Origin of the sequence: Pseudomonas sp. UBA6323, assembly GCF_002439135.1 — a bacterium.
Lineage (GTDB): Bacteria > Pseudomonadota > Gammaproteobacteria > Pseudomonadales > Pseudomonadaceae > Aquipseudomonas.
The window spans coordinates 1-56734 of record NZ_DJSX01000006.1 but is presented as its reverse complement, the minus strand read 5'-3'; the positions used below and the strand labels follow the sequence as shown (position 1 = coordinate 56734).

At 63.4% G+C, this 56734-nt stretch carries 53 protein-coding genes and 1 pseudogene (1 of these 54 cut by a window edge); 39 read left to right on the top strand and 15 right to left on the bottom strand.

Annotated features, from left to right (window positions below; genetic code table 11):
• The 9 genes from B3P22_RS01400 to B3P22_RS01360 all read left to right on the top strand — a co-directional run.
• A protein-coding gene (locus B3P22_RS01400; RefSeq protein WP_296269593.1) for an NAD(P)H-dependent flavin oxidoreductase crosses the window boundary here: on the top strand, positions 1–385 show its 3' end. Its footprint begins 656 nt before the window's first position; 385 of the gene's 1041 nt are visible here — the last part of the coding sequence; its start codon lies off the left edge, out of view; the stop codon is at positions 383–385.
• Between the two features lie 163 nt (positions 386–548).
• Positions 549–2354, top strand: coding sequence for an acyl-CoA dehydrogenase (locus tag B3P22_RS01395; protein ID WP_296269592.1), 1806 nt, complete (start codon positions 549–551; stop codon positions 2352–2354).
• Positions 2355–2516: 162 nt separating this feature from the next.
• Entirely contained in the window at positions 2517–4262 is a 1746-nt protein-coding gene (locus tag B3P22_RS01390; RefSeq protein WP_296269591.1) for a potassium/proton antiporter, read from the top strand.
• A 132-nt stretch (positions 4263–4394) separates the two neighbouring features.
• Positions 4395–7748, top strand: coding sequence for a mechanosensitive channel MscK (gene mscK / locus B3P22_RS01385; protein ID WP_296269590.1), 3354 nt, complete (start codon positions 4395–4397; stop codon positions 7746–7748).
• A gap of 17 nt (positions 7749–7765) precedes the next feature.
• Positions 7766–9229: a protein adenylyltransferase SelO gene (gene selO, locus B3P22_RS01380; RefSeq protein WP_296269589.1), complete on the top strand. Its 1464-nt coding sequence runs from the start codon at positions 7766–7768 to the stop codon at positions 9227–9229.
• Between the two features lie 245 nt (positions 9230–9474).
• Positions 9475–11265, top strand: a complete 1791-nt coding sequence (locus B3P22_RS01375; protein WP_296269588.1) for an SLC13 family permease — start codon at positions 9475–9477, stop codon at positions 11263–11265.
• 59 nt (positions 11266–11324) lie between these two features.
• Positions 11325–11759, top strand: a complete 435-nt coding sequence (trxC, locus tag B3P22_RS01370; RefSeq protein ID WP_296269587.1) for a thioredoxin TrxC — start codon at positions 11325–11327, stop codon at positions 11757–11759.
• Positions 11760–11925: 166 nt separating this feature from the next.
• The gene (locus B3P22_RS01365) at positions 11926–12369 is read left to right on the top strand and encodes a PaaI family thioesterase (protein ID WP_296269586.1); all 444 of its coding nucleotides are present in this window, start codon (positions 11926–11928) and stop codon (positions 12367–12369) included.
• Positions 12370–12490: 121 nt separating this feature from the next.
• A complete protein-coding gene (locus B3P22_RS01360; RefSeq protein WP_197856983.1) occupies positions 12491–13288 on the top strand; it encodes a universal stress protein in 798 nt (265 codons plus the stop codon).
• A 46-nt stretch (positions 13289–13334) separates the two neighbouring features.
• Here B3P22_RS01360 and B3P22_RS01355 read toward each other — a convergent pair whose 3' ends face one another.
• Positions 13335–14105 (bottom strand): ParA family protein, encoded by a 771-nt coding sequence (locus B3P22_RS01355; protein ID WP_275545482.1) that lies wholly within the window; start codon positions 14103–14105, stop codon positions 13335–13337.
• A 252-nt stretch (positions 14106–14357) separates the two neighbouring features.
• Here B3P22_RS01355 and B3P22_RS01350 point away from each other — a divergent pair, with 252 nt between their 5' ends.
• From B3P22_RS01350 to B3P22_RS01240, 23 genes are all read left to right on the top strand, one after another.
• On the top strand, positions 14358–15074 hold the full coding sequence (locus B3P22_RS01350) for a beta-ketoacyl synthase chain length factor (protein WP_296269585.1): 717 nt from the start codon (positions 14358–14360) through the stop codon (positions 15072–15074).
• Positions 15047–15856 carry a lysophospholipid acyltransferase family protein gene (locus B3P22_RS01345; RefSeq protein WP_296269584.1) on the top strand — a complete coding sequence of 270 codons (810 nt, stop codon included), beginning with the start codon at positions 15047–15049 and terminating at the stop codon, positions 15854–15856. Before B3P22_RS01350 ends, B3P22_RS01345 begins: the two co-directional genes overlap by 28 nt.
• On the top strand, positions 15837–16097 hold the full coding sequence (locus B3P22_RS01340) for a phosphopantetheine-binding protein (RefSeq protein ID WP_296269583.1): 261 nt from the start codon (positions 15837–15839) through the stop codon (positions 16095–16097). The genes B3P22_RS01345 and B3P22_RS01340 overlap by 20 nt, the downstream gene beginning before the upstream one ends.
• 12 nt (positions 16098–16109) lie before the next feature.
• Entirely contained in the window at positions 16110–16376 is a 267-nt protein-coding gene (locus B3P22_RS01335) for an acyl carrier protein (RefSeq protein WP_024306675.1), read from the top strand.
• Positions 16377–16380: 4 nt separating this feature from the next.
• Positions 16381–16926, top strand: coding sequence for a hypothetical protein (locus B3P22_RS01330; protein ID WP_296269582.1), 546 nt, complete (start codon positions 16381–16383; stop codon positions 16924–16926).
• Positions 16923–18590, top strand: a complete 1668-nt coding sequence (locus tag B3P22_RS01325; RefSeq protein WP_296269581.1) for an acyl-CoA synthetase family protein — start codon at positions 16923–16925, stop codon at positions 18588–18590. Before B3P22_RS01330 ends, B3P22_RS01325 begins: the two co-directional genes overlap by 4 nt.
• Positions 18583–19329 (top strand): glycosyltransferase family 2 protein, encoded by a 747-nt coding sequence (locus tag B3P22_RS01320; protein WP_296269580.1) that lies wholly within the window; start codon positions 18583–18585, stop codon positions 19327–19329. Before B3P22_RS01325 ends, B3P22_RS01320 begins: the two co-directional genes overlap by 8 nt.
• Positions 19326–20273, top strand: a complete 948-nt coding sequence (locus tag B3P22_RS01315) for a glycosyl transferase (RefSeq protein ID WP_296269579.1) — start codon at positions 19326–19328, stop codon at positions 20271–20273. Before B3P22_RS01320 ends, B3P22_RS01315 begins: the two co-directional genes overlap by 4 nt.
• Positions 20254–21795, top strand: a complete 1542-nt coding sequence (locus tag B3P22_RS01310) for an HAL/PAL/TAL family ammonia-lyase (RefSeq protein ID WP_296269578.1) — start codon at positions 20254–20256, stop codon at positions 21793–21795. Before B3P22_RS01315 ends, B3P22_RS01310 begins: the two co-directional genes overlap by 20 nt.
• Positions 21788–22213, top strand: a complete 426-nt coding sequence (locus tag B3P22_RS01305; protein WP_024306669.1) for an acyl-CoA thioesterase — start codon at positions 21788–21790, stop codon at positions 22211–22213. Before B3P22_RS01310 ends, B3P22_RS01305 begins: the two co-directional genes overlap by 8 nt.
• The gene (locus tag B3P22_RS01300) at positions 22210–22812 is read left to right on the top strand and encodes an outer membrane lipoprotein carrier protein LolA (RefSeq protein ID WP_296269577.1); all 603 of its coding nucleotides are present in this window, start codon (positions 22210–22212) and stop codon (positions 22810–22812) included. The genes B3P22_RS01305 and B3P22_RS01300 overlap by 4 nt, the downstream gene beginning before the upstream one ends.
• Entirely contained in the window at positions 22796–25123 is a 2328-nt protein-coding gene (locus B3P22_RS01295) for an MMPL family transporter (protein WP_296269576.1), read from the top strand. The genes B3P22_RS01300 and B3P22_RS01295 overlap by 17 nt, the downstream gene beginning before the upstream one ends.
• Complete coding sequence (locus B3P22_RS01290; protein WP_296269575.1) at positions 25120–26268, top strand: sodium:proton antiporter; 1149 nt, start codon at positions 25120–25122, stop codon at positions 26266–26268. The genes B3P22_RS01295 and B3P22_RS01290 overlap by 4 nt, the downstream gene beginning before the upstream one ends.
• Positions 26255–27502 carry an NAD(P)/FAD-dependent oxidoreductase gene (locus B3P22_RS01285; RefSeq protein WP_296269574.1) on the top strand — a complete coding sequence of 416 codons (1248 nt, stop codon included), beginning with the start codon at positions 26255–26257 and terminating at the stop codon, positions 27500–27502. The genes B3P22_RS01290 and B3P22_RS01285 overlap by 14 nt, the downstream gene beginning before the upstream one ends.
• A gap of 12 nt (positions 27503–27514) precedes the next feature.
• On the top strand, positions 27515–28234 hold the full coding sequence (locus B3P22_RS01280; RefSeq protein ID WP_296269573.1) for a class I SAM-dependent methyltransferase: 720 nt from the start codon (positions 27515–27517) through the stop codon (positions 28232–28234).
• Positions 28234–28728, top strand: coding sequence for a hypothetical protein (locus B3P22_RS01275; protein ID WP_296269572.1), 495 nt, complete (start codon positions 28234–28236; stop codon positions 28726–28728). The genes B3P22_RS01280 and B3P22_RS01275 overlap by 1 nt, the downstream gene beginning before the upstream one ends.
• 14 nt (positions 28729–28742) lie before the next feature.
• The gene (locus tag B3P22_RS01270) at positions 28743–29930 is read left to right on the top strand and encodes a beta-ketoacyl-[acyl-carrier-protein] synthase family protein (RefSeq protein ID WP_296269600.1); all 1188 of its coding nucleotides are present in this window, start codon (positions 28743–28745) and stop codon (positions 29928–29930) included.
• Complete coding sequence (locus B3P22_RS01265) at positions 29927–30391, top strand: hotdog family protein (protein ID WP_024306661.1); 465 nt, start codon at positions 29927–29929, stop codon at positions 30389–30391. The genes B3P22_RS01270 and B3P22_RS01265 overlap by 4 nt, the downstream gene beginning before the upstream one ends.
• Positions 30384–31127: a 3-oxoacyl-ACP reductase FabG gene (fabG, locus tag B3P22_RS01260; RefSeq protein ID WP_296269571.1), complete on the top strand. Its 744-nt coding sequence runs from the start codon at positions 30384–30386 to the stop codon at positions 31125–31127. Before B3P22_RS01265 ends, fabG begins: the two co-directional genes overlap by 8 nt.
• A complete protein-coding gene (locus B3P22_RS01255; RefSeq protein WP_296269570.1) occupies positions 31127–32359 on the top strand; it encodes a beta-ketoacyl-ACP synthase in 1233 nt (410 codons plus the stop codon). The genes fabG and B3P22_RS01255 overlap by 1 nt, the downstream gene beginning before the upstream one ends.
• Positions 32356–32778: a hypothetical protein gene (locus tag B3P22_RS01250; RefSeq protein WP_296269569.1), complete on the top strand. Its 423-nt coding sequence runs from the start codon at positions 32356–32358 to the stop codon at positions 32776–32778. The genes B3P22_RS01255 and B3P22_RS01250 overlap by 4 nt, the downstream gene beginning before the upstream one ends.
• A 72-nt stretch (positions 32779–32850) precedes the next feature.
• The gene (locus tag B3P22_RS01245; RefSeq protein ID WP_024306657.1) at positions 32851–33288 is read left to right on the top strand and encodes a hypothetical protein; all 438 of its coding nucleotides are present in this window, start codon (positions 32851–32853) and stop codon (positions 33286–33288) included.
• A 61-nt stretch (positions 33289–33349) separates the two neighbouring features.
• Complete coding sequence (locus tag B3P22_RS01240) at positions 33350–33940, top strand: Sbal_3080 family lipoprotein (protein WP_296269568.1); 591 nt, start codon at positions 33350–33352, stop codon at positions 33938–33940.
• A gap of 6 nt (positions 33941–33946) precedes the next feature.
• On the opposite strand, the gene B3P22_RS01235 is transcribed toward B3P22_RS01240, so the two are convergent.
• Positions 33947–34501, bottom strand: a complete 555-nt coding sequence (locus B3P22_RS01235) for a methyltransferase family protein (RefSeq protein WP_296269567.1) — start codon at positions 34499–34501, stop codon at positions 33947–33949.
• A gap of 63 nt (positions 34502–34564) precedes the next feature.
• Between B3P22_RS01235 and B3P22_RS01230 the strand changes: the two genes are divergently transcribed.
• The 6 genes from B3P22_RS01230 to B3P22_RS01205 are packed head-to-tail and all read left to right on the top strand — an operon-like array spanning position 34565 to position 38935.
• On the top strand, positions 34565–34969 hold the full coding sequence (locus tag B3P22_RS01230; protein WP_296269566.1) for a beta-hydroxyacyl-ACP dehydratase: 405 nt from the start codon (positions 34565–34567) through the stop codon (positions 34967–34969).
• Positions 34962–35846: an ABC transporter ATP-binding protein gene (locus tag B3P22_RS01225; RefSeq protein ID WP_296269565.1), complete on the top strand. Its 885-nt coding sequence runs from the start codon at positions 34962–34964 to the stop codon at positions 35844–35846. Before B3P22_RS01230 ends, B3P22_RS01225 begins: the two co-directional genes overlap by 8 nt.
• 5 nt (positions 35847–35851) lie before the next feature.
• A complete protein-coding gene (locus tag B3P22_RS01220; RefSeq protein ID WP_296269599.1) occupies positions 35852–37033 on the top strand; it encodes an ABC transporter permease in 1182 nt (393 codons plus the stop codon).
• Positions 37015–37281, top strand: coding sequence for an acyl carrier protein (locus B3P22_RS01215; protein WP_296269564.1), 267 nt, complete (start codon positions 37015–37017; stop codon positions 37279–37281). Before B3P22_RS01220 ends, B3P22_RS01215 begins: the two co-directional genes overlap by 19 nt.
• Complete coding sequence (locus B3P22_RS01210) at positions 37278–38384, top strand: beta-ketoacyl synthase N-terminal-like domain-containing protein (protein WP_296269563.1); 1107 nt, start codon at positions 37278–37280, stop codon at positions 38382–38384. Before B3P22_RS01215 ends, B3P22_RS01210 begins: the two co-directional genes overlap by 4 nt.
• Positions 38384–38935: a hypothetical protein gene (locus B3P22_RS01205; RefSeq protein ID WP_296269562.1), complete on the top strand. Its 552-nt coding sequence runs from the start codon at positions 38384–38386 to the stop codon at positions 38933–38935. Before B3P22_RS01210 ends, B3P22_RS01205 begins: the two co-directional genes overlap by 1 nt.
• 100 nt (positions 38936–39035) lie before the next feature.
• Here B3P22_RS01205 and B3P22_RS01200 read toward each other — a convergent pair whose 3' ends face one another.
• Genes B3P22_RS01200 through B3P22_RS01185 form a run of 4 tightly spaced genes read right to left on the bottom strand, consistent with a single transcriptional unit; the run spans position 39036 to position 42525 of the window.
• Positions 39036–40037 carry a BtrH N-terminal domain-containing protein gene (locus tag B3P22_RS01200; protein ID WP_296269561.1) on the bottom strand — a complete coding sequence of 334 codons (1002 nt, stop codon included), beginning with the start codon at positions 40035–40037 and terminating at the stop codon, positions 39036–39038.
• The gene (locus tag B3P22_RS01195) at positions 40034–40441 is read right to left on the bottom strand and encodes a hypothetical protein (RefSeq protein ID WP_296269560.1); all 408 of its coding nucleotides are present in this window, start codon (positions 40439–40441) and stop codon (positions 40034–40036) included. Before B3P22_RS01195 ends, B3P22_RS01200 begins: the two co-directional genes overlap by 4 nt.
• Positions 40431–41588 carry a beta-ketoacyl-ACP synthase III gene (locus B3P22_RS01190; protein ID WP_296269559.1) on the bottom strand — a complete coding sequence of 386 codons (1158 nt, stop codon included), beginning with the start codon at positions 41586–41588 and terminating at the stop codon, positions 40431–40433. Before B3P22_RS01190 ends, B3P22_RS01195 begins: the two co-directional genes overlap by 11 nt.
• A gap of 19 nt (positions 41589–41607) precedes the next feature.
• Positions 41608–42525, bottom strand: coding sequence for a dialkylrecorsinol condensing enzyme (locus B3P22_RS01185; RefSeq protein WP_349681621.1), 918 nt, complete (start codon positions 42523–42525; stop codon positions 41608–41610).
• A 65-nt stretch (positions 42526–42590) separates the two neighbouring features.
• Between B3P22_RS01185 and B3P22_RS01180 the strand changes: the two genes are divergently transcribed.
• A complete protein-coding gene (locus tag B3P22_RS01180) occupies positions 42591–43040 on the top strand; it encodes a DUF2141 domain-containing protein (RefSeq protein WP_296269557.1) in 450 nt (149 codons plus the stop codon).
• A 26-nt stretch (positions 43041–43066) separates the two neighbouring features.
• Here B3P22_RS01180 and hemE read toward each other — a convergent pair whose 3' ends face one another.
• From hemE to pilO, 9 genes and pseudogenes are all read right to left on the bottom strand, one after another.
• Positions 43067–44134 (bottom strand): uroporphyrinogen decarboxylase, encoded by a 1068-nt coding sequence (gene hemE / locus B3P22_RS01175; RefSeq protein ID WP_296269556.1) that lies wholly within the window; start codon positions 44132–44134, stop codon positions 43067–43069.
• A 119-nt stretch (positions 44135–44253) separates the two neighbouring features.
• Positions 44254–45672 carry an FAD-dependent oxidoreductase gene (locus B3P22_RS01170; RefSeq protein WP_197856979.1) on the bottom strand — a complete coding sequence of 473 codons (1419 nt, stop codon included), beginning with the start codon at positions 45670–45672 and terminating at the stop codon, positions 44254–44256.
• Between the two features lie 118 nt (positions 45673–45790).
• Positions 45791–50239, bottom strand: a complete 4449-nt coding sequence (gene gltB / locus B3P22_RS01165; RefSeq protein ID WP_296269555.1) for a glutamate synthase large subunit — start codon at positions 50237–50239, stop codon at positions 45791–45793.
• Between the two features lie 239 nt (positions 50240–50478).
• The gene (locus B3P22_RS01160) at positions 50479–52023 is read right to left on the bottom strand and encodes an AAA family ATPase (protein ID WP_296269554.1); all 1545 of its coding nucleotides are present in this window, start codon (positions 52021–52023) and stop codon (positions 50479–50481) included.
• 10 nt (positions 52024–52033) lie between these two features.
• A complete protein-coding gene (gene aroB / locus B3P22_RS01155; protein ID WP_296269553.1) occupies positions 52034–53137 on the bottom strand; it encodes a 3-dehydroquinate synthase in 1104 nt (367 codons plus the stop codon).
• 51 nt (positions 53138–53188) lie between these two features.
• Positions 53189–53707, bottom strand: a complete 519-nt coding sequence (gene aroK, locus B3P22_RS01150) for a shikimate kinase AroK (protein WP_197856975.1) — start codon at positions 53705–53707, stop codon at positions 53189–53191.
• A gap of 5 nt (positions 53708–53712) precedes the next feature.
• On the bottom strand, positions 53713–55845 hold the full coding sequence (gene pilQ / locus B3P22_RS01145; protein ID WP_296269552.1) for a type IV pilus secretin PilQ: 2133 nt from the start codon (positions 55843–55845) through the stop codon (positions 53713–53715).
• Between the two features lie 55 nt (positions 55846–55900).
• Entirely contained in the window at positions 55901–56425 is a 525-nt protein-coding gene (gene pilP / locus B3P22_RS01140; protein ID WP_296269551.1) for a type 4a pilus biogenesis lipoprotein PilP, read from the bottom strand.
• Positions 56425–56734 (bottom strand): annotated as a pseudogene (gene pilO, locus B3P22_RS01135) (type 4a pilus biogenesis protein PilO); the annotation flags it as partial. The pseudogene pilO and the gene pilP, both read right to left, overlap by 1 nt.

The following is a 56734-nucleotide window of genomic DNA, read 5'->3' as shown; positions in this document are numbered from 1 at the left end:
GCGCGGTGTTGCAGCGGCCATGGCGCTGGGCGCCGACGGCGTGCAGGTCGGCAGCGCCTATCTGCTGTGCCCGGAGGCCAACACCAGCGCCCTGCATCGTGCAGCCCTGCAGAGCCCGGCGGCGCGCCATACGGCGCTGACCAACCTGTTCAGCGGGCGGCCGGCACGCGGCATCGTCAACCGCCTGATGCGCGAACAGGGGCCGCTCAGCACCCACGCACCGGAATTCCCGTTGGCCACTGCAGCTATCGCACCGCTGCGCGCAGCGGCCGAGGCACAGGGCAGCGGCGATTTCTCGCCGCTGTGGGCCGGGCAGAACGTCGCCAGTTGTCGGCCGATGCCGGCGACGGAACTGACTCTTGAGCTGGCACGCGGCTTCGCCTGACAGCCTGGTATGACCTCGTAGGGCGGGTGCAACCCGCCATAACCGAGACGGCGGGTGCACGCGCCCTACAGACACCAACCTGCGACTATCACGGCGAATGATGATACTGGGCAGTTGGGCGACTGGCTGCCTAGACTCGGTCGATCATCTGGAGGCCCGTTCCATGTCCGAGACCCTGCTCAGCTCCCGCAACCTGGCGTTCGAACTCTATGAAGTACTCGACGCCGAAGCCCTGACCCAGCGCCCGCGCTTCGCCGATCACAACCGCGAGACCTTCGACGCGGCGATCGACACCGCACGCGGCATCGCCGAGGAGCTGTTCGCCCCGCACAACCGCAAGAACGACGAGCACGAGCCGCAGTACGTCAACGGCGGCGCGGTGCTGATCCCCGAGGTCGAGCCGGCCCTGCGCGCCTTCCACGAGGCGGGCTTTCTCAATGCCACCCGCGACTTCGAGCACGGCGGCATGCAACTGCCCAACCTGCTGTCGCAGGCCTGCTTCGCCCACTTCCAGTCGGCCAACATCGCCACCAGCTCCTACTCGATGCTGACCATGGGCGTGGCCAACCTGATCGAGGCCTTCGGCAGCGAGGAGCAGAAGTCCCGCTACCTGCAGCCGATCATCGACGGCCGCTTCTTCGGCACCATGGCGCTGACCGAACCGCACGCCGGCTCGTCGCTGTCGGACCTGCGCACCCGTGCCGAACCGCATGCCGACGGCAGTTACCGGATCAAGGGCAACAAGATCTTCATCTCCGGCGGCGACCAGCCGATCTCCGAGAACATCGTGCACATGGTCCTGGCCAGGCTGCCGGACGCGCCGCCCGGGGTGAAGGGCATCAGCCTGTTCCTGGTGCCCAAGTTCCACGTCAATGACGACGGCAGCCTGGGCGCACGCAACGACGTCACACTGGCCGGGCTGTTCCACAAGATGGGTTGGCGCGGTACCACGTCCACGGCGCTGAACTTCGGTGATAACGGCGAATGTGTGGGCTATCTGGTGGGCAAGCCGCATGCGGGTCTGTCCTACATGTTCCAGATGATGAACGAGGCGCGTATCGGCGTCGGCATGGGCGCGATCATGCTCGGCTACGCCGGCTACCTGTATTCGCTGGACTACGCGCGTAACCGTCCGCAGGGTCGCCAGCCGGATGGCAAGGACCCGAGCAGCCCGCAGATTTCCATCGTCGAGCACGCCGACGTACGGCGCATGCTGCTGACGCAGAAAGCCTACGTCGAAGGCGCCTTCGACCTTGGCCTGTACGCGGCGCGACTGTTCGACGACACCCATACGCTGGAAACCGCCGAAGATCGCACCCGCGCCTTGGAGCTGCTCGACCTGCTCACACCCATCGTCAAATCCTGGCCTTCGGAGTTCTGTCTCAAAGCCAACGAGCTGGCTATCCAGATTCTCGGCGGCCACGGTTATACCCGCGAGTATCCGGTGGAGCAGTACTACCGCGACAACCGCCTCAATCCAATTCACGAGGGCACCCACGGCATTCAGTCGCTCGACCTGCTCGGGCGCAAGGTCTCGCAGAACGGTGGCGCCGCGCTCAAGCAGCTACTCAAGCTGATCAACGACTGCTGCCAGCGCGCCAGCGAGCACGAGTCGCTCACCGCCCTGCGTCAACCACTCGAACAATTGCTGGCCCGCCTGCAGACGGTCACCCTGGCGCTGCTCGGCGATCTGATGAGCGGCAAAGTCAACCAAGGCCTGGCCAACTCGGCGCTGTACCTGAAAGTGTTCGGCCACACGGTGATCGGCTGGCGCTGGCTGGAGCAGGCGATTCGCGCCGAACGGGGCCTGACGAACACGGATAACGCCGACGAGCAGGCCTTCTATCGCGGCAAGCTGCAAGCGGCGCGCTACTTCCTGACCTGGGAAGTACCGGCCTGCCACCATGATCTGGCGATTCTCGAAGCGCGCGACGACACCTGCCTGGGCATGCAAGACGCCTGGTTCTGAAGTTCGACCAAACGCCCCGGGGCGGCCCCATGCGGGACGCTTCGGGGCATTTTAGAAAAATGTAATAACCTTTTTGACAGCGGTACGAAGGCTACGGTTAGAATCCCTGGCACGCGCCATGCATAGCGGCGCCCCGATTTCCCCAGCCAGGAGTACGCGCAGTTGGATGCCAGCGCCATCAACAATCTGTTCTTGATCGGCGCATTGCTGGTAGCGGCCAGCATTCTGGTCAGCGCGTTCGGTACGCGCTTTGGCATCCCCATCCTGGTGATCTTCCTCGGCGTCGGCATGCTGGCCGGCACTGACGGACCCGGCGGCATCGTTTTCAACAACTACCCTCTGGCCTATCTGGTCGGCAACCTGGCGCTGGCGGTGATCCTGCTCGACGGCGGCATGCGCACGCGGGTCTCCAGTTTCCGCGTGGCCTTGTGGCCATCCTTGTCACTGGCCACGGTGGGCGTGGTGATAACGGCCGGCCTGACCGGTCTGGCCGCCGCCTGGCTGTTCAACCTGACCCTGCTCGAAGGCCTGCTGATCGGCGCCATCGTCGGCTCCACCGATGCCGCGGCGGTGTTTTCTCTGCTTGGCGGCCGCGGCCTCAACGAACGGGTCAGCTCCACGCTGGAAATCGAGTCGGGTAGCAACGACCCGATGGCGGTGTTCCTCACCGTGACCCTGATCGCCATGCTCGCCAGTGGTCAGACCGGCTTCAGCTGGGATCTGCCGATCCAGCTGGTGCAGCAGTTCGGTCTCGGTGCCCTGATGGGTCTGGGTGGCGGCTGGCTGCTGCTCAAACTGATCAACCGCATGGAGCTGGCCACCGGCCTGTATCCGCTGCTGGTGGTCAGCGGCGGCCTGATCATCTTCGCCATCACCACCGCCGTCGGTGGCAGTGGCATCCTCGCCATCTACCTGTGCGGCCTGCTGCTGGGTAACCGGCCGATCCGCTCGCGCCACGGCATCCTGCACATGCTCGACGGCCTCACCTGGCTGGCGCAGATCGGCATGTTCCTGGTCCTCGGCCTGCTGATCACGCCGCACGAACTGCTGCCGATCGCCCTACCGGCGCTGGCGCTGGCGCTGTGGATGATCCTCGTCGCGCGGCCGCTGTCGATCGCTCTCGGCCTGCTGCCGTTTCGCGCCTTCCACGACCGTGAGCGAATCTTCATCGCCTGGGTAGGCCTGCGTGGCGCCGTGCCGATCATTCTCGCGGTGTTCCCGCTGATGGCCGGCCTGCCCAATGCGCAGCTGTTCTTCAACGTGGCCTTCTTCATCGTGATCATCTCCCTGCTGCTGCAGGGCACCAGCCTGCCGCTGGCCGCCAAGCTGATGCGTGTGACCGTGCCGCCGGAGCCGGCGCCGGTGTCGCGCGCCGGCCTGGAAGTGCACCCGACCAGCCAGTGGGAGCTGTTCGTCTATCGACTGGGCGCAGAGAAATGGTGCATCGGCGCCGCCCTGCGCGAGTTGAACATGCCGGATGGCACCCGTATCGCCGCGCTGTTCCGTGGTCGCGAGCTGCTCCACCCTTCGGGCAGTACACGCCTGCAAGCCGGCGACCTGCTCTGCGTGATCGGCCACGAACACGACCTGCCGGCACTCGGCAAACTGTTCAGCCAGGCGCCCAAACGCGGCCAGGACCTGCGCTTCTTCGGTGATTTCGTGCTGGAAGGCGACGCCGAACTGAGCGCTGTTGCGGCGCTCTACGGCCTGAAGCTCGACGACCTGGAAGGCAATCAGCCGCTGGGCCGCTTCATCGCCCATGAAATCGGTGGCGAGCCGGTCGTCGGCGACCAGGTGGAGTGGCAGGGACTGACCTGGACGGTGGCGGCCATGGAAGGGAACAAGGTGCGCAAAGTCGGCGTCAGATTCCCCGAGGGCACACGTCCGGGCCCTGGGCTGCACTTCTAGCAGGCGGTTAATACGCCTGGCAGGGACTCTGCTAGCATCAGCACCAGCATCATGCGCGGGCCATCAGGCCCGCGCCTTCGTTGTGCCGCGGGCATTTCAATCGCAACCGTCCACTCAGTAGATCAATCGACCATGCATCTGTCGCGCTTTTCCCTAGCTGCCGTTCTGTTCGCCTTGTGTCTCGGCATCCCACAGGTGTTCGCCGCCGCGGAGCCGCCGACGGCCGAAAACGTACAGCAGAGCCTGGACGGCCTGGCTGACCGCAAGCTGCCGGAGGCCGAACAACTGGCGCTCAAGCAGACCCTCGAGCAGACGCTGCGCATGCTGCAGGACCGGCAGAGTGCCGAGCAACGCCTCAACGACCTGCGCACGCAGCTGGACGATGCGCCGCGTCTGATCAGCGAAGCCCAGCGCGAACTGGACAAGCTCAAGGCCAGCGCCGAACAACAGGTCGCCACACGCCATGCGCGCACCCCACTCGCTCAGCTCGAACAACTGCTCAGCGAACGCTCCAGCCAGATCAGCGAATGGAACAAGGCGATCATCGAGGCCACCAGCCTGGTGATCACCGCGCAGACCCGTCCGGAACGCGCGCAGGCGGAGATCAGCCAGAATCAGGCGCGCAGCCAGCTGATCAACGACGCGCTCAAGAGCGGCCGCTACGAGGGCAAGGCGCTGACCCAGGAGCGGCGCAATCAGCTGAACGCCGAGCTCTCGCTGCTCGCTGCACAAACCCAGCTGCGCCGTCAGGAACTGGCCGGCAACAGCCTGCTGCAGGATCTCGGCAGTGCCCAGCGTGCGTTGCTCGAGGAGCGCATCAACCGCGCCGAGCAGGAGCGTCAGGCCCTGCAGAGCCTGATCAACGAAAGACGCCGCGCGGAATCGGAACAAACCGTCGCCGAGCAATCGCTCGAGGCCGAACGCGCCAGCTCCGACAAGCTGCTGGCCAGGGAGAGCTCGTTAAATCTCAAGCTTTCCGACTACCTGCTACGCGCGACCGAGCGCCTCAACGGCCTGACCGAGCAGAACCTGCAAACCCGCCAGCAACTGGATAACCTCAACCAGGCCAACCAGGCGCTGGACGAGCAGATCCGGGTGCTGCAAGGCAGCCTGCTGCTGTCGAGGATTCTCTACCAGCAGAAGCAGGCGCTGCCGAAGCTGGCACTCGAAGACGGCTCGCTGGCCAACGAGATCGCCGACATTCGCCTCTATCAGTTCGAGCTGAACAAGCAGCGCGAGGAGATCAGCGATCCCGCCCGCTATCTGCAGAACCTGCTCAGCGACCAGCCGAGCGAAGAAGTCACCCCGGAGCTGCGCAACGCACTGCGCGAGCAACTCACTACCCGGCGTGAATTGCTCGACCGCCTGAACCGCTCGCTGAACGCGCTGCTCAACGAATCGATCACTCTGCAGCTCAACCAGAAGGAGCTGGAAAGCACCGCCAGCAGCCTGCGCGCCACCATCGACGAGCAGATGTTCTGGATTCCCAGCAACAAGCCGCTCGACCTCGAATGGCTGAAGACGGCGCCGCGTCATTTCCAGCAGCAACTGGCCGACATGCCCTGGGGCATGGCCATCAGCGAACTGGGCGCAGGCCTGATCGAGCGGCCACTGGTGTTTCTGCCGCTGATTCTGCTCTGCGCGCTGATCCTCTGGCGTCGCCAGTACCTGCTCGACAAGCTCGGCGCGCTGCATGGCGACATCGGCCATTACAAGCACGACAGCCAGCTGCACACGCCGATGGCACTGGGGCTTAACGTGGTCCTGGCGTTGCCGGTCACGCTGTTCCTGGCATTGTGCGGCTACGCCCTGCTGCACGATGCGCGCGGGCAGAACCTGTACCTGGGCGCCGCACTCTACGAGATGGCGGAGGCCTGGCTGGTGTTCTATACCCTGCACCGCATCCTGTCACCCGATGGGGTGGCCATCCTACACTTCCACTGGCCACCGGCCAACGTGGCCTTCTTCCGCCAGCATCTGCGACGCCTGGGCCTGGTGGTCATGGCTCTGGTAGCCGTGGTGAGCATCGCCGAGCACCAGCCGGCGAGCCTGGCCAACGACGTGATCGGTATCGCCGTGGTGCTGAGCTGCTATGCCCTGATGGCCTGGCTGCTGTTCCACCTGCTGTTCAGCGCACCGCTGCGCGAGAACACCTCGGCCCTGCGTACCACCGTCGGCGTGCTGTTCAACCTGCTGCCGCTGGCTCTGATCGGCGCGGTCGCCTTCGGCTACTACTACACCGCGCTCAAGCTCACCGACCGGCTGATCGACACCCTTTACCTGCTGATCATTCTGCTGCTCGTCGAGGCCACCCTCGTGCGCGGCCTGAGCGTGGCGGCACGGCGCCTGGCCTACCAGCGCGCCCTGGCCAAGCGTCAGGCGCAGAGCAAGGAAAGCCTGGATGGCGAATCACCAGTGGAAGAGCCCACGCTGGACATCGAGCAGGTCAACCAGCAGTCCCTGCGCCTGATTCGTCTGGCCCTGCTCGGCGGCTTCCTGGTCTGCCTGTACGCGGTCTGGGCCGATCTGATTGGTGTGTTCACCTACCTCGACACCGTCAACCTCTACGAATACAGCAGCGGCACCGGCGACAACACGACGCTGGTGCCCATCAGCCTGATGGACGTGATCGGCGCGCTGATCATCGTCGCCATCACCGTGGCGCTGGCGCGCAACCTGCCCGGCCTGCTCGAGGTCCTGGTGCTGTCGCGCATGCGCCTGGCGCAGGGCAGTGCCTACGCCACTACCACCTTGCTGTCCTATGCGCTGGTGACCATCGGCATCGTCACCACGCTGTCGACGCTGGGCGTCAGCTGGGACAAGTTGCAGTGGCTGGTGGCGGCGCTGTCGGTCGGCCTCGGTTTCGGCCTGCAGGAAATCTTCGCCAACTTCATCTCCGGCCTGATCATCCTGTTCGAGCGCCCGGTGCGCATCGGCGACGTGGTGACCATCGGTAACCTGTCCGGCACGGTGAGCAAGATCCGTATCCGCGCCACCACCATCACCGATTTCGATCACAAGGAAATCATCGTTCCGAACAAGACCTTCATCACCGGCCAGTTGATCAACTGGTCGCTGACCGATACGGTCACTCGCGTCACCCTCAAGGTCGGCGTCGGCTATGGTTCGGACCTCGATCTGGTACGCAAGCTGCTGCTGCAGGCGGCGCAGGAAAACTCACGCGTGCTGAAGGAGCCGGCACCGCTGGTGTATTTCCTCAACTTCGGCGAAAGCACGCTCGACCACGAGTTGCGCATCCACGTACGCGACCTCGGCGACCGCAACCCGGCCACCGACGAGATCAATCGTTTCATCGACCGCGAATTCCCGAAGAACGGCATCAACATCGCCTTCCGCCAGGTCGAGGTGTACGTGAAAAACCTGGAACATGGCGAGCAGAAGCTGGATCAGAAGAGTCTGGCCAAAGCTGCAGCAGCCGGTGCCGCCAGCGTGCAGCAACCACCCCAACCGCCCGCAGCGTCCTGAGCAGGTAGGAACCTCCCGTGAAAAGCCTCGACCAGCTAGCCTTCGACAACCGCTTCGCCCGTCTCGGCGATGCCTTCTCCACCGAGGTGCTGCCCGAGCCTATCGAGCAGCCGCGCCTGGTGGTGGCGAGCGAGTCGGCCATGGCCCTGCTCGATCTCGCCCCTGACGAAGCGCAACGCACCGAGTTCGCCGAGCTGTTCGCGGGGCACAAGCTGTGGGAAGAGGCCGAGCCGCGCGCAATGGTGTACTCCGGCCACCAGTTCGGCGGCTATACGCCGCGACTCGGCGATGGTCGCGGCCTGCTGCTCGGCGAGGTGGTCAACGCCGCTGGCGAGCACTGGGACCTGCACCTCAAAGGCGCCGGCATGACGCCCTACTCGCGCATGGGCGATGGCCGTGCGGTGCTGCGCTCGTCGATCCGCGAGTTCCTCGCCAGCGAACATCTGCATGCGCTCGGCATTCCCAGCTCGCGCGCGCTGTGTGTCACCGGCTCGGAAACGCCCGTGTGGCGCGAGAAGAAGGAAAGCGCGGCGATGGTGCTGCGTCTGGCGCAGAGTCATGTGCGCTTCGGCCACTTCGAATACTTCTACTACACCCGCCAGCACGAGCAGCTGAAGACGCTCGGCGAACACGTCATGGCCTGCCATTTCCCGGCCTGCCTGGAGCAGGACGAGCCCTGGCTGGCGCTGCTGCGCAAGGTGATTGAGCGCACCGCGGCGATGATCGCCTACTGGCAAGCCTACGGTTTCTGTCATGGGGTGATGAACACCGACAACATGTCGATCCTCGGTATCACCTTCGACTACGGCCCCTACGCCTTCCTCGACGACTTCGACGCCAATCACATCTGCAATCACTCCGACGACACTGGCCGCTACAGCTTCAGCAACCAGGTGCCCATCGCCCATTGGAACCTGGCGGCCCTGGCTCAGGCCATGACCCCATTCGCGTCCGTGGAGCGCCTGCGCGAGGCGCTGGAACTGTTCCTGCCGCTGTACCAGGCACACTACCTCGATCTGATGCGCAAACGCCTGGGCTTCACCAGCGCCCAGGACGACGACGAAGCGCTGATCCGGCGCCTGTTGCAACTGATGCAGCAGGGCAAGGCCACCGACTACACGCTGTTCTTCCGCCACCTTGGCCAGCAGGCGCCTGCCGAAGCGCTGGAAGTCGTGCGTGACGACTTCGTGGATCTGGCCGGCTTCGATGCCTGGGGCCAGGATTATCTGGCGCGCTGTCAGTTGGAAGGCGGGGAACAAAACGAACGCCAGGCGCGCATGCACGCGGTCAATCCCAAGTTCATCCTGCGCAATTATCTGGCGCAGCAGGCCATCGAAGCGGCCGAGGCTGGTGACTATGGTCCGGTGCGCGAACTGCACGCGGCGTTGTCCCGCCCGTTCGAGGAGCAGCCGGGCAAGGAACGCTATGCCGAACGGCCGCCTGAATGGGGTAAGCACCTGGAGATCAGTTGTTCGTCCTGAGGTTCGGCTCGGCTCGCTCGGTCGCTTATCTGTTAAACCGAAAAGGCATATCAATCTATCCAAACATTCTTAGACTATCTAAGAGAACCTCTCTATCTTGGCGCCCAGCCAGGCCGCCCAGTGCGTGCCCGATACCTCACACGAGATTCGACGCAAAAGAACCTGCCTGCCGCCCCGCCAGTTGAGACCCTACTGCCCAAACAGTCAGGCGCCTTGCGGATCAGAGGCCGGTTCTAAGGATTTTCATGCTCTGGGATTCCCTGCCCCTCCTCTTCGTCGGCGCCCTGCTGATCTGGGTGCTCTATGCCTTCATTCGGGAAAAGTGGAGTCCGGACATCGTCGCCGCCATCGCCGTAGCCGCCTTGCTGGTCAGCCAGTTGCTGACGCCGGGCGAAGTGCTCAGCGTGCTGTCGAACTCCGCACCGGTCACCATCGCCTGCATGTTCGTGCTGTCCGCCGCGCTGGAGCGTACTGGCTGCATCGACGCCCTCGGCAACTGGCTGGGGGATCTGGTTGGTACCAGCCCGATTCGCGTGCTTACCGGCCTGACCGTGACCGCACTGGTGGTGTCCGCCTGCCTGAACAACACGCCGGTTGTGGCCATCCTCACCCCGGTGGCGATCGCTCTGGCACGCCGAGCCGGCACCCTGCCTTCCAAGCTGCTGATTCCGCTGTCGTACGCCACCATCCTTGGCGGCACCCTGACCATGATCGGCACCTCGACCAACATCCTGGTCGACGGCGTGGCGCGCAAGGCCGGTCTGGCGCCCTTCGGTATCTTCGAAATCACCGGCGTCGGCCTGGTAATGGCTGCTTGCGGCATGCTCTATCTGCTGACCATCGGCCGCCACCTGCTGCCGGAGCGCGAGACCCTGTCGCGCCAGTTGCGCCCGGACCTGTCGCGTACCTTCATGACCGAACTGCTGGTGCCGCACGACTCGCCGATGATCGGCAAGACCCTGCACGAGGCCAACCTCAACGGTGGCAGCGGCCTGCAGGTGCTCAAGCTGTTTCGCGACGAACAGGAGCTGACCGAGCCCGACGCCGAAACCCAGCTCGCAAGCGGCGACCGTCTGGTGCTGCATGGCCAGGTCAAGGATGTGGTGGAGCTGCGCGAAAGCGGCCACCTGAGCTTCAACCGTGGCGACGCCTTCGAGACCATCAGCAGCCACGACGTGATCCTTGCCGAAGCCATAGTCGGGCGTAACTCACGCTACAGCCACCGGCCGATGCGCGATCTGGACCTCACCGCGCGCTATGGCATCGCCGTGCTCGCCGTGCATCGCCAGGACGAAAATGTGCAGGGCAACCTCGACGAGTTCGAGCTGCAATTCGGCGACGTGATGCTGGTCGAAGGCACCCCGGCGCAGATCAAGCGCTTCGCCGACAACGGTGAGCTGATCAGCCTCAACGCCGTGCAGGAGCGCGCCTTCCGCCGCGACAAGGCGCCCATCGCCATTCTCGCGACCCTGGCCGTGATGCTGCTGGCCGCCTTTGGCGTGATGCCCATCGAGGGCCTGGCGATCATCGGCGCCGTGACGGTGCTGGCCACCCGCTGCCTGGATGTGGAAGACGCCTACAAGGCGGTGGTCTGGAAAATCCTCAGCCTGATCTTCGGTATGCTGGCGATCAGCATCGCCATGGACAAGGTCGGCCTGGTCAGATTGCTGGTGGAGAACGTCATGAGCTGGCTGCCCTGGGCCGGCCCGCTGTTGATGCTGAGCTTCATCTACCTGTTCACCTCGATCCTCACCGAGATGCTGTCGAACAACGCGGTGGCGGTGCTGGTGACCCCCATCGCCATCGGCATGGCCCAGCACCTGGGTGTCGATCCGCGCGCCTTCGTGGTCGCGGTGATGTTCGCCGCCAGCGCCAGCTTCGCCACGCCCATCGGCTACCAGACCAACACCTTCGTCTACAACGCCGGCGGCTATCGCTTCACCGATTTCATGAAAATCGGCATTCCGCTGAATCTGCTGTTGTGGGGCGTCGCCTCGCTGGTCATCCCCTGGTTTTTCCCGCTGACGCCGGTCTGACTTGATATACCGGGGTGGCGACTCCATCTGGAGCTTATGACCCACGGAGTTTCGCCACCATGCCCGATTCGCTGCTGATTCCCTGCCCGCATTGCAACGGGCTCAATCGCATCCCCGCCGAGCGCGTCAGCGATGCCCCGCGCTGCGGCCGCTGCAAGAGCGATGTACTGCCCGCGGCCCCCATCACCCTGACGCAAGGCAACTTCGCCAGCCAGCTCAAGGGCGACCTGCCGCTGCTGGTGGACGTCTGGGCCAGCTGGTGCGGCCCCTGCCAGGCCTTCGCCCCGACCTTCCAGCAGGCTGCTGCGCAACTGCAAGGACGCTGCCGCCTGGGCAAACTCGATAGCGAAGCCAACCCCAACCTGGCTGGGCAACTGGGCATCCGCTCGATCCCCAGCCTGATCCTCTTCAAGGGCGGCGTCGAAGTTGCCCGCCAGAGCGGGGCCATGCCGCTGCCGCAACTGCAGGCCTGGCTGCGCCAGCAGGGCATCTAGGTACGCCTGTAGCCGGATGCAATCCGGGGACGGCCGACTTGCAATTCCCGGATTGCATCCGGGCTACGGTCTGAGCGCTTCGGTCAGTCAGCACGGGCGCTGCGGTCAATTGCAGCGCAGGGAGCAAGCCTTAGTCTGGCGAAGCGCCCGCCAAAGGAGTCTCGCCATGCCGCTGCCCACGGAAATTGCCCGCCAACTTACCGAAGAGCAGATCGCCTTCGTCAAACGCAGCGGCCTCAAGGCCGAGGTACTCGAACCCGGTTTCGTACGCCTGCGCATGCCCCTGCAATGCAACCAGAACCATATCGGCAGCATGTATGCCGGCGCCCTCTTCACCCTCGCGGAAATTCCCGGCGGCGCGCTGTTTCTGACCAGCTTCGACGCCCAGCGTTTCTATCCCATCATCAAGGAAATGAACCTGCGCTTTCGTCGTCCGGCCATGGGCGATATCCAGGTGGAGGCGCGTCTATCGGCAGAGGAAATCGCCCGTCTCGAAGAACAGGCGAGCCAGCACGGCAAGGCCGACTACCTGCTGGAACTGCAACTGACCGACGGCAGCGGTGAAGTCGTCGCAGAAAGTCGCGGTCACTATCAATTGCGTTTACGCTGAATGGCGTCGCTAGCGGATTCGCAATCGGTAACGGTCCCCGACCTTGCCACAGGTCAAAAGAGCGGCTATCTGAACAGGCACAATAAAATTGCCGACGGGTATCGGCAGGAGAGCCGCCACCATGTTCAATCACATCCTCATCGCTCATGACCTGCGCGACACCGCCGACATGGCGCTATGTCGTGCCACCCAGCTGGCACGCCAGCACGGTGCCCGCCTGACTCTGCTGCATGTGCTGGATCCGAGTCAGAGCAGTGAGCAACACGAAAAGGCACGCCAGGCACTGGACCGCAGCCTGACCCAATACGCCCCGCCCGGTACCGAGCTGCGCATGCTCAGCGGCAAGCCATCGGACGTGGTGCTGCAACAGGTTCAGGACAGCGGTTGCGACCTGCTGGTACTGGGCGGGCATCAGAAACGTCACGACTTCTTCTCCGGCACCAGCCTCGACCGTATCGCCCGTCGCTGCACCGTGCCGCTGCTGCTGGTAGCGCGTAACGACTTCCAGCCCTATCAACGGGCGCTGGCCGCCATCGACTTCTCCCTGTGCGCCTGCAGCGCTCTGGGACAGGCCTACCTCCTTTTGCCTGGCAAGGCCGAGCTGCATGCCCTGCACGTGTTCGAGCCGGACAAGGGCACGCCGCAGCAGGTCGAACTGCAACTGCAGACCCAGCAGGGACTGATCGATCAATTGCTGCATGACGAGGCGCAGAAGCTTCCGGCCGACGGGCCTAAGCTGAGCCACGAAGTGCTCCAGGGCGGCATCCTGCGCAGCCTGCAGGAGCAGATCAAGACCCGCCGTGGTGAGCTGCTGGTGCTCGGCAGCCATGGCCGCAGCGCCTTTTCCCAGGCGCTGCTGGGCAGCCTGGCGCAGCATTTCCTGCACAAGGCGCCCTGCGACGTATTCGTGGTGCGCTAGAAGCAGCGGTTTAAGAAAAAGGCGCCTCCGGGCGCCTTGCTCATGCTCAACCGGCGTTGAGTAGGTCGTGCAGCTCGACGAACTGCTGCGTCAGCTTATGCCGCGCATCGAGATGGATCAGCGGCGTGCAGGCCTGGTGCGACTCGCGCATCTTCACCGAACTCATCAGGTTGACCGGCAGCACCGGCAGCCCTTCGGCGATCAGCTCGTCCAGGAGCTGCTGCGGCAGGGTGGCACGCGGCTGGAACTGATTGACCACGATGCCCTCCACCTCCAGCGCCTCGTTGTGATCCTCCTTGAGCTCCTCGATCTCGGCCAGCAGGCCGTACAGGGCGTTTCGCGAGAAGCTGTCGCAGTCGAAGGGGATCAACACACGGTCGGCGGCAATCAACGCGGACACCGTATAGAAATTCAGCGCCGGCGGGGTGTCCATGTAGATGTGATCATAATCCTCGGCCAATTCGTCGAGCAGTTTGCGCAGCTTGTTGATCTTGTGCTTCTGCTCCAGCTTGGGCTGCAGTTCGGCCAGTTCGGCGGTGGCGGTGACCACATGCAGGTTGTCGAACGGCGTCTCATAGATGTCGACCTTGCCCTTCTTGGAAAACGGCCCGGACGAGAGGATCTGCTTGAAAAAATCAGCGATCCCCATGGGGATTTCCTCGCCGGTCAGCCCGGTGAGGTAATGAGTCGAATTGGCCTGGGCATCCAGGTCGATCAACAGCGTGCGATAACCCTGCGCCGCACTCACCGCCGCGAGATTGCAGGCAATGCTGGACTTGCCTACGCCGCCCTTCTGGTTGAACACCACACGTCGCATCGCTGCTCTCCCTGTTCAGGAATGTTCCGAATTCTATGCAAAGCCCATGACAGACACGAGAAGCAGACCACATTGCCACCATCCGCCTATCAGAAGAAGCTGCACAACATTTGCACAGTTCTGTGCGCATCTAGATAATGCCCGACCGAACAGATACCGGCACTATGCCATGGACGCGGACTGAGCTCTTTTCGTTCAGGCGTATCGTCGTGCCGAACAGAAGTATGCCCGGAGTGGCGAAAGCCTCGTGCTATGAATTTCCAGATCGAAGGACTGCGCGCCTGGGCCCCCGGCCTGGAGTCAGAGGATGACTGGCGTGCCTGGTGCAGCGCCCCTGTGGTCGTGCCCGACGACCAGCAGCAGCCGGACGTCAGTTTTCTACCCGCCATGCAACGTCGCCGCCTCAGCCGGTTGGCACGAATGCTTTTCCATGTCGCCTGGCCTCTCGTTGAAGGACGAGGCCCGCTCCCCCTAGTGTTCGCATCGCGTCACGGCGAAACCCCCCGCACGCTTGCCATTCTTAACGAACTGGCGAAAGGTGAACCACTGTCGCCCACCCAGTTCAGTTTATCCGTGCACAACGCGATCATTGGCCTGTGGTCGATCCTGCGCGAGGACAGCAGCGAAATGACCGCCATTGCAGCGACAGGAGACGGTCTGGAGCATGCCATGGTCGAGGCTGGCGGGCTACTCGCCGAGGGTGTCCCCGGCGTCTTGTTGGTCGTCGCAGAAGAATCGCCGCCCGGCCTCTATAGACCCTATATAGATGACGTACCTTTTTCCTACGCGGTGGCTCTGCTGCTGAAACCCGGCAAAACCTGGACCTTGAGCCTCGCGCCCGCCGAATCCGGCTTATCCGCCGCCTGGCCACATCCCCTGAACCTGTTGCGCGCCTACCATGGCGGGCAGCGAACGCTGATTCACTACTGGAAAGACCGTCAATGGACCTGGTCACGCAACGAGGACTGAGTGCCTACAGCCCGCCGTATGCCTGGAGGCTCATTGCGACGGCACTGAGTTTCGCCCTGTTCGGCATAGGCGGCGTGCTGCTGCGCGTGCTGGTTTTTCCGGTACTCGGCCTGCTCCCTGGCGACCTGCTGCAGCGCCGCACTCGCGCGCGCGCAGTGGTCAGCCGCACGTTTCGCGTATTCGTCGAGTTCATGTTCCGCACGGGTGTACTCACGTATGAGGTGGAGGGTGCAGAGCGCCTGGGGCGCCCTGGGCAGATGGTGATCGCCAATCACCCCTCGCTGATCGACGTGGTCGTGCTGATCGCCTTCATCCGCGACGCCAACTGCGTGGTCAAGCAGAGCCTGTGGGAAAACCCCTGCATGCGTGGGCCGATTCGCGCCGCTCAGTACATCAGCAACAGCGGCAGCATGGACATGCTCGACGAGGCAGCAGGCGCCCTGCAAAGCGGCGAAACCCTGATCATCTTTCCCGAGGGCACCCGCACGGTGCCCGGCACCAACCCGGAGTTTCACCGCGGCGCCGCAGCGATCGCGGTGCGCGGCGCCAAGGTGGTCACCCCCGTTGTCATCAGCGTGACGCCCACGACCCTGACCAAGGCCGAGCCCTGGTACAGCATCCCGTCGCGTCGTTTTCATTTTCGCTTGCGGGTCGGGGAGGATATCGACCCGCGGCAATTCACCGAGCAGGCCCCATTGCCGATTGCCTCGCGCAAGCTCAACGACCATCTGCATCAACACTTTATGAAGGAACTCGCCTTAGATGAGCGATCTGCAACGTGAAATCAAGACCCTGATCATCGATGCCCTAGGCCTCGAGGACATGAGCGCCGACGATATCGGCACTGAACAGACTCTTTTTGGCGAAGGCCTGGGCCTGGACTCGGTAGACGCTCTGGAGCTGGGGCTGGCGATCCAGAAACGCTTCGGCATCAAGATCGACGCCGAAGCCAAGGATACTCGCAAGCACTTCGCCAATGTCGCGAGCCTGGCTGCGTTCGTTTCCGCCCAGCAAACCGCTTGAGGATTACTCCAGATGCAAAGCCGCGAAGAAATCTTCGTCACCCTGCGCAGCGCCCTGGTAGAGCTGTTCGAGCTGGATGAAGAGCGTGTGACCCTGGAAGCCAGCCTGTATGAAGATCTGGAGATCGACAGCATCGATGCAGTCGACCTGATCGACCACATCAAACGACAAACAGGCCGCAAGCTCGCCGCCGAAGAATTCAAGAGCGTACGCAGCGTGGGCGACGTGGTCGAGGCCGTGTACCGCCTGATCAACGAAGCGCCTCAGGCGCAAGCCTGACCCCATGGCTCGCCTGTTTGGCCTGCTGCTGCTGATAGCCGGCGTACTCTATCCCTTCGCCGTCTACTACGGCATGGAGCACTGGTCACCCCGCCTGTTCGCTGCCCTGCTGGGCGGACTATGGCTCGCCCGTGCGCTAACGGCGCGCCGTCGCCCAGGCGGCCTGTGGCTGGCCGCGGCTGCCCTGGTGTTCTGCCTGGTACTCGGCATGGCGGACGAACCGGCGCTGTTGCGCTGGTATCCGGTACTGCTCAACCTCATGCTGCTGGCACTGTTCGGTCTCAGCCTGAAGTTCGGCCCGCCGCTGGTCGAGCGCATGGCACGCCTGTGCGAGCCCGAACTGCCGGAAATCGCGGTGCGCTATACCCGCAGGGTCACCCAGGTCTGGGCACTGTTCTTTCTCGGCAACACCTTCCTGTTGATGGCCCTCGCGGCCTGGGCTCCGCTCTCCTGGTGGACGCTTTACACCGGATTGATCTCTTACGGCCTGATTGGCCTGATGTTCGCTGGCGAATGGCTGATCCGTCAGCAAGTAAGGAAACACGAATGACCTGGCTGCCCCTCACCGACCTGCTGCTGGAGGCTCACCCGGAGCGCCTGGTCGCCCTGGAACCGAACCTTCACCAGCCTGAGCTGCGCCACCGCGCCTTGTCTCTGGCCGCGGCCCTTCAGGCGCGCGGAGCTCAGCGCGTAGCGCTGTATCTGGAGGATGCCGGTGAACTGGCCGTCGCGCTGCTCGGTGCCTGGCGCGCCGGTGTGCAGGTACTGCTGCCGGCCGATGCCCAGGCGCAAACGCGACAGCGCCTGGCCGCGCAGGTCGACCTGTGGCTGGACAGCCTTGACCAATTCGAGGCCGCCACCGCGCTGCCTGGCGCTCGCCTGCAGCCCGACGCCTGCCGCCTGACCCTGTGTACCTCAGGCTCCAGCGGCGAGCCCAAGCTGATCGACAAGAGCCTGACGCAGCTGGCCAATGAGGTCGAGGCGCTGGAACAACTCTGGGGCGCCAACCTGGGTACGGCGACCATGCTCGGCAGCGTGGCCTGCCAACATATCTACGGCCTGCTATTCCGCCTGCTCTGGCCCTTGTGTGCCGGTCGCCCTCTGTATCGTCGGGCCCTGCCTTTTCCCGAAGACCTGCAACGGGCGAGCCTGAGCCACACCGAATTCGCCTGGATCGCAAGCCCGGCCCTGCTCAAGCGGATGGGCGACAACCTCGACTGGCCAGCGCTGAGCCGGGTCAAACAGGTCTTTTCCTCCGGCGGTGCCCTGCCGGCAGAAGCAGCTCAGGCACTGCACGAACGCCTGGGTCAGTGGCCAACGGAAATCTACGGCAGCTCGGAAACCGGCGGTATCGGCTGGCGCCAGGGCGACACGGCCTGGCAGCCATTCCGCGGGGTCGAATTGAGCCTCGATGAAACCGGCGCCCTGCGCATCGTCTCGCCATACCTGCCGGCAGGGCATATCGAACAGAGCGCGGATGCCGCCGAGATCGGCGCTGACGGCCGTTTCGTCCTGCGTGGACGCCTCGACCGCATCGTCAAGCTGGAAGAAAAACGCATCTCCCTGCCCATGCTCGAACAAGCGCTGATCAGCCATGACTGGGTCGCCGACGCCCGTCTCGGTGTCGTTCAGGAAGGCCGCGCCTTCCTCGGCGCAGTGCTGACTCTCAGCCCGAGCGGCGTATACGCACTGCGCAACCAGGGCCGCCGCACCCTGACCGAGACCCTGCGCCGGCACCTGGCCGATCACTGCGAGGCCATTGCCCTGCCGCGTCGCTGGCGCCTGTTGCTGGAACTGCCCTACAGCAGCCAGGGCAAACTGCCGCAAAGCCAGATCGACAGTCTACTGACTGCCCCGCGGCCGACGCGGGTAGAGCCCGTGAGCGCTGAAGAGCGCGACGGCGAATGGCACCTGCAGCTGCTGGTACCGCTGGACCTTGCCCATTTCACCGGCCACTTCCCGCAAACCCCGGTGTTGCCGGGCGTGGTGCAGGTGGACTGGGCCCAGCAGCTGGCCCGTGACCTGATCGCCCAGCTGCCACCTCGCTTCGCCGGCATGGAAGTGCTCAAGTTCCAGCAACTGGTACGCCCCGGCGACACCCTGCAGCTGACCCTGCGTTTTGATGCCGAACGCGGCAAGCTCTACTTCGCTTACCACAATGGCGATGCGCCCTGCTCCTCCGGTCGAATTCTGCTGGAGCCGGCCCATGGCTGAGTCAGGCTTCAAGCCCTGCGCGGTGATCCCGGTTTACAACCACGAGCGGCCATTGCCCGGCGTGGTCAGCGAACTGCAGCGCGCCGGGCTGCCCTGCGTGCTTGTGGATGACGGCTCCAGCGCCTCCTGCGCTGCAGTCATGGACCAACTGGCGCAACAGGCGGACGTTCATCTACTGCGCCTGCCCGGCAACCTGGGCAAGGGCAGCGCGGTGATGGCCGGCCTGCGCGAAGCGGCGCGCCTCGGTTACAGCCATGCCCTGCAGGTCGATGCCGACGGCCAGCACGACCTGAGCCGGATCGACGATTTCCTCGACACCGCTCGAGCGCATCCAGAAGCGATGGTATGCGGCTACCCGCAATACGATACGAGCGTGCCCAGATCGCGCCTCTATGCCCGCTACCTGACCCACGTATGGGTGTGGATCAACTGCCTGTCGCTGCAGGTTCGCGACTCCATGTGCGGCTTTCGCGTCTATCCGCTGCCCGCCACCCTGGCGCTGCTCGACAGCGTGAAACTCGGTCGGCGCATGGATTTCGATACCGAGATCCTGGTGCGCATGGCCTGGCGCGAACAGCCGATGCACTGGTTGCCGACTCGCGTACATTACCCGGCCGATGGCCTCTCGCACTTTCGCCTGTGGCACGACAATCTGCTGATTTCGGCCATGCATGCCCGCCTGTTCTTCGGCATGCTGCTGCGCGCGCCACGCATTCTCTGGCGCAGGCTGGTCGCATGAGCACTGCCGAGCATAACGATCACTGGGCGCGGCAGAAGGAACGCGGCAGTTTTCTGCTGATGCGTTTCACCGTCGCGGCCGCGCGCCTGCTTGGCCGCCGTCCGCTGGTGCCGCTGCTGTATCTGATCGTCCTGTATTTCTACACCTTTGGCCGCAGCGCACGCACCAGCATCCAGGAGTATCAACACAACTTGGCAGCCTGGAGCGCACGTCCCGACTTGCGCCCCAGCCGGAGATCGGTGCTTCGTCAGTTCTTCGCCTTCGCCGATAGCCTGCTGGACAAGGTCGATGTGTGGAATGGCCGCCTGGCGCTGCAGGAACTGCAGCTGGTCGACCCCGACAACCTTCGTGAACGACTGCACGGCGACAGCCGTGGCCGTCTTCTGGTAGGCGCGCACCTGGGCAATCTGGAAGTGTGCCGGGCCTTGGCCGAGCTGGGCGAAAAGGTGCGCATGAACGTGCTGGTGCACACCAAGCATGCCGAGCGCTTCAACCGGCTGCTGGGCGAGTCCGGCGCCAGCCACCTGCGCCTGATCCAGGTCAGCGAACTGGACCCGGCGATCATGCTGCAACTGGCCGAACGCCTGGAACGCGGTGAATGGCTGGCTATCGCCGGTGATCGCGTGCCCCTGCACGGCGGGCGCCGCGTGGTGGTCGACTTCCTCGGTTTGCCGGCCGCTTTCCCCCAGGGCCCCTGGTTGCTGGCCGGCTTGCTGCAGTGCCAGGTCGACCTGATTCACTGCCTGAAGATCGACGGCCGCTACCAGGTGCGCCTGGAGCACTTCGCCGACGCGGTGACCTGGAAGCGCAGCGAGCGCGATCAGGTGATCCGCGACTGGACACAACGCTATGCGCAACGCCTGGGTGAACACTGCCTGGACGCCCCACAACAATGGTTCAACTTCTACCCATTCTGGAAGCGAGATGACGACATACCAGCCTGAGCCGGTGATCTTCGGCGAGCGCGCCCTGACCATCGAGAACATCGTAGCCCTGTCGCAGCGCCAGGCTCGCGCCCAGTTGCAGGACGATGCGGCTTACCGGGAAAAGATCGCCAAGGGCGCACGCTTTCTCGACACCCTGCTGGACAAGGAAGGCGTGATCTACGGCGTCACCACCGGCTATGGCGACTCCTGCGTGGTGGCGGTGCCGCTGCACCAGGTCGAGGCCCTGCCCCAGCACCTGTTCACCTTCCATGGTTGCGGTCTGGGCAAGCTGCTCGACGCACCCAGCACGCGTGCCGTGCTCGCCGCCCGCTTGCAGTCGCTGTGCCACGGTGTGTCCGGGGTACGGGTGGAGCTGCTGGAGCGCATCCAGGCGTTCATCGATCATGACGTGCTGCCACTGATCCCGGAAGAAGGGTCGGTCGGTGCCAGCGGCGATCTCACCCCGCTGTCCTACGTCGCCGCCACCCTCAGCGGTGAGCGCGAGGTGCTGTACAAGGGCGAACGACGCAGTGCGGCGGATGTGCATCGCGAACTGGGCTGGACGCCGCTGACTCTGCGTCCGAAGGAAGCCCTGGCGCTGATGAACGGCACCGCGGTGATGACCGCCCTGGCCTGCCTGGCCTACGCCCGCGCCGACTACCTGCTGAAGCTGGCCACGCGCATCACCGCGCTCAACGTGATCGCCCTGGAAGGCAACCCGGAGCATTTCGACGAGCGCCTGTTCGCCGCCAAGCCTCATCTTGGTCAGACCCAGGTCGCCGCCTGGATTCGCCAGGACCTGGCCGTCGAGGCGCCGCTGCCGCCGCTGCACCGCCTGCAGGACCGCTACTCGATCCGTTGCGCACCGCACGTGCTCGGGGTGCTGGCCGACAGCCTGGGCCTGCTGCGTCAGTTCATCGAGACCGAACTCAACAGCGCCAACGACAACCCATTGTTCGATGCCGAGACCGAACGCACCTTGCACGGTGGGCATTTCTATGGTGGGCATATCGCCTTCGCCATGGACAGCCTGAAAAACCTGGTGGGCAACGTCGCCGACCTGCTCGACCGCCAGCTCGCCCTGCTGGTCGACACCCGTTACAACCATGGCCTGCCGAGCAATCTGTCCGGCGCACCAGTGGAAACGGCGATGATCAACCATGGCTTCAAGGCCGTGCAGATCGGCGCCAGCGCCTGGACCGCCGAAGCGCTGAAGAACACCATGCCGGCCAGCGTGTTCTCGCGCTCCACCGAATGCCACAACCAGGACAAGGTGAGCATGGGCACCATCGCCGCACGCGATGCGCTGCGCAGCCTGGAGCTGACCGAGCAGGTGGCCGCCGCCACCTTGCTGGCCGCCAACCAGGGCGTCTGGCTGCGCGAGCGTGCCGGCAAGCGCGACATCCCGGCGCCGCTGGCGGCGATGCGCGAGCAACTGGCCTGCGACTTCCCGCCGGTGATCGAAGACCGCGCCCTGGAAGGCGAGCTGCGCCTGTGCCTGGAACGTATCCGTGCCCAGCACTGGAGGCTGTATGCGTAGCAAGGGCGTACTGCAGGCGGAAATCGAACTGCAGGTGCAGTTCTATGACGTCGACATGATGGAGATCGTCTGGCATGGCCACTACGTCAAATACTTCGAGCAGGCGCGCTGCGCGTTGCTCGACAAGCTCGACCACAACTACCGGCAGATGCGCGACTCCGGCTACGCCTGGCCGGTGATCGACCTGCAGGTTCGCTACGTGCGCGGCGCGCAGTTCGGTCAGCGCATCATCGTGCGCGCCGACCTGGTCGAATGGGAGAGCCGCCTGAAGATCAACTATCTGATCAGCGACGCCGAGACGGGCGAGCGCATGACTCGCGGCAGCACCGTGCAGGTGGCCGTGGAAATCGCCACGCGGGAAATGCAGTTCGCCTCGCCACAGGTCTTCATCGATGCCGTGCAGAGGGCCATTGCGTGAAACGCCTTATCGGTGCGGCTCTGGGCCTGGTCCTGACAGCCACAGCGCAACTGGCGCTGGCCTTCGACCTCGACCAGCTCAGTGAGCAGCTCGGCAAACCCGAGGTGGTGCGCGGCAGTTTCGTTCAGGAAAAGCACCTGCGTGCCCTGCCGCAACCGCTGACCAGCCGCGGCACCTTCGTCCTGGCCAGGGATCACGGCCTGCTCTGGCTACTCGAACGCCCGCTGCAGCAGGACTACCGCATCGACGACAAAGGCATTGCCCGGCGCACCGAGCAAGGCTGGCAGTTCGTCGCCCAGCAAAGCGCCACTGCCCAGCAGAACCGCCTGTTTCTCGCCGTGCTCAAGGGTGACAGCAGCGGCCTGCGCCAGGACTTCGAACTCAGCCTGAGCGGCACCGCCGACGCCTGGCAGCTCGATCTGAAGCCGCGCAGCGTGCTGCTCAAACAGGTATTCAACGCCATCGTGATCCGCGGTGGTGAGCTGGTGCAACGCATCGAACTACAGGAAACCCAGGGCGACAGCACCGTGCTGCGTCTCGAGGACAATCAGGCCGACCAGTCCCTGAGCGACACGGAGCAACATGACTTCCAGAGTTGAATACTGGGGCTCACGACTGTTCCCGCTTGCCCTGCTGCTGCTCATTGTCGTTGCCGCCTGGCAGTGGCGCGGCGGTGCACCGATCTCGGCCAACCTGCTGGAGTTGGTGCCCAGCGGCAAGCCTGAAGCCCTCGAAGAGCAGGCCGTGCAGCGCATGCAGGAGCCGCTCAACCGCGAACTGCTGGTACTGATCAACCACCCGGAGCGCCAACAGGCCCTGGCGCTGGCAGCGCAGCTGGGCGCCCGCTGGCAACAGCAGACGCTGTTCGAGAAGGTGCAGTGGGACCCGCAAGCCGACCTGAGCGCCATCCGCCAGCAATTGCAGGAGCAACGCCTGGCGCTGCTGCCGCCAGCCGACCGCCAGTTGCTGATCGACGATCCTGCGGCGTTCGTTGCCAGGCGCATCCAGGACCTGTTCGACCCCTTTCGCAGCCAGGGTGTCGTCGCCACCAATGACGATCTGCTCGGCCTGAGTACGCTGGCCGAGAAGAATCTCCCGCATCATCACAATATCCAGGTCGATCTCAGCGGTGCGCTGATCGCCGAAAACGCCGGCACCACCTGGGCCCTGCTGCGCGCCCAAACCAATGCCGACGCCTTCGACGGCAACCTGGCTCTGGCAGTGGACGATCTGGTCGCCCAGGCGCGCACTGAAGTCGAGGCGCGCGGCGGCCAGATGCTCGCCAGCAGCGGCCTGCTCTATTCCGCCCATGGCCAGCGGCAGGCCACCCGCGAGATCAGTCTGATGGGCGGGCTGGCCAGTGCTGGCGCCCTGCTGATGATGCTGCTGGTGTTCCGACGCGTGCGCGTGCTGCTGGCGTTCGTACCGGCCGCCATCGGCGTGCTGGCCGGACTTACGGCCTGCGTCGCGGTATTCGGCCATGTCCACGTGATGACCCTGGTGCTGGGCGCCAGCCTGATCGGCGTGGCCGTCGATTATCCGCTGCACCTGCTGTCGAAAAGCTGGACGCTGCAACCCTGGGACAGCTGGCGTGCCCTGCGTGCCACGCTGCTCGGCCTGACCCTCGGTCTGCTGACCAATGTCATCGGTTATCTCGCCCTGGCCTTCACGCCCTTCCCGGCGCTCAAGCAGGTGGCGATCTTTTCTGCTGCCGGTCTCCTCGGTGCCTATCTGAGCACCCTGTTTCTACTGCCGACATTGCTGGGCAAGGCCGCGATCCGTCCGTGGCAGCCGCCCCACAACTTGGCGCAGCACCTGCTCGCCTGGCGCGAAGCCTTGCTGCGTCGCCTGTCGACACCCTGGCTGCTGTTGATCTTCGCCCTGTTCTGCGCGGGCGGCCTGCTGCAACTCTCGCACAAGGACGACCTGCGCCAGTGGGCCAGCGTGCCGCCGCAATTGCTGGAGCAATCGAAAGCCATCAGCCAGATCGTCGGGGCGCAGCCTACCAGCCAGTTCTTTCTGGTGCGCGGCGACGACGAAGAGCAACTGCTGCAACGCCAGCTGCAGTTGAGCCAGCGCCTGGACAAGCTGGTGGAGCAAGGCCAGCTGAAGAGCTACCTGGCTTTGAGTCAACTGGTAGCGCCCGTCTCCCAGCAGGCAAAACTGCGCCAGGCACTGGCGCAGCTGCCGCAACACAGCGCCGCGCTCACCGAGCTGGGCATTCCCCTCACCGCCATCGAGCAAGAGGTGCGGCAGCTGCAAGCGCTGCCACTACTGAATATCCAACAGGTGCTCGCCGCACCGCTCGGTGAACCCTGGCGACCGCTCTGGCTGGGCAATGAAGCCAACGGTCAGGTTGCCGGATTGATCAGCCTGCAGGGACTGAGCGACAGTGACCTGCTCGTGGCGCAGTCCGAAGGGCTGGAAGGCGTAAAGCTGGTCGACCGCCTCGGCGAACTCAATCGCCTGTTCGCCGCTACTCAGGTCAGCGCCGCCGAGTTGAAACTGGCCTCCTGCCTGCTGATCTTCGTCGTGCTGTGTTTCTCGTTCGGCGCACGCGGCGCAGCTCGCGTGCTGGCGGTATCGCTGCTGGCAGCGTTGGCCAGCCTGGCGAGCCTCGGCTGGCTAGGCCAGCCGCTGACGCTGTTCAGCCTGTTCGGCCTGCTGCTGGTCACCGCCATCGGCGTCGACTATGCCATTCTGATCCGTGAACAGGTCGGCGGCGCCGCCACCAGCCTGCTCGGCACTCTGCTGTCGGCACTGACCACCTGGCTATCGTTCGGCCTGCTGGCAGTGTCCAGCACACCGGCGGTGAGCAACTTCGGCCTGACCATCAGCATCGGCCTGGCCTTCAGTTTTCTTCTCGCCCCCTGGGCTGCTGATGCACATAAACGGGAGCAGCATCCGTGAGCGTCGCTCTGTTCTGGCTATTGGCCCTGGTGCTCTACGCGATGGTCAGCGTACTCGGCGGGCGACGCCTGATTCCCATCGTCGGCCAACTGCTGGTGGCCGCGCTGGCCATCCCGGCGCTGCTGTTACTCTGGGCCGAGCCGCACCTGCACCTGAGCGCCGCCGAGCTGCTCGCACCCGGCTGGCTGGACCTGGCCTATGGACTGTGTTTCGCGCTGCTGCTGGGCTACATCCTCAGCGATGTGATCGACCTGGACCTCAGCCCGGCGTGCGTGAAGATCGCCCTGCCCAGCTTTCTCGTGCCGATGCTCGCCGGCCTGGCCTGTTCGCTCTGGCTGCTGCCCGGCGAGCGCGGCTGGCTGAGTGCGATCGGGATCGGCCTGCTGTTCTCCATCACCGCCATTCCCGTGCTCTACCTGTTTCTGCAGAGCATCGGTTACACGGCGGCCGACAGCAAACGCCTGCTGCATGCGGCGATCCTGATGGATTTCATGTGCTGGAGCCTGTTCGGTCTCGCTCAGGGCAGCAGCCAGCCCACGATACTCCTGTGGCCCCTGCTGGCGGCGCTGCTGCCTCTGCTGCTGCGCTCACTCAGGCTGAACCACCCCGCGTTCTACAGCCTGCCATTCTTCGCCTTGATGCTGGCCTTCGAGCAGCTTGAACTGAATGCGCTGGTGTTCGGCATCGGCTACATGCTGTGCCTGGGCTACCTGCGCCAGCCCTTCGTCCTGCCGCTGGCGGAGCGCCACTGGAAGCTGGCGATGAATGGCCTCGCGGTTCCGCTGATACTCACCTATGGCGTGCTGCGCGTCGATTTCCATGGCCTGGATCAACACCTGTCCTGGCTGGTGATAGGTACCCTGCTGGCGCTGCCGGTCATCAGCAAGGTGCTTGGTAGCTGGCTGGGCCTGCATTGGGCAGATCCGGCTGCGCCGGCCCGGATCAAATGGCGTGAAAGCCTGCTGCTGAATATCCGTGGCCTGACCGAAATCGTGTTCCTCAACCTGCTCCTGCAGCTCCAGCTGATTGATTCAACGGTGTACTTCGGCCTGCTGCTGATGAGTCTGTTCTCTACTCTGCTACCTGCCCTGCTGGGTCGGCACGTGGCCAATCATGAAGCGAAAGCCCGCTATGAAATCTCCTGAACTCGAACAACGCCAGATCGTCGTCATCGGTGCCGGTCCGTCCGGCGCCATCGCCGCCGCCATTCTCAAACGCCAGGGCCATGACGTGCTGGTGCTTGAGCGCCAGCGTTTCCCACGCTTTTCCATCGGCGAAAGTCTGCTGTCGCACTGCCTGGACTTCGTCGAGGAAGCAGGCATGCTCGAAGCGGTGCAGGCAGCCGGTTTCCAGACCAAGCACGGCGCCGCGTTCGCCTGGGGCGATCGTTACACCAGCTTCGACTTCCGCGACAAGTTCACCGAGGGCAAGGGCTCGACCTATCAGGTGATTCGCGCCGACTTCGACAAGCTGCTGGCCGACGAGGCCGAGCGTCAGGGCGTGGAGATCCGCTACGAGGAGGAAATCTTCGCCGCGGATTTCTCCGGCGACTGCCCGCGCCTGTCGGTACGCCGCCTGGCCGACGGCTTCGAGTACCAGGTCGAGTGCGCTTTCGTCCTCGACGGCAGCGGTTATGGCCGTGTACTGCCGCGCTTGCTCGACCTCGACACACCGTCGGCCTTCCCGGTCCGTCGCGCCGTGTTCACCCATATCGAGGACCGTATCGACCCGGCCTCGGGTTTCAACCGCGAGATGATCCTCATCACCACTCACCCGACCCTGCGTGACGTGTGGTTCTGGACCATTCCATTCAGCAACGGCCGCTGCTCGCTGGGTGTGGTCGCTGCGGCCGAGCACTATGAGAACTACCCGAAGGATCTCGATGCCTGCCTCAAGCAGTTCGTCGCCGAAACCCCATCGCTGAGCAAGGTGCTGGGCAATGCGGTGTGGGATACACCGGCGCGCGAGATCAACGGTTACTCGGCCAACGTCAAGAGCCTGCACGGGCCAGGCTTTGCCCTGCTGGGCAACGCTGCCGAGTTTCTCGACCCGGTATTCAGCTCGGGGGTGACCATCGCCATGCGCTCGGCGAGCATGGCCGCCGGACTGCTGCATCGTCAGCTGGGTGGCGAAAAGGTGGACTGGGAAAACGAGTTCGCCATCCCGCTCAAACGCGGCGTGGACACCTTCCGCGTCTACGTCGAAGGCTGGTACGAGGGTTCCTTCCAGGACGTGATCTACTACGAAAAAGCCTCCCCGGAGATCCGCCGCATGATCAGCTCGATCCTTGCCGGCTACGCCTGGGACGGTAAGAATCCCTATGTTTCCGAACCTCGTCGGCGCCTGCGGGTGCTGGCCGAGCTTTGCTCCTCGAACTGACAAGGACCGTCGATGAACGCCCTGCGCCCCGTCTCGCCCACCTACGTCGAAGAAACCCGCTTTGGCTTCTGGTTCCTGCAGAGCCATGTGTGGCAACACCACGTACTGCGGGTCGCGATCACCGATCTGGTACGCCTGCTAGGCGAACCACTGCCGCACGCCCCCGTCCTGCTGGACGCGGGTTGCGGCCAAGGGCGCTCCTTCGGCCTGCTCGACGCCGCCTTCGTACCGGCGCGGATGATCGGTCTCGACGCCGACCCACACAGCCTCGAGTGCTCGCGCCGCGAGGCCGAGCGCCTCGGCCTGGAGGTTGAGTTGGTCGCCAGCGACTGCGCGGCAATCGACCTGCCCGACGCCAGCGTCGACCTGCTGTTCTGCCATCAGACGCTGCATCACCTGGTGGAACAGGAGAAAGCCCTCGCCGAGTTCTGGCGCGTGCTCAAACCGGGCGGGCGACTGCTGCTGGCCGAGTCGACCAAGTTCTACATCGACACCTGGGTGATCCGCTGGCTGTTCCGTCACCCGATGCACGTACAACGCAGCGCCGAACAATACCTGGACATGCTGCGTGAGCAGGGTTTCCAGTTCGACGATGCCAGCACCTCCTATCCCTACCTGTGGTGGAGCCGGGCCAAGGACTTCGGCCTGCTGGAGCGCTGGGGGCTGATGCGTCCCAAGCCCGTCGGCAAGCGCGACGAAACGCTGCTCAACGTAGTGGCGCGCAAGCCGTGATGCCACGCATACTCCTGTTCGTCGTCAGCCTGCTGCTGAGCGCCTGCGCCGCCCATACCCCCGTGCCGCAAACGCCACCAGTACTGGTCGCCCCCTTGCCGCTCAGCCTGCAGATCCAGCGTGAGCAGGCGCAGGTGCGACAGGACTGGCTGCTGGTGATCCAAGGCGAGGGCTCGGCCCTGCGCTGGTCACTGATGGATCCACTCGGCATCCCACAGGCACGCCAGCTGCTGGATGCAGGACAATGGCGCAACGACGGCTTGCTGCCCCCAAATGCCGAGGCGCGTGAACTGTTCGCCGCGCTGTTGTTCGCTCTGACCCGAGAGGATGCGCTGCAGGCCTACCCGGCCAGCAGTTGGCAACAAGCAGGCGATGACCGGCGCCGACTCGCGCCGGACTGGATCATCGACTACCACGGCCCGCTGGATTTCACCCTGGGCAAGACCGGCCTGAACTACCGGATACGTGCACTGAACCTGGAAGAAAACGATTGATGTCCCGCGCCCCCATCCCTGGCTACCTCAATGCGCTCGGCCTGCTCTGTGCCCTCGGCGAAGGCAAGCAGGCCGTCGCCGATGCGCTGTTCGCCGGCGACGCCTCGGGCATGCGTGCCGAAGAGGGTTGGGTCAGCGAGCGCAGCCTGACGGTCGGTGCCGTGCATACCGAGCTGCCGGCCATGCCGCCCGGCTTCGAGCGTTCGCACAGCCGCAACAACCAGCTGCTGCTGGCTGCGGCGCTGCAGATCGAACCCGAGCTGCGGGCGGCCATCGCCCGCCATGGCGCTCATCGCGTCGGCTTGGTGCTGGGCACCAGCACCTCGGGCATTCGCGAAGCGGGCGACCACATCGGGCGCCATCTCAGCGAAGGCGAGCTGCCTGCCGACTACCATTACGCTCAGCAGGAGATGGCCGCGCCAGCGAATTTCCTGGCGGACTGGCTGAAGCTTGGCGGGCCGGTGTACTGCCAGTCCACGGCCTGCACCTCCAGCGCCCGCGCCCTGCTCAGCGCCCATCGCCTGCTGCGCATGGGGCTGTGCGACGCGGTGATCTGCGGCGGTGTGGACAGTCTGTGCAGCCTGACGCTCAATGGTTTCTCATCGCTGGAGGCGGTATCCGCCGAGCCCTGCAATCCGTTCTCGGTGAACCGCAACGGCATCAATATCGGCGAAGCCGCGGCCCTCTTCCTGATGACGCGTGAGCCCGCGCCCATCGCCTTTCTCGGTGGCGGCGCCAGCTCCGACGCCCACCATATCTCTGCCCCGCACCCGGACGGTCTCGGCGCACGCAGCGCGATGGAAAAGGCCCTGGCCAATGCTGGCCTGACGCCGGATCGGATCGACTACCTCAACCTGCATGGCACCGCCACCCGGCATAACGACTCGATGGAGAGCAAGGCCGTACATGGCCTGTTCCCCAACGGCCTGCCCTGCTCATCGAGCAAGCCCATGACCGGCCATACCCTGGGCGCAGCAGGTGCGCTGGAGGCGGCCTTCTGCTGGCTGACCCTGAGCGACTACAACCGTGACGGCCTGCTGCCGCCGCACCTCTGGGACGGGCAGCGCGATCCAGAATTGGCCCCGATCGAACTCGTCCAGGCCGGGGCCCGGCTGCCTCGTAGCCAGGGCCGCCACCTGATGAGCAACTCCTTCGCCTTTGGCGGCAACAATGTCGCCCTGATTCTGGGGGATGCGCCATGAAGCTGTGGCCCGTCGCCGAACTGGTGCCTCATGCCGGCAACATGGTGCTGCTCGACGAAGTCCTGAGCTGCGACACGGAAGCGATCGAGGTGCGCCTCGTCGTACGCCCGCACGGCCTGCTCAGCGACGCCGACGGCCACCTGCCGGCCTGGACCGGCATCGAGCTGATGGCGCAGGCCATCGCCGCCTTCGCCGGCGTCCAGGCCAAGCGTGCCGGCCTGCCGGTGGAGCTGGGCTTTCTGCTCGGCACACGCAAGTACAACTGCAACGTAGAGCACTTCCCGGCCGGCAGCGAACTGCACATCCGCGCTCAGTGCTCGCTACAGGACGACAACGGCATGGGCGTGTTCGAATGCCACCTGACCGGCCCTGGCATCCAGGCCGAAGCCCGCCTCAATGTATTCCGCCCGCCGCAACCGGCGGTCTATCTTCAAGAATCGCAAGAACAATCCCATGACTGAAAATACTTCTGCCGCCACCGTTCTGGTCACCGGCTCCAGCCGTGGTATCGGCCGCGCCATCGCCTTGCGCCTGGCGCGCTCGGGCCATGACATCGTCCTGCACTGCCGTTCGCGCCGAGATGAGGCCGAAGCCGTGCAGGCGCAAATCACCGAGCTGGGGCGCCAGGCGCGCATCCTGCAATTCGACGTATCCGACCGCGCCGCCTGCCGCGAAGCGCTGGAGGCCGATGTCGAACAGCACGGCGCCTACTACGGCGTGGTGTGCAACGCCGGCCTGACCCGCGATGGTGCCTTCCCGGCCCTCTCCGAAGACGACTGGGACCAGGTGCTGCGCACCAACCTGGACGGTTTCTACAACGTGCTGCACCCGCTGACCATGCCGATGATTCGCCGTCGCGCGCCTGGGCGCATCGTCTGCATCACCTCGGTGTCGGGGCTGGTCGGCAACCGTGGTCAGGTCAACTACAGCGCCTCCAAGGCCGGCGTGATCGGCGCCGCCAAGGCCCTGGCGATCGAGCTGGCCAAACGCAAGATCACGGTGAACTGCGTGGCACCCGGCCTGATCGATACCGAGATTATCGACGAACTGGTACCGGTCGAAGAGATCCTCAAGATGATTCCGGCGGCGCGTATGGGCACACCGGAGGAAGTCGCTGGTGCGGTGAACTTCCTGATGTCCAGCGAAGCGGCGTACATTACCCGTCAGGTTCTCGCGGTGAATGGCGGTCTGTGCTGATGAAGCGTGTAGTCGTCACCGGTATGGCCGGTATCACCTCCCTGGGTAGCGACTGGCCAACCATCTCGGCCGCGTTCAAGGCCGGCAAGAGTGGTATCCGGCGCATGGACGAATGGGATCGCTTCACCGAGCTGAACACCCGCCTGGGTGGCCCGGTGGACGATTTCGTCCAGCCCAAGCACTGGAACCGCAAGCAGACCCGCAGCATGGGCCGGGTGTCCAAGCTGGCGGTGTTCGCCGCCGAACGTGCCCTGGAGCACGCCGGCCTACTCGGCGACCCATGCATCGCCGACGGCCGCATGGGCGTGGCCTGCGGCTCGTCCACCGGCAGCACCGAGGAGGTCAAGGCCTTCGGCAACATGCTGCTGAACTCGGTGGCCGACGGTCTCAACGCCAACTCCTATATCCGCATGATGCCGCACACCACGGCGGCCAATATCAGCATCTTCTTCGGCCTCAAGGGCCGCTTGATCCCGACCTCCAGCGCCTGCACCAGCGGCAGCCAGGGCATCGGCTACGCCTACGAGGCGATCAAGTTCGGCCGTCTGAAGATGATGCTCGCCGGTGGCGCCGAGGAACTCTGCCCGACCGAGGCCATGGTGTTCGATGCGCTCTATGCCACCAGTCTGAAGAACGACGCCCCGCACACCAGCCCGCGCCCTTACGACAGCGGCCGTGACGGCCTGGTAATCGGCGAGGGCGCCGGCATCCTGGTGCTCGAGGAGCTGGAGCACGCCCTCGCCCGCGGCGCCACCATCCATGCCGAGATCGTCGGTTTCGGCTGCAACTCCGACGGCCAGCACGCTACCAAGCCGGTGCAGGAAACCATGCGCGGCGCCATGCAGCTGGCACTCGATGACGCCGGCCTGGAGCCCTCGGCAATCGGTTACGTCAACGGCCATGGCACCGCTACCGAACAGGGCGACGTCGCCGAGACCCTGGCCACCAGCAGCCTGTTCGGCCCGCGCATGCCGATCAGCTCGCAGAAGAGCTATTTCGGCCACACCCTGGGTGCCTGCGGCGCACTGGAGTCCTGGTTCAGTATCGAGATGATGAACTCCGACAGCTATGCGCACACGCTCAACCTCGATCACATCGACCCGGCTTGCGGCGAGCTGGACTATCTGTGCGGCGAGTTCCGCAACATGAGCCACGAGTACGTGATGAACAACAACTTCGCCTTCGGTGGCGTGAACACTTCCCTGATCTTCAAACGCTGGCGCCAAGCATGAAACTGATGACCACGCGAACCCTTCCCCGTTTTCTGTTCGTCCTGATGCTAGCGGGGCTCGCGGCCTGCAGCCGCGTGCAACCGGTCATGACCGTTCATCAGCAGCTGCCCGCCACGACCACACTGAGCGACGAGCAGCTGCGCGAACCGCTGATCCGCGCCCTGACGCGGGCCAAATGGACCCTGGAAGAAGAAGAGGCCAATCGCATCCTGGCGCGTATCGACTTCCGCCAGCACAGCGCCTCCATTACCATCGACTACGCTGGCGGACGCTATGACATCCGCTATCGTGACAGCCACGATCTGGACTACGCGGATGGCAAGATTCACAAGCGTTACAACGCGCTGGTGAAGAAGCTCAATCGGGTGATCCTGCAGGAAGTCCGCATCGCACAAAACCTTACCGGTTCGTTGCAATAAGAGGATGTCTGCAAAGCTGCATGGCCGAGCGCAGCAATTTGCAGGCACCCACATCACCAAGGAGAGAGCTTGATGAAACACAAGTACTGGATCGCCACCGCCTTCTGCGCCAGCCTTCTGCCCGGCCTCAGCCAGGCCCGTGATACCGCGCATTTCCTCGACTTCCAGTCTGTGGTGAACGAAGCCACCCAGGCTGGCCGTCTCGATGGTTCGGTGAAGTTCTACCTGAACAAGATCCCGGCTGGCGCTCAGATCATCAACGCCAACGTCACCACCAGCCAGAAGACCAATGCCTTCAACAAGAGCGATGAGGAAGCCTGCAGCTGGGTGCTGCAATCGGCCCTGATCAAGCTGCAGAACGCCGCCAAGGCTGCCGGCGCCAACGCCGTGGTCGACCTGGCGAGCAACTACAAGAACAAGGAATACCGCGACGACAGCAAATACGAATGCCACGCTGGCGCCATCATGGCCGGCGTTGCACTGAAGGCCAAATACGCCAAGGTGAAGTAATCACCGCCCCCGCAGGCCACCGCAACGGTGGCCGTGTTTTATCCAAGGAAGACCATTGACCATGCCGCCTGTTCGCTCCTGCCTGCCCTTACTCGCCGCCACCGTGCTGGTCGGCTGCACCGCCACGCAAGTCACCCCACTGAAAAGCGCAGCGGACCAGATGTGCATCGAGGAGAATCCAAAGGTTCAGGTCAGTGATTTCGTACCCGTGCTGCAGCAGGGCTTCGCCCGTCATGGCATCGAGACGCAGCTGTACGCGAAGATCCCCCGCGAGCAGTGCCCCTATGTGGTGACCTTCACAGCCCGCCGCTCATGGGACATGGCGCCCTACCTGTCTACTGCCGAAATAGTAATTCTCGGCCCACGTCGTCAAACCCTGGCCAAGGCCAATTACCACCTGCGCGGCAAAGGCGGTTTATCGCTGATGAAGTGGCAGGGAACCAAGAGCAAGATTGATCCGGTCATCGACGAATTGCTGGCAAACGTGCAGCTGACTGCCACCGTCGCCACGGAGGCGCAACGCGAAAGCGCTTCACCGCGACGCAAGAGCCTGGATGAGCAGATACGCGAGCTGCAACAGCAGCATCTCGGTTACGAGGACTATCAACGCGCCTACCGAAAACTTCTGCTGGAGAATCAGACGTCAGACTGATCCTGCTCAGAACACATACGGCACGAACATACGTGTACGTGCCATGTAGTCGCGATAGTCCTCGCCGAAATAGGCCAGGCACTCGCGCTCCTCGCAACGCGCCGAACACCACAGCAGCACGCTGGAGAGCAGCGCCAGCGAGAGAATCAGCGCGTCCATGCGCTTGAAGGCGATGCCCCACGCCAGCAACAGCAGTGAGCAATACATGGGATGCCGGATGTAGTGAAAGATGCCGCCCGTCACTAGCTGAGAGGTTCGCTCGAAGGCGAACAGCTCTTCATCCTGGCGTTGTGCTCCAGCCTTGCCGAAACGCCGCATCTGGTAGATCCCCGCGAACAGCACCAACAGCGAAAGGCTGAGCAGAACCCAGGCTATGCGCTGGTTCAGCTCAGCCCGATCTCCAAACCAGGATGAGGCGTTGAGCACCAGCATCACCGCCATCGCCTCCCATGCCAGGAAACGGTAAAACCCGTGGCTACGCGGATTGCCCAGCGTACGCCAGGAAATTCCCACCAGCGCTGCGCTGATCGTCACAAAAGCCACCCACTGCCAGATCGTCACCCCATCCTCCCTCTATCCCTGCCTCTGTTACACTGCGTCGCCCACACGCACCGACCGCTTGCCATGGATCGCACCCAACTGCACACACTGCTGCCGCACCAGGGCGATGCGCTCTGGCTGGATGCATTGGTCGATCACGATGCCCAGAGCATCCGCGGTCTCAGCGCCTGGCATCATCTCGACAAGCTCGGCGAAGATGCATCTCCTTGCCTGCTGTTCGAAGCGGCGGCCCAACTTTGCGCGGCACATGGTGCCCTATACGGCGAAGCGGATGCCATCGAAATGGCCCTGGTCGGCAAACTTTCCCAGCTCAATCTGCACCCGGTCACAGCGCGCGAAGAGCCGCTTTTGATCAGCGCCCGGCAGGAAGCCTTAAGCCCTGCAGGCGCGCTCTACGCCTTCGCCATCCAGGCTGGCAGCCAACCGCTGCTGGACGGCAAACTACTGCTGGTGCTCGTTCGTGCTTGAACTACGCGACGTCAGTTTCCGCTATCCGGGGGCAGATAGTCTTGCCCTGCAAAATATCGACCTGCAATTGCAGGAGGGCCAGTGCCTGGGCCTGCTCGGCAGCAACGGCGCCGGCAAGACCACCTTGCTCGCGCTGCTCAGCGAGACCCTGGCCGTGCAGCAGGGTGAGATCAACTGGCACGGTCCGCGCAGCCTCGGACTGGTGCCGCAACAGCTGGCGTTCTACGCCGAGCTGAGGGTAGCCGAAAATCTCGCGCTGTTCGCCGACCTCTACCGTCTGCAGGGCGCGCAGCGCCGCCAGCGCCTGGAGCTGTGCATCGCCAGCACGGCTCTGGCAGACAAACTCTCACGTCGCGCCGCGCGCCTTTCAGGCGGCGAGCAAAGGCGACTGAATTTCGCCATCGGCCTGCTCCAGCCTGCGCGCCTGTATCTGTTCGATGAAGCCACCGTCGGTGTCGATGCGAGCAGCCGGCAGCTGTTGCTCGATGCCGTCGAGCGCCTGACCGGCGAAGGCCATGGTGTGATCTACACCAGCCACTATCTGGACGAGGTAGAGCGGGTCGCCGGACGCATCCTGCTGCTGCACGAAGGCCGGGTGCGCCTCGACGTGGACAAACAGCAACTGCTCGAAGGTGGCCACGGCCTGCTGCTGGAGTGGCCAGAGCAGGTTCCCGAAGCTTTTCAGGCGCTGCTCGGCCAGCTGAATCTGGAGGCGGAGGCGCTGCCCAACGGCCTGCGTATCGGCAACCTGGACGCTCAGCAGTTGCTGGCGATCACCCGGTTCATTGCCGCCCAACCGGTGCCTCCGAGCCTGCTGCGTTTCGGCCGCCCATCACTGGAGCAGCTCTACCTGAGCCTCAACGGAGGCCGCCTGTGAGCCCGATGCTGGCGCTGATCCGCAAGGAATGCCTGCTGCTGCTGCGCGATCCGCATGCGCTGGCCGTGCTGTTCATCATGCCGATCCTGTTTCTCGTGCTGATGGCGGCAGCCTTGTCCAATTACCTGCGCGACGAGCCACCGCCCCTGAGCCTGGTGCTGGAGGTCGCGCAAGCCAGCGAAGCCAGCGGGTTCTTCCAGCATGCGCTGCAGGAACAACTGCCGGGCAGTCACCTGCTCGCCAGCAGCGAGGAGCCCTTGCCCCGCATCAGTCTGGCCGAGAATTTTTCCGAGACCTTGCTGGAAACACCTCACATAGGCCCCAGGTTGAGCTTCCCGCCGCGCACCGATGGCCAGACCCGCCAGCGTCTGCGCGCAGCGCTGAACATCGCCCTGGCGCAGACCCGCCTGCTGGCCTACCTGGAGGACAGCGACGCGCTGGACGCGGGTATGAGTACCGAGCAACGCTGGCAGTTGATTCGCCAGCGCACCCAGAGCGAGATCAGCGAACGGCAGATGCTGGCCAGCGGCGAGCTAAGCGGCAGAGCCAACGCCAGTCAGCTGAGCGTGCCGGCCTGGCTGATCTTCGGCATGTTCTTCGTTGCCCTGCCAATGGCCGGTGGCTTCCAGCGGGAACAGCAAAGCGGCGCCCTGCTGCGTTTCCGCGCGCTGGGGCTCAGTCCCACAACCCTGGTAATGAGCAAGTTGCTGCCCTACGTGGCCATCAACCTGGTGCAGTTCGTCCTGCTGCTGGCTATCGGCGTGCATGTGCTGCCCTTGCTCGGTCTCAGTGGCCTGAGCCTGCCGGGCGCCCCGCCGGCCTACCTGCTGCTCGCGCTGAGCCTGAGCCTGGCGGCCTGCAGCCTCGGCCTGTTCCTGGCTTCGCTGGCGCGCAGTGGCGAGCAGGCGTTGCTGCTGGGCGGCGGCATCAATATCATCCTCGCCGCAATCGGCGGCATCATGGTGCCCAAGAGCGTGATGCCCGAGGCCATGAGCCAATTGGCGGAAGTCTCCCCCATGAGCTGGGCGCTGGACGCCTTTCTGACCCTGCTGGTCGGCCAGGGAAGCCTCGCCGACATCGCCCCTGACTGCGCCCGCCTTCTGCTGTTCGCCCTGTTGCTGGGCGGCGGCGGGCTTCTCCTGTTCCGCAAACGAGTGCAGCAAACGCAATGGACGACACATTACTAGAACAAGAACTCAAGCAATTGCTGATCCGTGAGTGCGACCAGGAAGACGACATCGACTGGCAAAGCATCGCCAACGATGAACCGCTGTTCGGCCAGCAGAGTCGGATCGCCATGGACAGCCTCGACGCCCTGCAGGTCTCGCTGGCCCTCCAACAGCGCTACGGTGTGCGCATCGAAGGCGCCAAGGACGGCAGGCGCATTCTCAACAGCATCGCCAGCATTGCGGCCTTTATCAGGCAGAAATCGTGACCCCCGTCTATTTGCAGCGAGGCGCCCTGCTCAGTGCGCTCGGTGCCGACCTGCACGCAGCCGGCATGGCCCTGCGCCAGGGCGCCGTGCCTGCTCCCGGCTCTTTCCTGCTGCATGAACTGCAGCAGCCGCGCCCCTATCTGTACGCCAGCAGCAATGGGGAAAGCCGCGACGAGCATTGTGACCGACTGATCGGCGAAGTCCTCGGCAATACCTCCGGCAAACTGGATGACTGTTTGTTGATCGTCGCCAGCACCAGTCTGGACATCGACGACCTTGAACAGCGTGCCGCTGCGGCAGGTGGCTTCCGCCTGGAGCACTCGACATCGCTCGACCTGCTGGCCGAGCGCTCCCACCAGCGCTGGGGCTTCGCTGACGCCTTCACCCTCAACACCGCATGCACCAGCGCAGCCAACGGTCTGCTCTATGGTGCGCGAATGCTGGCGGCCGGCCTGTACGAGCGCGTACTGGTACTGGCCTTCGAGACGCCCAGTGCCGTCGCCCGGCAGGGCTTCGGTGCGCTCGACCTGACCAGCCCGAGCGGCGCCTACCGCCCCTTCCACCCCGAGCGCGACGGCCTGATTCTCGGTGAGGCCTATGCCGCCACGCTGCTGACGCGGGAGCATGGTGACGCCCCACTGGCGAAGCTGCTCGGCGGCTTCAGTGCCTGCGACACCAGCAACCTGACCACCACTCGCGAAGATGGCAGCCATATCGACTGGGTGATGCGCGAAGCACTGCGCAGCGCTGGCGCCAGTATCAAGCAGATCGGTCTAGTGAAGCTGCACGGCACCGCCACCGCTGCCAATGACCGCGCCGAGAGTAATGGCGTGCGCCGGCTATTCGGTGACCAGTTGCCGCCCCTGTGTGTGCTCAAACCCTGGCTAGGCCATACGCTGGGCGCCTGCGGCCTCAGTGAAACCCTGCTGATGATGGAAAGCTGCGACCACCTGCCTGGCCTGGACTACGCCGACCAGGCCTTGCTGCCGCTGCAGGCCAGCCCCATAGCCGCCGCCGCGGACCGCCTGTTGCTGGCCAACTTCTTCGGGTTCGGCGGCAACAATGCCAGTCTCGTATTGCAAAGCTGCCAGGGGAGCGATTGATGAAACAGGTAATCGCTGCATGTAGCGTGAGCGGCTCCGCGGGCTGTTCCGACAAGGACCTGAAGGCCGCCCTGAGCCAGTGGCTGGCAGCTCCGCCACGGCGCATCGACCGGCTTATCCTGCAGGCCCTGCTCTGTACCACGCCAATGAAAGATAGCGTCCAGAGTCGCTGCGGCCTGTACCTTGCCTCCCATCACCCAGCACGCGCCACCATGGGCGCCCTGCTCGACGCGGTGTGCGTTCACCAGCTCCAGCCCAAGCCCTTCGAGTTCGTCAATAGCGTGAGCAACGCCGCCGGCTTCCATGTTGCCGCGCAGCTGGGGCTGGAAGGCCCCAACCTGTTTATCGGTGCAGGGCTGAACGTCTGGAAACAGCTCCAGGCGCTGGCCTTGCTGGACCTCGGCGATGGCCTGGTCGATCAGGCGCTGCTGGTGGTGATCGACGAGAATGACGGCTTTCAGGCGCAGGCGGTGCTGATCGAAGCGCCAACCGAAGCACAGGACTTCGCCGAGCTGACGGCCGGCATTGATGTGCTGCAGTTGCAGCTCTGATCTGCTTTGTTGACTGCGTTGGTGGGCTGAGGCCCACCCTACGGGGCAGCAGATGCAATTCGGTGACTGCAGGGTGAGCTTCAGCCCACCGCGATCAGCCTCAACCCTTGCGCTTGGCCCAGGCGCCCAATTCCCTCATCAGGCCCTGCTCCTGATCGGCAATAGCCCGCAAGCTGTCGGCGATCGGCCTGAAATCCGGCGCCTCGCCCTTGCTGCGGCTGGCACGCACGCAGGCCGAGGCGAACTGGCGCCACTCGTCGCCCACCGCTGTGAGCCGCACCGAAGCCTCCTGCAGGCTGGCATCGCCGATCTTCTCGCCGGCCTCCTGCAGGAAGCTGGCATACATGAAGCGAAAACCTGCACCGCCGGTGCCAATCTCCTCCTGCATGCGCACGATATGGGTCAGATACAGGCGGTTGTACTTGGCCTGCGCAGGGTCGAGCGCCTCGACGCATTTGGCCAGGTGTCGGATGCCGCGAATGCCGATCCACGGCAGCGGCATGCCGTCGAGGATACGCGAGGTGGACAGCACACTCTGGCGAATCAGCCGCTCCCAGTCCTGGTCCGGCGACACCTCGTCGAGGTAGTACATCAGCCCCTTGGCAGCCAGCGCGCCCTTGGCGAAGCGTGCTTTCTGCAGATCTGCGCTGGCACAGCGCACCGGCTCCTCGAACACCGGATCGCTGAGCAGGTACTCGTCGCCCTCACGCCCATAGGCCAGCAGGTTGTGAGCGTTGAAGTGAAAGCGCATCTCTGCCGGGAAGTACGGCAACCAGAACACCGAGCTCTGCAGACCAGCCAGGCGCCCGCTATCAAGCGCCGCATCCAAGGCCGCGCGGCCCTGCTCGGGGTTGGCGAAGGTGCGGCTGGTCAGGCGCACGCCAAGGCGCTTGCTCAGGGTCTTGATCAGGTGACGTGGCGGCATGCGATAGGCAATCAGCGGCATGCCACCAATTTTGACGATCGGCAGGTAGGCGAAGGCCAGGCCTGATGCCAGGCCGAAGGCCATCGGCTCGCTCATCGGCAAACCGGCATGGGTGAGCAGGCTGGCCATGACGCCACTTTCGCAGTGGGCGCTCTGGCGGTGCTGGAACGCAGTCATGACAACTCTCTCTGGTAACGACGCAACTCGTCGACGGCCAGGCCGAAGGCCTCGGCGTAGCGTGCCAGCACCGAGGTGCTCAGGCGGCGATAGATTTGCGGACGAAAGTGGCGGCGCACGCGCCATTGCCACAGGCCGGTGATCTGCGCCAGCGCCGGCTCGTCCATGCGATAGCGATACATCAGACATTTCAGCGGCGACAGCTCGCCACGCTGCCAAAGCGCCAAAGCCTCGGCTTCCTGGGCCTGCAACTCGGCGACGGCCAGTTGCGTGGCGTAGGACTCGGGATCCCAGCCTACGCTCTGCGCGCCCTGGTAATGACCGCTTTCATCGACCGCATAGAGCAGCTTGCTATGCCCGCCATAGGCAGAACCGGGATCCTGCGGAACCTCGTCAACTTTCATCGCCAACCACCGTCAGGTGCATGAATGCACTGGAGAAACGCCCGCTTTCAGGCACGTAACAGAGCAACCGCTGGCCGCTGCGCAAACGGCCGCCGTTGAACAGTTCTTCGAGGATGATGAAGATCGAGGCCGCACCGGTATTGCCCTTGCTGGTCAGGTTGGTGAACCAGCGCTCCATCGGGATCGGCAACTCGACCTTGGCCAGGCCCGCGGCCAGCGGCTCGCGGAAGAACTCCGAGGAGTAGTGCGGCAGGAACCAGTCGATGTCCGCCACACGCAGCTCGCGCCGCGCCATGATCCGGCGCAGCGCCTCTTCCACGGTGTATTTGACGATGTTCTCGTTGAGCAGCTTGACGTTCTGCTTGATCGCCATCACCGACTGCTTCGCGCGCTCGTCGGTATCGTAGTGGCTCCAGCCACGCAGTGTGCCGTCCTGCATGTCGGCGCCGGCGTACATGCAGGGCGGCATCTGGTCGGCGAAGGAAAGGATATCCAGCCAGTCGATACGCAGGCTCAGCCCGCTTTCGTTGGGGCGATCCTGCAGCAGCACGGCACCTGCGCCATCGGAAAGCATCCAGCGCAGAAAGTCCTTCTCGAAGGCGATCTCCGGGTGCTTTTCCAGCTCATCGATACGGCTTTCGTATTCGGCGTTGAAGTTACGCGCCTGCATCAGCGTCGAGGCGACCTCCGAACCACAGGCCACGGCAGTGCGGCTCTCGCCACTGGCCACACTCATCCAGGCATATTTCAGCGCCGTCATCCCGCACAGGCAGATACCGGCCGTGGTCGCCACCTCGCAGGAGGGATTGCCCAGCTCGCCATGCACCATCACCGCGTGCCCCGGCATCACCTGATCCGGCGACGAGGTGCTGGCCACCAGGCAGTCGAGCTGGTTCAGTTCAAACCCTTCGCCCTGCAAACCACGTATCGCTTCGGCACTGAGCTGCGCATTGCTCATGCTCGGCTCACCAGTCGCGGGGTCGATCACGTAGTGACGCTGCCGGATCCCATTGCGGCGCAGCACCAGCTTGCGCGCACGCGACGGCTTGCCACCGACCATACCCAGGCGCGCTTCCATCTGCTCGTTGTCCACGGGCTCGTGCGGCAGGCAGGCGCTGATGCGGTTGATGAATACAGGGGTTACCACGGTCTTACCTCGGGTCACTTCACTCGCCGGATGGGCCGGCGAAGTAGGCCTTCTCTCGCTGGATACGCGCCTTCAACAGCGGCGCCAGCATTTTTTTCAAAACAGCCGTGATGGGTACCACGGTCAGGATCAGGCAAATCAGGAATACGATGTACAGCACCAGTCCGGCGCCACGGCGCCGACTCTGCTGCGGGCCGAGCGCCGAGAGCAGACGACTCCACAGGGTAAAGCTGCGATTGCCGACCTTTTCGCTGGCGATCAGTTTTTCATCTACCTTGACTGCGCCCAGGCCAGTGAGCATCGGAGCCTCGATCGGCAGGTCGTCAGACAGCAGCCGCCGCGCCATAGCGTCGCCGAAGCGGCTGGCCGCCGCCAATTCCCGTTCGTCGATACCGGCGCGCGGCACCCAGCTGTAGGGCTTCTGCCGGCCGGTGAACATCCACAGCGGCGTGGCCAGGAAACTGGCGGCCGTGCCGCAGGCATCGGTCAACACGATGTTGTCCAATAGGCGCGCGCCCAGCGCGTTCAGGCGCGCCTTGACCTTCTCCTGCGCCATCAGCCACATGTTGCGGCAACCGATCAGCGTGACCACCGGGGTGCCTTTCAACAGGCGAGCCGCCTCGGGCGAAGCGAGAAAGCTGGTGCACGGCAGCGACGGCGAGAGGAACCAGACCTGGTAGGCCAGGATCACTAGGTCATAGCGTTTGTCGGCATCCACGGCCAGCGGCAGCAATGGTTGCGGCTTCATCAGCACGGTTTCAGGGAAGATGCGAAAGAACCCGAGAAATGGCCAGGGAAAGGGGAAAGGTTCAGCCGGCTGCAGCGCCAGGAAATCCACCTGGATGTCGTCACACTCGCGCAGTGGCCCACAGACCGATCGCACCAGGCGGTCTAATTGGCCAGTCTGAGAAAAGTGGACGACTAAAACATGACGCATTCGCGGCGCATTCCCTGCAAAATGGCCGGATTATGCCACAGAGCCTTCTTCAAACCGTAACCTGCATGCGCCAACTTTTCCTATTGGTTCCGCTCCTCGCTTGCCAGACGATCCAGGCAGGCGACCTGCTGGTCGAAGTAGAAGGCAGGCAGGATCAGGCAAACCTGTATCTGGCCCTGGTGCCAGCCGACCAGCCAGACTGGCAGCCCAGCCTGCGCGAACTGCAGGGCACGGAAACGCCGCTGCTTATTACCGACCTGCCACCCGGTCGCTACGCGGTGCAGGTGTTCCAGGACAGCAACGGCAATGGCCAACTGGATCTCAGCCCCCGCGGCATCCCGCTGGAGCCGGTAGGTTTCTCCGGCAACCCATCACTCTTCGGCGGCAAACCCACGCCCCAGGACAGCCTGTTCGAGCATGGCGCGGCAGACAGCGTGATCAGCGTGCGCCTGATTTCGCCGCGCAAGAAAAAGGACCGCGTGGCGCCGTTAGCACCACGCAACGGTAGCCGCTAGCGGCCAGGCAAACAGCCTGGCCCCACTTACTGGTGATATTGCGTGGACAGCTCGTGCACGGCCTCAAAGAAGGCGCCCGCGTGAGCCGGGTCGACTTCCGGAGTGATGCCATGGCCGAGGTTGAACACGTGGCCGCCGCCGGCACCGTAGGCTGCCAGGATACGCGCCACCTCGGCGCGAATCGCCTCGGGCTTGGCGTACAGCACTGCCGGGTCCATATTGCCCTGCAGGGCGACTTTGTCGCCGACACGGGCGCGGGCGCTGCCGATGTCGCAGGTCCAGTCCAGGCCGAGAGCTTCCGCACCGGTGTCAGCCATGGACTCGAGCCACAGGCCACCGCCCTTGGTGAACAGGATCACCGGTACGCGGCGCCCGTCATGCTCGCGAATCAGACCGTCGACGATCTTCTGCATGTAGGCCAGGGAGAACTCCTGATAAGCAGCCGCCGAGAGCGCGCCGCCCCAGGAATCGAAGATCTGCACCGCCTGCGCACCCGCCATGATCTGCCCGTTCAGATAAGCGGTGACCGACTGCGCCAGCTTGTCGAGCAGCGCGTGCAGGGCTTGCGGGTTGTCGTAGAGCATGGCCTTGGTCTTGCGAAAATCCTTCGACGAGCCCCCTTCGACCATGTAGGTGGCCAGCGTCCACGGACTGCCGGAGAAGCCGATCAGCGGTACGCGGCCGTTCAGCTCGCGGCGGATGGTACGCACGGCGTCCATCACATAGCCCAGATCCTTCTCGGCATCCGTCACCGGCAACGCCTCGATGTCGGCCAGACTGCTGATCACCTTCTTGAAACGCGGACCTTCGCCGGTCTCGAAGTACAGACCTTGGCCCATCGCATCAGGGATGGTGAGGATGTCGGAGAACAGAATCGCCGCATCCAGCTGCGGGTAGCGATCCAGCGGCTGGATGGTGACCTCGCAAGCCAACTCCGGATTCTTCATCAGGCTCACGAAGTCGCCGGCCTTGGCCCGGGTCGCGCGGTACTCCGGCAGATAGCGGCCGGCCTGGCGCATCATCCAGATCGGCGTGACATCCACGGGTTGCTTGAGCAGGGCACGGAGGAAACGGTCGTTCTTCAGGGCGGTCATGGCAGCATCCAGCGAAAAAAGTGCGGGCATTTTCGCAGACCCCAAAACAAAAGGCACGGCGGGTGCCGTTCCTTTTGTCCATCGCGACGATTTGTCTCGCCTTTACTTGCCCTGCGTCATCAGACGCCGAGGTAGTCGAGGATGCCTTCGGCGGCGTTGCGGCCTTCGAAGATCGCCGTTACCACCAGGTCGGAACCACGCACCATGTCGCCGCCGGCGAAGATCTTCGGGTTGCTGGTCTGGTGCTTGAACTGCGACTGCTCGGGCGCGACGACGCGGCCCTGGCTGTCGGTCTGGATCTCGAACTGCTCGAACCAGGGCGCCGGACTCGGACGGAAACCAAAGGCGATCAGCACGGCTTCGGCCGGGATGATCTCCTCGGAGCCCGGGATCGGCTCGGGGCTGCGACGGCCACGGGCATCCGGTTCGCCGAGACGGGTCTCGACCACCTTGATGCCTTCCACCTTGTCTTCGCCGACGATGGCGATGGGCTGGCGGTTGAAGAGGAACTTCACGCCCTCTTCCTTGGCGTTCTTCACTTCCTTGCGCGAGCCGGGCATGTTCTCTTCGTCACGGCGGTAGGCGCAGGTCACGGCCTTGGCGCCCTGACGGATCGAAGTGCGGTTGCAGTCCATCGCGGTGTCGCCACCGCCCAGTACCACGACGCGCTTGCCCTTCATGTCGATGAAGTCTTCCGGCGACTTCTCGAAGCCGAGGTTGCGGTTGACGTTGGCGATGAGGAAGTCCAGCGCGTCATAGACGCCCGGCAGGTCCTCGCCTGGGAAGCCTCCCTTCATGTAGGTGTAGGTGCCCATGCCCATGAACACGGCATCGTACTCATCCAGCAATTGCTGCATGGTCACGTCCTTGCCGATCTCGGTATTCAGGCGGAACTCGATGCCCATGCCGGTGAAGACTTCACGGCGGCGGCTGAGCACGGTCTTTTCCAGCTTGAACTCGGGAATACCGAAGGTCAGCAGGCCACCGATTTCCGGGTTCTTGTCGAACACCACCGGGGTCACGCCGTTGCGCACCAGCACGTCGGCGCAGCCCAGGCCGGCCGGGCCGGCACCGATCACGGCGACACGCTTGCCAGTCGGCACAACCCGCGACATGTCCGGGCGCCAGCCCATGGCGAACGCCGTGTCGGTGATGTACTTCTCCACCGAACCGATGGTCACCGCGCCGAAGCCATCATTGAGGGTGCAGGCACCTTCGCACAGACGATCCTGCGGGCACACGCGGCCGCAGACTTCCGGCAGGGTGTTGGTCTGGTGCGACAGTTCGGCGGCAGCGAGGATGTTGCCCTCGGAGACCAGCTTCAGCCAGTTCGGAATGAAGTTGTGCACAGGGCACTTCCACTCGCAATACGGGTTGCCGCAGCCCAGGCAGCGATGCGCCTGGTCGGAGGCCTGCGCCGGCTTGAAGTTGTCGTAGATCTCGACGAATTCCTTCTTGCGCTGACGCAGCAGTTTCTTCTTCGGGTCTTTGCGCCCGACTTCGATGAACTGGAAGTCGTTGTTCAGACGTTCAGTCATTGCATTACCTCATAACAGCAGCGGCAAGCATCAAGCTGCAAGCTGCAAGACAATCACGTTGGATCGGCAAGCCCGTGGCTGCGTCTGACTTGCAGCCTGGGGCTTGCCGCTTGCAGCTTTACTGCGGATTGGCACGGGTGCTGGACAGAAGCGACTTCAGACTGGCCGCTTTCGGTTTCACCAGCCAGAACTTGCGCAGGTAATCATCCAGGTTCTCCAGCAAGTTCTGCCCCCACTCGCTGCCGGTTTCCTCGACATACTCGGCCAGCACGCTTTCCAGGTGGCTGCGGTAGGCCTCCATCGCTTCGTTGTTGATGCGTTGGATTTCCACCAGCTCGTGGTTGACGCGGTCGTAGAAGCCGTTGTCCATGTCGAGCACGTAGGCGAAACCACCGGTCATGCCGGAGCCGAAGTTGTAGCCGGTCTTGCCCAGCACGCAGACGAAACCGCCAGTCATGTACTCGCAGCAGTGGTCGCCAGTGCCTTCCACCACGGCGTGAGCGCCGGAGTTACGCACGGCGAAACGCTCACCCGCGGTACCGGTGGCGAACAGCTTGCCGCCAGTGGCGCCGTACAGGCAGGTGTTGCCGATGATGGCGCTGTCCTCGGTGGCGAACGGGCTGCCGGCAGGCGGAGTGATGACGATCTTGCCCGCCGTCATGCCCTTGCCGACGTAGTCGTTGGCGTCGCCCTCCAGGCGCAGGTGCAATCCACCGGCGTTCCACACGCCGAAGCTCTGACCGGCAGTGCCCTTGAAGCGGAAGGTGATCGGCGCGCCGTTCATACCCTGGTTGCCATGCACGCGGGCGATCTCACCGGAAATCCGCGCTCCGATGGAGCGGTCGCAGTTGCCGATGTTCAGTTCGAACTCACCACCGGTCTTGCCGGCGATGGCGTCCTTGGCCATTTCCACCATCTTCTCGGCCAGCAGGCCTTCGTCGAACGGCGGGTTCTTCGGCACCTGGCAGAACTGCGGTTTGTCAGCCGGGATATGCGCGCTGGCCAGCAGCGGCGATAGATCCAGGTTGCCCTGCTTGGCGGTTTCACCCGGCAGCATCTCAAGCAGGTCGGTACGCCCGATCAGCTCTTCCAGGCTGCGCACGCCCAGCTTGGCCAGCCACTCGCGAGTTTCCTCGGCGACGTAGGTGAAGAAGTTCATCACCATCTCGACGGTGCCGATGAAGTGATCCTTGCGCAGCTTGTCGTTCTGCGTGGCCACGCCGGTGGCGCAGTTGTTCAGATGGCAGATGCGCAGGTATTTACAGCCCAGGGCCACCATCGGCGCAGTACCGAAGCCGAAGCTCTCGGCGCCGAGGATGGCTGCCTTGATCACGTCGAGGCCGGTTTTCAGACCACCGTCGGTCTGCACCCGCACCTTGCCGCGCAGGTCGTTGCCGCGCAGGGTCTGGTGGGTTTCGGCCAGGCCAAGCTCCCAGGGCGCGCCGGCATAGCGGATGGAAGTCAGCGGCGATGCGCCGGTACCGCCGTCGTAACCGGAAATGGTGATCAGGTCGGCATAGGCCTTGGCCACACCGGCAGCGATGGTGCCAACGCCGGCTTCCGCCACCAGTTTGACCGACACAAGCGCCTTCGGGTTGACCTGCTTGAGGTCGTAGATCAGCTGCGCCAGGTCTTCGATCGAGTAGATATCGTGGTGCGGCGGCGGCGAGATCAGGGTCACGCCCGGCACCGCGTAGCGCAGCTTGGCGATCAGGCCATTGACCTTGCCGCCCGGCAACTGGCCGCCCTCACCGGGCTTGGCGCCCTGGGCCACCTTGATCTGCAGCACTTCGGCGTTGACCAGGTATTCCGGGGTCACGCCAAAACGGCCGGTGGCGACCTGCTTGATCTTCGAGCTCTTGATGGTGCCGTAGCGGGCCGGGTCTTCGCCGCCCTCGCCGGAGTTGGAACGACCACCCAGACGGTTCATCGCCTCGGCCAGCGCCTCGTGCGCCTCCGGCGACAGCGCGCCGAGGGAGATGCCGGCGGCGTCGAAGCGCTTGAAGATCGACTCCAGCGGCTCGACCTGGTCGAGAGCGATCGGCGTGGCGGACTCCTTGACCTTGAGCAGGTCGCGGATCATCGACACCGGACGGGTGTCGACCAGCGTCGAGTATTCCTTGTACTTGGCGTAGTTGCCCTGCTGCACGGCTTCCTGCAGCGTGCGCACCACGTCAGGATTGTAGGCGTGGTACTCGCCGCCGTAGACGAACTTGAGCAGGCCACCCTGCTGGATCGCCTTGCGATTGTTCCAGGCCTCAAAGGACAGCAGCTTCTGCTCGCTTTCGATGTCGACGAAACGCGCGCCCTGGATGCGGCTGGCCACACCACGGAAGCACAGCTCGGTGACTTCATCGGCCAGACCAACCGCCTCGAACAGTTGCGCACCGCGATAGGACGCGACCGTGGAGATGCCCATCTTCGACAGGATCTTCAGCAGCCCTTTGGAGATGCCTTTGCGGTAGTACTTGAAGACTTCGTACAGATCGCCCAGCACTTCGCCGGTGCGGATCAGGTCGCCCAGTACTTCGTAGGCCAGGAACGGGTACACCGCCGAGGCACCGAAGCCCAGCAGCACGGCGTAGTGGTGCGGATCACGCGCGGTGGCGGTTTCCACCAGGATGTTGCAGTCGCAGCGCAGGCCTTTCTCGGTCAGGCGGTGATGCACGGCGCCAGTGACCAACGCAGCATGGGCCGGTAGCTTGCCCGGAGCGATGTGACGGTCGGTCAGTACCAGCAGCACCTTGCCAGCACGCACGGCTTCCTCGGCCTGGTCGGCCATGTTGCGCACGGCGGCTTCCAGACCCAGCGACTCGTCATAGTTCATGTCGATGACATGACGGTCGAAGCCCGGGCGATCCAGGTTCATCAGCGCGCGCCACTTGGCCGGCGAGATCACCGGACTGCTCAGAATGACGCGGGTGGCGTGCTCCGGCGACTCGCTGAAGATGTTACGCTCGGCGCCCAGGCAAATTTCCAGGGACATGACGATCGCTTCGCGCAGCGGGTCGATCGGCGGGTTGGTGACCTGCGCGAACTGCTGGCGGAAATAGTCGTACGGCGAACGCACGCGCTGGCTGAGCACGGCCATCGGCGTGTCGTCACCCATCGAGCCGACGGCTTCCTGGCCCTGCTCACCCAGCGGGCGCAGCACCTGGTCACGCTCCTCGAAGGTGACCTGGAACATCTTCATGTACTGCTTGAGCTGATCCGGATCGTAGAAGGCCGAACCATGGTCGCGGTCTTCCAGCGTCGCCTTGATGCGCTGAGCATGCTTGCGCAGCCACAGCTTGTAGGGGTGGCGCGACTTCAGGCGGCTGTCGATGGACTCGGTGTCCAGCACCTGGCCGGTTTCGGTGTCGACGGCGAGGATCTGCCCTGGGCCGACACGGCCCTTGGCGATGACGTCCTCGGGCTGGTAGTCCCACACGCCGATCTCCGACGCCAGGGTGATGTAGCCATTCTTGGTGGTGACCCAGCGCGCCGGGCGCAGACCGTTACGGTCGAGCAGGCACACGGCATGGCGGCCATCGGTCAGCACCACGCCGGCCGGGCCATCCCAGGGCTCCATGTGCATGGAGTTGTATTCGTAGAACGCGCGCAGGTCGGCGTCCATGGTCTCGACGTTCTGCCAGGCCGGCGGAATGATCATGCGCAGGCCACGGAACAGGTCGATACCGCCGGTGACCATCAGCTCGAGCATGTTGTCCATGCTTGAGGAGTCGGAACCGACGCGGTTGACCAGCGGACCCAGCTCGTCGAGATCGGGGATCAGCTCGTTGGCGAACTTGGTGCGACGGGCCTGCGCCCAGTTGCGGTTGCCGGTGATGGTGTTGATCTCGCCGTTGTGCGCGAGATAGCGGAACGGCTGCGCCAGCGGCCACTTCGGCAGGGTGTTGGTGGAAAAGCGCTGGTGAAAGACCGCGATGGCGGTCTGCAGGCGCTCGTCACCCAGATCCGGGTAGAACTGCTGCAGGTCCGCCGGCATCATCAGGCCTTTATAGATGATGGTCTTGTGCGAAAAGCTGCAGATGTAGTGATCGCTGTCGTCGGCGTTGGCCACCGAGGAACGACGGCGGGCGCTGAACAGCTTGATGGCGAATTCCTGGTCGGACAAACCATCACCGCCGATGAACACCTGCTCGATCTGCGGCAGGCGCTCCAGCGCCAGCCTGCCCAGCACGCTGGTGTCGATCGGCACCTTGCGCCAACCCACCAGTTGCAGGCCGGCCGCCAGGATTTCGCGGTTCATGTTCTCGCGCGCGGCTTCGGCCTTGGCCGAATCCTGATTGAAGAACACCATGCCCACGGCATATTGCCCAGGCAGTTCGACGCCGAATTGCTCCTGGGCGATGGCGCGCAGGAATTGATCGGGCTTCTGGATCAGCAGGCCGCAGCCATCACCAGTCTTGCCGTCGGCGTTGATACCGCCGCGGTGGGTCATGCAGGTGAGGGCCTCAATAGCGGTCTTGAGCAGGTGATGGCTAGCCTCACCTTGCATATGGGCGATCAAGCCGAAGCCGCAGTTATCCTTGAACTCATCAGGACGGTACAAACCTGCTTTCATAGGGGAAACTCTCACCAGGCTGCCTAGACCTCAGGCAAATTACTTTCTAATTCAATTACTTAAACCCGAAAAGCGGGCACGGGCCAGCTTTGCTCTGGGCAAAAGGGAGGTCATTGTACATATCCACCCAAGGCGTCACAAATTTTCGTGACGAGGGGGTGAATATTTATGTCGCAAAACCGAAGGATAAGACCGCAAGGTCGTGCTAGCGACCAAGCGGTCATCTTGGGACAGAGCGCTTAGCGGCTCATTTCCTGCTGGATGCTGCCCAGCGTACGAGGCCAAGGCTTGCCGGCCTGCAGCTTGGCAGGGAGAGTCTTCACAGCAGCCTGTGCGGCATCACGACTGGAGAAGCTACCATAGGTCAGCACATACAGCGGCTGCCCCTGGTGGATCTTCTTGAAATAGCGGTACTCGCTGCCCCCCTCACGCACCAGCGCCTGAATGTTGGCCTCCGAACGCGACCCGACGACCTGCAAGGCATAGCGGGACGCCGGCTGCTGCGCATACCAGCCACCCGAGGCTGCAGCAGGCGCGGCTGTTGAAGCAGGCGCGGGCTTGGCCGCAGGCACCGGAGCCGGAGCAGGAGCCGCGGGCTTGGGCGCCGCCGGCTCAGGCTGCTTCGCAGGTGCAGGTGCAGGTGCAGCAGGGATTGGAGTCGATGGCAGTGTCACTGTCGAGGGCTCAGGCGAGGCCGGCGGCTCGAAGTTATCCAACTCCTCACCGGCTGCTTCGGCCAACGGCTGGCGAATCACGGTCTGCGATTCACCCACCAGCGGCAGGGGCAGTGGCTGGCTGGCACCCGCGAACTCGATGGCCGGCGTGCGACTCTCCGACGCAGGCTCCTGCGCGGGCTCTTCAGCCTCGACTGCCGGAGTGGAAGATTGCAAGGGCAGAGACGTATTACTGGCTACCGGCTCAGGCGTGGAAGATTCGCGCCCCTGCATGAACCAGGCGGCAGCGACGCCAACCAGAACGACCGCTAGCGCCAACAGATGTTTTTTCGGCAAAGCGAAGCCACCGCCTGCCGCGCCACGCCCGGCAGCCCGCTGCGCAAGCATCTGCTCGACCAGCAATTCACGCGCCTCCTGATTGATCGCTCCCGGCCAACCCTGGGAGCGCGCGTGGATATCCTCGATCTGCTCATCGGTCAACAGCCCGATGTCCTGCCCAGCCCCTTCCAGCCGCAGCGCAAGGTATTCGCGCGTTTCGTCCTCGGCATAGGGCTGAAGCTCGATGGCGTGATAGCACTCTTCGCCGCCCGCCAAAGCTTCCAGCCGAGCCAACAATTCGTGCTCGGCAAACAGAAAGACGTGCGGACGCCCTTCGTCGCCGCCGGCAGCGAGCACCAGCAGATTCTTCAGCGCAACATCATCCAGCTGATCCGCATCATCGATCAGCAGGTAAACCTCCTGACCGGTCAGCGCCAACTGTCCAACCTGAGCCAGGATCGAGCGCACATCAGCCTGAGCGATGGACAAGCCCTGCGCCACTTGGCGCAGCAGCGACTCGCTATCCGCGACACCCTGCGCAATGACGATGCTCTGCACCGCCTGCTTGTTGGTACTCGCAACCAACGCCTGACGCAACAGCGTCTTGCCGCTACCTTCAGGCCCCACCACCGCCAGCAGGAGCTGGCTGTAGCGCGCAAGGTGATGCAGCTGCCCCAAAACCGGCTTGCGTTGCGCCGGGAAGAATTTGAAGCCAGGCACTCGTGGCGCGAAGGGGTCGTGGCTGAACTGGTAATGGGCCAGAAAAGCTTCGTCAGCATGCAAACTGGTCATGAATCACTCTTCAAGAGTTGAACGACTGGGCCAACGCGGCGTAGTCACTACGCAACGTGGCGTCGAGAATTTCGCGCGGGTAATCCGCGGTCACTACCGCCTCCCCCAGACGCTTAAGCAACACGAGGCGCAACTGGCCATCGAGAACCTTCTTGTCCACCGCCATATGCTCCAGGAACTGCTCGGGCGACATATCCTGCGGTGGCACCACTGGCAGACCGGCAGACTGCAACAGGCGCACGCCACGGTCCCGATCCGCCACGGACAACCAGCCAAGGCGATGGGACATTTCCAGCGCCATCACCGTTCCGGCGGCAACAGCCTCACCGTGCAGCCACACGCCATAGCCCTGCTCGGTCTCGATGGCGTGACCGAAGGTGTGCCCCAGATTCAAGGTAGCTCGCACACCCGACTCACGCTCATCGGCGCCCACCACTCGTGCCTTGGCCGCACATGAGCGTTCGATGGCATAGGTCAGCGCAGCACCATCCAGGGCGCGCAAGGTAGCCATGTTTTCCTCGAGCCAAGCCAAGAACGGCTCGTCACAGATCAAGCCGTACTTGATGACCTCGGCCAAACCGGCGGACAGCTCGCGCTCCGGCAAAGTATGCAAGCTAGCGGTATCGATCAGCACGGCCTTCGGCTGATAGAAGGCGCCAACCATGTTCTTGCCCAGCGGATGATTGATGCCGGTCTTGCCACCGACCGAGGAATCGACCTGCGACAGCAGCGTCGTCGGCACCTGGATGAAATCCACACCACGCTGGTAACAGGCGGCCGCGAAGCCTGCCATATCACCAATCACACCGCCGCCCAAAGCGATAACGGTCGTGCGTCGATCATGCCGGGCCTTCAGCAGACCGTCGAAGATCAACTGCAGGGTTTCCCAGTTCTTGAACGCCTCGCCGTCAGGCAACACGACCGAGGCGACCTTGAAGCCTTCCAGGGAGAGCATCAGCGCTTCCAGATACAGAGGCGCAACGGTTTCATTGGTAACCACTGCCACCTGCCGCCCGGTGATATGACGCGTGAGCAACTCGGGGCGTGCCAGCAAGCCATCCCCGATATAAATGGGATAGCTGCGCTCGCCGAGATCAACGTGAAGAGTCTGCATGAGGCCCCCAGAATAAAAAGGCCTCTAGGATAGCGCAGTTCGCCCCGCGCTTTAACGGGGCGACAAGGCTTCCAGACGCGAGAGAATTTCCTGAACCACCATACGCGGCGGACGCTCATCCGTCTCGATGACGATATCAGCGACCTCTCGGTAAAGAGGATCACGCATGGCCATCAGGTCCCGAAGCACCTGAGCCGGATTGGCCGCGCGCAACAACGGACGATTACGATCACGCGAGGTACGGTCGATCTGCTGCTCCACAGAGGTATGCAGATAGACGACTCGCCCCCCAGCATGCAGAGCCCGACGGTTTTCTGAACGCATGACCGCCCCGCCGCCAGTGGCCAATACAAGGCCGTCCTGCATCGAAAGCTCAGCGATCACCGCCTGCTCCCGCTCACGAAAGCCTTGCTCCCCCTCGACATCGAAGATCCAGGGTATATCGGCACCGGTACGCTGCTCGATCTCCTTGTCGGAGTCCTTGAAAGGCAAACGCAGCTCTTTGGCAAGCAAACGCCCGATGGTGCTCTTTCCAGCTCCCATCGGGCCTACGAGGATTACATTCCGCACTTAGGTCATCGATTCACGGCAATGGCTTGGTTGTTCATGATGCGCGGAGTAATGAAAACCAGCAACTCGGCCTTGTTATCCCGGATGATGTCACGACGGAACACACGCCCTAGGAAGGGAAGGTCACCCAGGAATGGCACTTTTTCAACCGCACTCGTCTGAGTATTGGAGAACACACCACCAATTACGATCGTCTCACCATCATTGACCAGAACCTTGGCGTTAACCTCGTTCTTGTTGAGCGGCGGCACACCGTTGACCAGATTGGCGAAATCAGGAGCATCCTTGGTAACCTTAACTTCCATGATAATGCGGTTATCCGGCGTAATCTGCGGGGTTACCTCCAAGGCCAAAGCAGCCTCTTTGAAAGACGTACTGGTCGCGCCACTCGAACTCGCCTCTTGATAGGGGACTTCTTGCCCCTTCAGGATCTTCGCCGTTTCCTTGTCAGAAGTAACCACCTTGGGCTGGGAAACGATCTCACCATTCCCGGTTTTTTCCATGGCGGACAATTGTAAATCCAGCACGACATTACTGCCTAAGTAACCAATAGCGATGCCAGAGGTACTGTTTTGGACGCCCATATCTACGAATGGCAGCCGAGCCAAACCATCCTCCAAGGTAGTATTTCCGACTGTGTCGGTGCCGACGAATGGCGCCCTCGCCCCGGTATCCTCGTCAAACCCCTGCACGCCATCTTTGCCACTTACATCCCAACGGCCATTACGCACCGACCCCCCCCAGCGCACACCAAGAGCCTTGTCGTAATCAACGTTGGCCTCAACGATGCGCGCCTCGATCATGACCTGGCGTACCGGAATATCGAGTTGAGCAACGATCCGACGCAACTCATCCAGGCGCTCCTGGGTCTGATACGCGATGATGCTGTTGGTACGATCATCGACCGTGATAGAGCCACGACTGTCAGGCGAACCATCAGCGCTGGTGACCGATTGAAAGAGCTTGGCCATATCGGTCGCTTTGGCATAGTTAACCTGAATCAATTCGCGACGCAGCGGCGCAAGCTCAGCAATCTGCTTCTGCGACTCAAGCTCCTGACGCTCACGCGCGGCAATTTCATCGGCTGGCGCAACCAGGAGAACGTTACCAATCTGACGCTTATCGAGCCCCTTGGTCTTCAATACCAAGTCCAGCGCTTGGTCCCAAGGCACATTCTGCAAACGCAATGTGATGTTGCCAGCCACAGTATCGCTGGCGACCAGGTTCAAATCGGTAAAGTCAGCAATCAACTGCAGCACGGACCGCACGTCGATATCCTGAAAGTTAAGCGACAGCTTTTCACCGGTATATGCAAATCGCTCAGCATTACGACGCTCTGCATCGTCCTGGCTGAGCGGCTTTACACTGAGGGTCAACTTGTTTTCGGTCTGATAAGCCAAGTAATCGTACAAGCCGACCGGCTCGATCACGATGCTGGTTTTATCCGCACCGCCTGTCGCACTGACGAACTGAACTGGCGTCGCGAAATCCTTAACATCAAGACGAACCCGCAAAGACTCGGGCAATTCGGTCTTTGCAAAGTCGAGTCGAATCTTGCCGCCCTGCTCCTGAATGTCCGGCGCAACTGACTTGTCGGAAAGCGTGATCACAACATTGCCTTCGCCCTGCTCACCACGCTGAAAATCGATATTGCTAATGCCCTTAGGCTGCGGACCGTAGGTTTTCTTCGCTGGCGCAGAGCTGGCGACGGCAGGCGCAGCAGCCGGACGCGAAGCAGCCGGACGCGAAGCAGCCGCGGAAGTGTCGCCAACCAGAACAAACAAGTCATTGCCTTCGACTCGGGTGCTATAAGGTGCCAGATTGGTCAGATTGACAATCAGCCGGGTGCGGTCCTTGGCTTCGACAATGGTCACGCTGCGCGCATTACCGACCCCCAGTTCCCTGTTCTTGGAGCCCAGCTTGTTCGACACGCCGGGCAGGTCCAGGGCAATGCGCGCAGGCTGCTCAATCGTATATCCCCGCGGGGCAGTTACCGGCTCGTCAAAGGACAGCTTCAGCTCCACCCGGTCACCAGGCAAACTGGCTACATCCAGATCTTGTAAATTGGCCGCCAATAGTGCGGGCGACAGCAACACCGCCATCAGGGCGACGCTAAGACGCGAAAGAGAGCCATTCATTTTCGTATCCCGTTTGGCAGACAGATTATTTGTATTCATTTTTCACATCACCCCGTCAGGAGCGCTCCTTCAAGGAAAGGCTGCGTGGTCGCTCAAGCCAGCCACCTTCGCCATCCGGCACAATTTCCATCACATCGATCTTGGACTCATCGATCACAAGTATCTTGCCGTGATTGCGGCCCAGATAATCGCCCACTTTGACACGGTGAACGCCCCCCGCACCGCTAACCAGCGCAAACAATTCACGATTATTTCTCAAGATACCGACCATCACGAAAGTTTCGATGTTGAAACCTTCGAGGAACTGTTTGACACGACTCTCATCCGGCTTGATCTCTGGAGCACCTTTTTGTCGGGTAACCACATCAATCTTGACCGGGGGCTGAAACGGACTACGCAATGAGGCTGCCCGATAGGTAAAGCTTTCATAAGGCTGAAAAGTTGGTAGCGGTTCGATAGCGCCTTTAGGTTTTGCCCGCGCATCATCCATATAAGCGCGCAAATCGGAAAGATCCCCGCTCCCGCCACATCCCGCCAAAAGCAAAAGCCCCACCACCAGAGCTGAACGAGAGAAACTCATTATTGAGCCCCCTTATCATTATAGCGATAGGTCTTGGCCATAATTTGCATATTCAGGCGACTCGAACTTTCTGCACTAGCAGGCGCCAACTGGAAGTCATGCAGAGTAACAATCCGTGGCAGACTGGCAACGCCACTGACGAAGGTTGCGAGATCGTGATACCCACCTGTGACCTTTATCTGGATAGGCAACTCGATATAAAACTGCTGAGCCACTTCAGGTAGAAGTTTGATTTCTTCAAACTCCAACCCGCTACCCAAACCAGTTCTGGTAATGTCTTCCAGCAAACCCGGCACCTCGGTATCGCTC

Bases quoted from the DNA above. Each gene is read 5' to 3' on its own strand.
- B3P22_RS01330 (WP_296269582.1), top strand. From the start codon at position 16,381: ATGGCTCGCCTGTTTGGCCTGCTGCTGCTGATAGCCGGCGTACTCTAT.
- B3P22_RS01230 (WP_296269566.1), top strand. From the start codon at position 34,565: ATGGATCGCACCCAACTGCACACACTGCTGCCGCACCAGGGCGATGCG.
- B3P22_RS01285 (WP_296269574.1), top strand. From the start codon at position 26,255: ATGAAATCTCCTGAACTCGAACAACGCCAGATCGTCGTCATCGGTGCC.
- aroB (WP_296269553.1), bottom strand. From the start codon at position 53,137: ATGCAGACTCTTCACGTTGATCTCGGCGAGCGCAGCTATCCCATTTAT.
- B3P22_RS01350 (WP_296269585.1), top strand. From the start codon at position 14,358: ATGAATTTCCAGATCGAAGGACTGCGCGCCTGGGCCCCCGGCCTGGAG.
- B3P22_RS01205 (WP_296269562.1), top strand. From the start codon at position 38,384: ATGAAACAGGTAATCGCTGCATGTAGCGTGAGCGGCTCCGCGGGCTGT.
- B3P22_RS01375 (WP_296269588.1), top strand. From the start codon at position 9,475: ATGCTCTGGGATTCCCTGCCCCTCCTCTTCGTCGGCGCCCTGCTGATC.
- B3P22_RS01280 (WP_296269573.1), top strand. From the start codon at position 27,515: ATGAACGCCCTGCGCCCCGTCTCGCCCACCTACGTCGAAGAAACCCGC.
- B3P22_RS01180 (WP_296269557.1), top strand. From the start codon at position 42,591: ATGCGCCAACTTTTCCTATTGGTTCCGCTCCTCGCTTGCCAGACGATC.
- B3P22_RS01325 (WP_296269581.1), top strand. From the start codon at position 16,923: ATGACCTGGCTGCCCCTCACCGACCTGCTGCTGGAGGCTCACCCGGAG.
- B3P22_RS01160 (WP_296269554.1), bottom strand. From the start codon at position 52,023: ATGACCAGTTTGCATGCTGACGAAGCTTTTCTGGCCCATTACCAGTTC.
- B3P22_RS01255 (WP_296269570.1), top strand. From the start codon at position 31,127: ATGAAGCGTGTAGTCGTCACCGGTATGGCCGGTATCACCTCCCTGGGT.
- B3P22_RS01275 (WP_296269572.1), top strand. From the start codon at position 28,234: ATGCCACGCATACTCCTGTTCGTCGTCAGCCTGCTGCTGAGCGCCTGC.
- B3P22_RS01215 (WP_296269564.1), top strand. From the start codon at position 37,015: ATGGACGACACATTACTAGAACAAGAACTCAAGCAATTGCTGATCCGT.
- B3P22_RS01185 (WP_349681621.1), bottom strand. From the start codon at position 42,525: ATGCGTCATGTTTTAGTCGTCCACTTTTCTCAGACTGGCCAATTAGAC.
- B3P22_RS01345 (WP_296269584.1), top strand. From the start codon at position 15,047: ATGGACCTGGTCACGCAACGAGGACTGAGTGCCTACAGCCCGCCGTAT.
- pilP (WP_296269551.1), bottom strand. From the start codon at position 56,425: ATGAGTTTCTCTCGTTCAGCTCTGGTGGTGGGGCTTTTGCTTTTGGCG.
- hemE (WP_296269556.1), bottom strand. From the start codon at position 44,134: ATGACCGCCCTGAAGAACGACCGTTTCCTCCGTGCCCTGCTCAAGCAA.
- trxC (WP_296269587.1), top strand. From the start codon at position 11,325: ATGCCCGATTCGCTGCTGATTCCCTGCCCGCATTGCAACGGGCTCAAT.
- B3P22_RS01195 (WP_296269560.1), bottom strand. From the start codon at position 40,441: ATGAAAGTTGACGAGGTTCCGCAGGATCCCGGTTCTGCCTATGGCGGG.
- B3P22_RS01295 (WP_296269576.1), top strand. From the start codon at position 22,796: ATGACTTCCAGAGTTGAATACTGGGGCTCACGACTGTTCCCGCTTGCC.
- B3P22_RS01200 (WP_296269561.1), bottom strand. From the start codon at position 40,037: ATGACTGCGTTCCAGCACCGCCAGAGCGCCCACTGCGAAAGTGGCGTC.
- gltB (WP_296269555.1), bottom strand. From the start codon at position 50,239: ATGAAAGCAGGTTTGTACCGTCCTGATGAGTTCAAGGATAACTGCGGC.
- B3P22_RS01365 (WP_296269586.1), top strand. From the start codon at position 11,926: ATGCCGCTGCCCACGGAAATTGCCCGCCAACTTACCGAAGAGCAGATC.
- B3P22_RS01265 (WP_024306661.1), top strand. From the start codon at position 29,927: ATGAAGCTGTGGCCCGTCGCCGAACTGGTGCCTCATGCCGGCAACATG.
- B3P22_RS01245 (WP_024306657.1), top strand. From the start codon at position 32,851: ATGAAACACAAGTACTGGATCGCCACCGCCTTCTGCGCCAGCCTTCTG.
- B3P22_RS01170 (WP_197856979.1), bottom strand. From the start codon at position 45,672: ATGACTGAACGTCTGAACAACGACTTCCAGTTCATCGAAGTCGGGCGC.
- B3P22_RS01360 (WP_197856983.1), top strand. From the start codon at position 12,491: ATGTTCAATCACATCCTCATCGCTCATGACCTGCGCGACACCGCCGAC.
- B3P22_RS01315 (WP_296269579.1), top strand. From the start codon at position 19,326: ATGAGCACTGCCGAGCATAACGATCACTGGGCGCGGCAGAAGGAACGC.
- B3P22_RS01240 (WP_296269568.1), top strand. From the start codon at position 33,350: ATGCCGCCTGTTCGCTCCTGCCTGCCCTTACTCGCCGCCACCGTGCTG.
- B3P22_RS01335 (WP_024306675.1), top strand. From the start codon at position 16,110: ATGCAAAGCCGCGAAGAAATCTTCGTCACCCTGCGCAGCGCCCTGGTA.
- mscK (WP_296269590.1), top strand. From the start codon at position 4,395: ATGCATCTGTCGCGCTTTTCCCTAGCTGCCGTTCTGTTCGCCTTGTGT.
- B3P22_RS01340 (WP_296269583.1), top strand. From the start codon at position 15,837: ATGAGCGATCTGCAACGTGAAATCAAGACCCTGATCATCGATGCCCTA.
- B3P22_RS01220 (WP_296269599.1), top strand. From the start codon at position 35,852: ATGCTGGCGCTGATCCGCAAGGAATGCCTGCTGCTGCTGCGCGATCCG.
- B3P22_RS01250 (WP_296269569.1), top strand. From the start codon at position 32,356: ATGAAACTGATGACCACGCGAACCCTTCCCCGTTTTCTGTTCGTCCTG.
- B3P22_RS01355 (WP_275545482.1), bottom strand. From the start codon at position 14,105: ATGCGACGTGTGGTGTTCAACCAGAAGGGCGGCGTAGGCAAGTCCAGC.
- B3P22_RS01320 (WP_296269580.1), top strand. From the start codon at position 18,583: ATGGCTGAGTCAGGCTTCAAGCCCTGCGCGGTGATCCCGGTTTACAAC.
- pilQ (WP_296269552.1), bottom strand. From the start codon at position 55,845: ATGAATGGCTCTCTTTCGCGTCTTAGCGTCGCCCTGATGGCGGTGTTG.
- B3P22_RS01395 (WP_296269592.1), top strand. From the start codon at position 549: ATGTCCGAGACCCTGCTCAGCTCCCGCAACCTGGCGTTCGAACTCTAT.
- B3P22_RS01310 (WP_296269578.1), top strand. From the start codon at position 20,254: ATGACGACATACCAGCCTGAGCCGGTGATCTTCGGCGAGCGCGCCCTG.
- fabG (WP_296269571.1), top strand. From the start codon at position 30,384: ATGACTGAAAATACTTCTGCCGCCACCGTTCTGGTCACCGGCTCCAGC.
- B3P22_RS01305 (WP_024306669.1), top strand. From the start codon at position 21,788: ATGCGTAGCAAGGGCGTACTGCAGGCGGAAATCGAACTGCAGGTGCAG.